Source organism: Bifidobacterium aesculapii, assembly GCF_001417815.1.
Taxonomy (GTDB): domain Bacteria; phylum Actinomycetota; class Actinomycetes; order Actinomycetales; family Bifidobacteriaceae; genus Bifidobacterium; species Bifidobacterium aesculapii.
Map to the genome: position 1 here is coordinate 1 of NZ_BCFK01000047.1, position 57,671 is coordinate 57,671.

46 protein-coding genes, 1 tRNA gene and 3 pseudogenes are annotated in these 57,671 nt (G+C 62.0%); 22 read left to right on the forward strand and 28 right to left on the reverse strand.

The window, feature by feature from the left end:
- Nucleotides 1-35: 35 nt before the first annotated feature.
- A tRNA-Pro gene (locus BFAL_RS06560) sits at nt 36-109 on the reverse strand.
- A 93-nt stretch (nt 110-202) separates the two neighbouring features.
- Between BFAL_RS06560 and lysS the strand changes: the two genes are divergently transcribed.
- The 3 genes from lysS (at nt 203) to BFAL_RS06575 (ending at nt 4,313) form a co-directional block, all read left to right on the forward strand.
- Nucleotides 203-1,888, forward strand: a complete 1,686-nt coding sequence (gene lysS / locus BFAL_RS06565) for a lysine--tRNA ligase (RefSeq protein ID WP_055427622.1) — start codon at nt 203-205, stop codon at nt 1,886-1,888.
- A gap of 436 nt (nt 1,889-2,324) precedes the next feature.
- Nucleotides 2,325-3,425 carry a 1,4-dihydroxy-2-naphthoate octaprenyltransferase gene (gene menA, locus BFAL_RS06570; protein ID WP_055427623.1) on the forward strand — a complete coding sequence of 367 codons (1,101 nt, stop codon included), beginning with the start codon at nt 2,325-2,327 and terminating at the stop codon, nt 3,423-3,425.
- Nucleotides 3,426-3,572: 147 nt separating this feature from the next.
- The gene (locus BFAL_RS06575) at nt 3,573-4,313 is read left to right on the forward strand and encodes a phosphoglyceromutase (protein ID WP_034525883.1); all 741 of its coding nucleotides are present in this window, start codon (nt 3,573-3,575) and stop codon (nt 4,311-4,313) included.
- A gap of 250 nt (nt 4,314-4,563) precedes the next feature.
- On the opposite strand, the gene phoU is transcribed toward BFAL_RS06575, so the two are convergent.
- Nucleotides 4,564-5,241: a phosphate signaling complex protein PhoU gene (gene phoU, locus BFAL_RS06580; protein ID WP_055427624.1), complete on the reverse strand. Its 678-nt coding sequence runs from the start codon at nt 5,239-5,241 to the stop codon at nt 4,564-4,566.
- A gap of 214 nt (nt 5,242-5,455) precedes the next feature.
- Here phoU and BFAL_RS06585 point away from each other — a divergent pair, with 214 nt between their 5' ends.
- Nucleotides 5,456-6,727, forward strand: a complete 1,272-nt coding sequence (locus BFAL_RS06585; RefSeq protein ID WP_152973578.1) for a sensor histidine kinase — start codon at nt 5,456-5,458, stop codon at nt 6,725-6,727.
- A 47-nt stretch (nt 6,728-6,774) separates the two neighbouring features.
- Here the strand turns inward: BFAL_RS06585 and BFAL_RS06590 are convergent, their stop codons facing one another.
- Both BFAL_RS06590 and serC read right to left on the reverse strand, forming a co-directional pair.
- Nucleotides 6,775-7,035 carry a DUF2530 domain-containing protein gene (locus BFAL_RS06590; protein WP_055427625.1) on the reverse strand — a complete coding sequence of 87 codons (261 nt, stop codon included), beginning with the start codon at nt 7,033-7,035 and terminating at the stop codon, nt 6,775-6,777.
- Between the two features lie 68 nt (nt 7,036-7,103).
- The gene (gene serC, locus BFAL_RS06595; protein WP_055427626.1) at nt 7,104-8,246 is read right to left on the reverse strand and encodes a phosphoserine transaminase; all 1,143 of its coding nucleotides are present in this window, start codon (nt 8,244-8,246) and stop codon (nt 7,104-7,106) included.
- 241 nt (nt 8,247-8,487) lie between these two features.
- On the opposite strand from serC, the gene BFAL_RS06600 reads away from it, so the two are divergent.
- The 3 genes from BFAL_RS06600 to BFAL_RS06610 all read left to right on the forward strand — a co-directional run bounded on the left by BFAL_RS06600 (nt 8,488) and on the right by BFAL_RS06610 (nt 11,699).
- Complete coding sequence (locus tag BFAL_RS06600; protein ID WP_055427627.1) at nt 8,488-9,492, forward strand: CHAP domain-containing protein; 1,005 nt, start codon at nt 8,488-8,490, stop codon at nt 9,490-9,492.
- A gap of 147 nt (nt 9,493-9,639) precedes the next feature.
- Nucleotides 9,640-10,392, forward strand: a complete 753-nt coding sequence (locus BFAL_RS06605; protein ID WP_055427628.1) for a C40 family peptidase — start codon at nt 9,640-9,642, stop codon at nt 10,390-10,392.
- A gap of 278 nt (nt 10,393-10,670) precedes the next feature.
- Nucleotides 10,671-11,699, forward strand: coding sequence for a universal stress protein (locus tag BFAL_RS06610; RefSeq protein ID WP_055427629.1), 1,029 nt, complete (start codon nt 10,671-10,673; stop codon nt 11,697-11,699).
- Between the two features lie 141 nt (nt 11,700-11,840).
- Here the strand turns inward: BFAL_RS06610 and BFAL_RS06615 are convergent, their stop codons facing one another.
- Complete coding sequence (locus BFAL_RS06615; RefSeq protein ID WP_055427630.1) at nt 11,841-12,254, reverse strand: OsmC family protein; 414 nt, start codon at nt 12,252-12,254, stop codon at nt 11,841-11,843.
- Between the two features lie 539 nt (nt 12,255-12,793).
- Between BFAL_RS06615 and BFAL_RS06620 the strand changes: the two genes are divergently transcribed.
- The 4 genes from BFAL_RS06620 to BFAL_RS06635 all read left to right on the forward strand — a co-directional run bounded on the left by BFAL_RS06620 (nt 12,794) and on the right by BFAL_RS06635 (nt 16,396).
- Nucleotides 12,794-13,669 carry a thymidylate synthase gene (locus tag BFAL_RS06620; RefSeq protein WP_055427631.1) on the forward strand — a complete coding sequence of 292 codons (876 nt, stop codon included), beginning with the start codon at nt 12,794-12,796 and terminating at the stop codon, nt 13,667-13,669.
- Between the two features lie 77 nt (nt 13,670-13,746).
- Nucleotides 13,747-14,415 (forward strand): dihydrofolate reductase, encoded by a 669-nt coding sequence (locus BFAL_RS06625; protein ID WP_055427632.1) that lies wholly within the window; start codon nt 13,747-13,749, stop codon nt 14,413-14,415.
- 237 nt (nt 14,416-14,652) lie between these two features.
- The gene (locus BFAL_RS06630) at nt 14,653-15,183 is read left to right on the forward strand and encodes a low molecular weight protein-tyrosine-phosphatase (protein ID WP_055427633.1); all 531 of its coding nucleotides are present in this window, start codon (nt 14,653-14,655) and stop codon (nt 15,181-15,183) included.
- Nucleotides 15,184-15,757: 574 nt separating this feature from the next.
- Nucleotides 15,758-16,396: a hypothetical protein gene (locus tag BFAL_RS06635; protein ID WP_055427634.1), complete on the forward strand. Its 639-nt coding sequence runs from the start codon at nt 15,758-15,760 to the stop codon at nt 16,394-16,396.
- A 147-nt stretch (nt 16,397-16,543) separates the two neighbouring features.
- Here BFAL_RS06635 and BFAL_RS06640 read toward each other — a convergent pair whose 3' ends face one another.
- Both BFAL_RS06640 and BFAL_RS11590 read right to left on the reverse strand, forming a co-directional pair.
- On the reverse strand, nt 16,544-17,005 hold the full coding sequence (locus BFAL_RS06640) for a glycoside hydrolase family protein (RefSeq protein WP_236691690.1): 462 nt from the start codon (nt 17,003-17,005) through the stop codon (nt 16,544-16,546).
- Nucleotides 17,006-17,020: 15 nt separating this feature from the next.
- Nucleotides 17,021-17,197 carry a hypothetical protein gene (locus BFAL_RS11590; RefSeq protein WP_236691691.1) on the reverse strand — a complete coding sequence of 59 codons (177 nt, stop codon included), beginning with the start codon at nt 17,195-17,197 and terminating at the stop codon, nt 17,021-17,023.
- A 2,421-nt stretch (nt 17,198-19,618) separates the two neighbouring features.
- Between BFAL_RS11590 and BFAL_RS11965 the strand changes: the two are divergent.
- The 3 pseudogenes from BFAL_RS11965 to BFAL_RS11975 all read left to right on the forward strand — a co-directional run.
- Nucleotides 19,619-22,447, forward strand: a pseudogene (locus BFAL_RS11965) (bacterial Ig-like domain-containing protein); the annotation flags it as partial.
- A 195-nt stretch (nt 22,448-22,642) separates the two neighbouring features.
- A pseudogene (locus tag BFAL_RS11970) lies at nt 22,643-24,028 on the forward strand (glycoside hydrolase family 43 protein); the annotation flags it as partial.
- A gap of 933 nt (nt 24,029-24,961) precedes the next feature.
- A pseudogene (locus BFAL_RS11975) lies at nt 24,962-26,635 on the forward strand (bacterial Ig-like domain-containing protein); the annotation flags it as partial.
- A gap of 171 nt (nt 26,636-26,806) precedes the next feature.
- Here the strand turns inward: BFAL_RS11975 and BFAL_RS06650 are convergent.
- The gene (locus BFAL_RS06650; protein ID WP_055427636.1) at nt 26,807-27,178 is read right to left on the reverse strand and encodes an MFS transporter; all 372 of its coding nucleotides are present in this window, start codon (nt 27,176-27,178) and stop codon (nt 26,807-26,809) included.
- Between the two features lie 180 nt (nt 27,179-27,358).
- Between BFAL_RS06650 and BFAL_RS06655 the strand changes: the two genes are divergently transcribed.
- The 5 genes from BFAL_RS06655 (at nt 27,359) to BFAL_RS06675 (ending at nt 32,990) form a co-directional block, all read left to right on the forward strand.
- Nucleotides 27,359-27,904, forward strand: a complete 546-nt coding sequence (locus BFAL_RS06655) for a MarR family transcriptional regulator (protein ID WP_055427637.1) — start codon at nt 27,359-27,361, stop codon at nt 27,902-27,904.
- Nucleotides 27,905-28,525: 621 nt separating this feature from the next.
- Nucleotides 28,526-29,770 (forward strand): tyrosine-type recombinase/integrase, encoded by a 1,245-nt coding sequence (locus BFAL_RS06660; protein ID WP_055427638.1) that lies wholly within the window; start codon nt 28,526-28,528, stop codon nt 29,768-29,770.
- A 431-nt stretch (nt 29,771-30,201) separates the two neighbouring features.
- Nucleotides 30,202-30,567, forward strand: a complete 366-nt coding sequence (locus BFAL_RS06665) for a hypothetical protein (RefSeq protein ID WP_055427662.1) — start codon at nt 30,202-30,204, stop codon at nt 30,565-30,567.
- A complete protein-coding gene (locus BFAL_RS11600) occupies nt 30,564-31,301 on the forward strand; it encodes a hypothetical protein (protein WP_223846963.1) in 738 nt (245 codons plus the stop codon). Before BFAL_RS06665 ends, BFAL_RS11600 begins: the two co-directional genes overlap by 4 nt.
- A 285-nt stretch (nt 31,302-31,586) precedes the next feature.
- Nucleotides 31,587-32,990: a tyrosine-type recombinase/integrase gene (locus BFAL_RS06675; RefSeq protein WP_223846962.1), complete on the forward strand. Its 1,404-nt coding sequence runs from the start codon at nt 31,587-31,589 to the stop codon at nt 32,988-32,990.
- Nucleotides 32,991-33,296: 306 nt separating this feature from the next.
- On the opposite strand, the gene BFAL_RS11035 is transcribed toward BFAL_RS06675, so the two are convergent.
- From BFAL_RS11035 to BFAL_RS06710, 8 genes are all read right to left on the reverse strand, one after another.
- The gene (locus tag BFAL_RS11035; RefSeq protein ID WP_152973579.1) at nt 33,297-34,529 is read right to left on the reverse strand and encodes a sensor histidine kinase; all 1,233 of its coding nucleotides are present in this window, start codon (nt 34,527-34,529) and stop codon (nt 33,297-33,299) included.
- Nucleotides 34,505-35,170: a response regulator transcription factor gene (locus BFAL_RS06680; protein ID WP_055427639.1), complete on the reverse strand. Its 666-nt coding sequence runs from the start codon at nt 35,168-35,170 to the stop codon at nt 34,505-34,507. The genes BFAL_RS11035 and BFAL_RS06680 overlap by 25 nt, the downstream gene beginning before the upstream one ends.
- 182 nt (nt 35,171-35,352) lie before the next feature.
- Nucleotides 35,353-37,389 carry a beta-N-acetylhexosaminidase gene (locus BFAL_RS06685; RefSeq protein ID WP_055427640.1) on the reverse strand — a complete coding sequence of 679 codons (2,037 nt, stop codon included), beginning with the start codon at nt 37,387-37,389 and terminating at the stop codon, nt 35,353-35,355.
- 134 nt (nt 37,390-37,523) lie between these two features.
- On the reverse strand, nt 37,524-38,393 hold the full coding sequence (locus BFAL_RS06690; RefSeq protein WP_055427641.1) for a carbohydrate ABC transporter permease: 870 nt from the start codon (nt 38,391-38,393) through the stop codon (nt 37,524-37,526).
- Complete coding sequence (locus BFAL_RS06695) at nt 38,393-39,331, reverse strand: carbohydrate ABC transporter permease (RefSeq protein ID WP_236691693.1); 939 nt, start codon at nt 39,329-39,331, stop codon at nt 38,393-38,395. The genes BFAL_RS06690 and BFAL_RS06695 overlap by 1 nt, the downstream gene beginning before the upstream one ends.
- Nucleotides 39,332-39,338: 7 nt before the next feature.
- Complete coding sequence (locus BFAL_RS06700) at nt 39,339-40,649, reverse strand: sugar ABC transporter substrate-binding protein (RefSeq protein WP_055427642.1); 1,311 nt, start codon at nt 40,647-40,649, stop codon at nt 39,339-39,341.
- 411 nt (nt 40,650-41,060) lie between these two features.
- Nucleotides 41,061-41,987: an ROK family protein gene (locus BFAL_RS06705; protein WP_055427665.1), complete on the reverse strand. Its 927-nt coding sequence runs from the start codon at nt 41,985-41,987 to the stop codon at nt 41,061-41,063.
- 134 nt (nt 41,988-42,121) lie between these two features.
- On the reverse strand, nt 42,122-43,240 hold the full coding sequence (locus BFAL_RS06710; protein ID WP_055427643.1) for an ROK family protein: 1,119 nt from the start codon (nt 43,238-43,240) through the stop codon (nt 42,122-42,124).
- 233 nt (nt 43,241-43,473) lie between these two features.
- Here BFAL_RS06710 and BFAL_RS06715 point away from each other — a divergent pair, with 233 nt between their 5' ends.
- Nucleotides 43,474-44,799 carry an ABC transporter substrate-binding protein gene (locus tag BFAL_RS06715; protein ID WP_055427644.1) on the forward strand — a complete coding sequence of 442 codons (1,326 nt, stop codon included), beginning with the start codon at nt 43,474-43,476 and terminating at the stop codon, nt 44,797-44,799.
- 93 nt (nt 44,800-44,892) lie between these two features.
- On the opposite strand, the gene BFAL_RS06720 is transcribed toward BFAL_RS06715, so the two are convergent.
- The 10 genes from BFAL_RS06720 to BFAL_RS06745 all read right to left on the reverse strand — a co-directional run bounded on the left by BFAL_RS06720 (nt 44,893) and on the right by BFAL_RS06745 (nt 53,691).
- Nucleotides 44,893-45,567: an ATP-binding cassette domain-containing protein gene (locus BFAL_RS06720; protein ID WP_201780449.1), complete on the reverse strand. Its 675-nt coding sequence runs from the start codon at nt 45,565-45,567 to the stop codon at nt 44,893-44,895.
- A 3-nt stretch (nt 45,568-45,570) separates the two neighbouring features.
- Entirely contained in the window at nt 45,571-47,679 is a 2,109-nt protein-coding gene (locus BFAL_RS06725) for a bacteriocin-associated integral membrane family protein (RefSeq protein ID WP_055427645.1), read from the reverse strand.
- 18 nt (nt 47,680-47,697) lie between these two features.
- A complete protein-coding gene (locus BFAL_RS10680) occupies nt 47,698-48,015 on the reverse strand; it encodes a lactococcin 972 family bacteriocin (RefSeq protein ID WP_082440437.1) in 318 nt (105 codons plus the stop codon).
- A gap of 215 nt (nt 48,016-48,230) precedes the next feature.
- Entirely contained in the window at nt 48,231-48,656 is a 426-nt protein-coding gene (locus tag BFAL_RS11890) for a lasso peptide biosynthesis B2 protein (RefSeq protein ID WP_082440438.1), read from the reverse strand.
- A complete protein-coding gene (locus tag BFAL_RS06730; protein ID WP_055427646.1) occupies nt 48,653-48,925 on the reverse strand; it encodes a PqqD family protein in 273 nt (90 codons plus the stop codon). The genes BFAL_RS11890 and BFAL_RS06730 overlap by 4 nt, the downstream gene beginning before the upstream one ends.
- A complete protein-coding gene (locus BFAL_RS10690; protein ID WP_082440439.1) occupies nt 48,912-50,501 on the reverse strand; it encodes an asparagine synthase-related protein in 1,590 nt (529 codons plus the stop codon). Before BFAL_RS10690 ends, BFAL_RS06730 begins: the two co-directional genes overlap by 14 nt.
- A gap of 54 nt (nt 50,502-50,555) precedes the next feature.
- Nucleotides 50,556-50,684, reverse strand: coding sequence for a lasso RiPP family leader peptide-containing protein (locus tag BFAL_RS11040; RefSeq protein WP_014484606.1), 129 nt, complete (start codon nt 50,682-50,684; stop codon nt 50,556-50,558).
- A 172-nt stretch (nt 50,685-50,856) separates the two neighbouring features.
- A complete protein-coding gene (locus BFAL_RS06735) occupies nt 50,857-51,540 on the reverse strand; it encodes an ATP-binding cassette domain-containing protein (RefSeq protein WP_055427647.1) in 684 nt (227 codons plus the stop codon).
- A gap of 245 nt (nt 51,541-51,785) precedes the next feature.
- Nucleotides 51,786-52,493, reverse strand: a complete 708-nt coding sequence (locus tag BFAL_RS06740) for a response regulator transcription factor (protein WP_055427648.1) — start codon at nt 52,491-52,493, stop codon at nt 51,786-51,788.
- Nucleotides 52,494-52,509: 16 nt separating this feature from the next.
- Complete coding sequence (locus tag BFAL_RS06745) at nt 52,510-53,691, reverse strand: sensor histidine kinase (RefSeq protein ID WP_223847560.1); 1,182 nt, start codon at nt 53,689-53,691, stop codon at nt 52,510-52,512.
- 663 nt (nt 53,692-54,354) lie between these two features.
- Between BFAL_RS06745 and BFAL_RS06750 the strand changes: the two genes are divergently transcribed.
- Both BFAL_RS06750 and BFAL_RS06755 read left to right on the forward strand, forming a co-directional pair.
- Nucleotides 54,355-54,972: a DUF4192 family protein gene (locus BFAL_RS06750; protein ID WP_143249101.1), complete on the forward strand. Its 618-nt coding sequence runs from the start codon at nt 54,355-54,357 to the stop codon at nt 54,970-54,972.
- Nucleotides 54,973-55,060: 88 nt separating this feature from the next.
- A complete protein-coding gene (locus BFAL_RS06755; RefSeq protein ID WP_055427650.1) occupies nt 55,061-56,620 on the forward strand; it encodes a ParB/RepB/Spo0J family partition protein in 1,560 nt (519 codons plus the stop codon).
- 116 nt (nt 56,621-56,736) lie between these two features.
- Here the strand turns inward: BFAL_RS06755 and BFAL_RS06760 are convergent, their stop codons facing one another.
- Entirely contained in the window at nt 56,737-57,069 is a 333-nt protein-coding gene (locus tag BFAL_RS06760; protein WP_055427651.1) for a hypothetical protein, read from the reverse strand.
- A 28-nt stretch (nt 57,070-57,097) separates the two neighbouring features.
- Nucleotides 57,098-57,604, reverse strand: coding sequence for a hypothetical protein (locus BFAL_RS06765; RefSeq protein ID WP_055427652.1), 507 nt, complete (start codon nt 57,602-57,604; stop codon nt 57,098-57,100).
- Nucleotides 57,605-57,671: the final 67 nt, after the last annotated feature.

The window sequence follows — 57,671 nt, forward strand, 5'->3', positions numbered from 1 at the left end:
TTCCTATAACCCATCATCAGTGGTTCCCTCAGTTGTCGGGCTGGCGGGATTTGAACCCGCGGCCTCTTCGTCCCGAACGAAGCGCGCTACCAAGCTGCGCTACAGCCCGTTTGGCAACGGGGGATATATTACATGTCTCGTGGGGTGATGCAACCCTCGGCGTGTCGCACCTCGTAGCGCCGTCTCGCTAGACTGGGTGCCTATGTGTGAAACCCAAGAATCCCAAGCAAACGAAGGCGAGAACGTCGAGAACGCCGTCGTCCAGATGACCACGGTGGAACGCGCGGAGATGCTCCTTGCGCAGGACGCCGCGATCCGCGAGAAGATCAGGGGCGGTGCGACGCTGGACGAGGCCGTCGACCCGTCGAACAAGGAGTTCGGCCCCCTCGCGCACCCTGAACAGGTGCAGATGCGCGTCGCCAAGCGCGCGATGATGCTGGAGAACGGCATCAACCCGTACCCGGTCCACCTCGACGTGACCGACACCATCGAAGGCGTGCGCGCCAAGTACGATGGCAAGCTCGAGCCCGGTCAGGAGACCGAGGACATGGTCGGCATCGCCGGCCGTGTGCTGTTCATCCGCAACGCGGGCGGCCTCAACTTCGTGCAACTCGCCGCCGGCGACGGCACGAAGATCCAGGGCATGATCTCCAAGAAGGAGATCGGCGCCGACTCCCTCAAGCAGTTCAAGCAGCTCGTCGACCTCGGCGACCACCTGTACCTGAAGGGCCGCGTCATCGCCTCGAAGACCGGCGAGCTCTCCGTGTTCGCCACCGAGTGGGCCATCGCCGCCAAGGCGCTCCAGCCACTGCCCGCCCTGCACAAGGACCTCAACGAGGACACACGCACCCGCAAGCCGTACATCGGCATGATCGCGGACGAGAAGATCCGCAACATGGTGCGCAACCGTTCCAAGGCCGTCGCCTCGCTGCGCCACACCTTCGCGAACCACGACTTCATCGAAGTCGAGACGCCGATGCTCCAGACCGTGCACGGCGGCGCAGCCGCCCGCCCGTTCACCACGCACATGAACGCGTTCGACCTCGACCTCTACCTGCGCATCGCGCCGGAACTGTTCCTCAAGCGTTGCCTCGTCGGCGGCATCGACCGCGTGTTCGAAATCAACCGCGATTTCCGCAACGAAGGCGTCGACGCCACGCACGCCCCCGAATTCACGATGGTCGAGGCCTATCAGGCGTACGGCACCTATGACACCATCGGCCAGCTCGTCAAGGAGCTCGTGCAGAAGACCGCGATGGACGTGTACGGTTCGCACAAGGTCACCCTGCTCGACGGCACCGAATACGACTTCGGCGGCGAATGGAAGACCATCAGCATGTACGATTCCCTCTCCGAGGCGCTCGGCGAGGAGATCGTGCCCAACGGCGGCCCGGACGCCCCCGGCACCTCCGTCGAGCACCTTGGCGCGATCGCCGACAAGCTCGGCGTCGAACGTGACGAGGTCGAGAACCACGGCAAGCTCGTCGAACACCTGTGGGAGCACTTCTACGAGGACAAGCTCTACGAGCCGACCTTCGTGCGCGATTTCCCGGTCGAGACCTCCCCGCTTGTCAAGGGCCACCGCGCCAAACCGGGCGTCGTCGAGAAGTGGGATCTCTACGTGCGCGGCTTCGAGCTGGCCACCGGCTACTCCGAACTCAACGACCCGGTCGTGCAGCGCGAACGCTTCGTCGCGCAGGCGAAGGACGCGCTCGCCGGCGACGAGGAGGCGTGCGACATCGACGAGGACTTCCTCGAGGCGCTTGGCGTGGGCATGCCGCCGGCCGGCGGCATGGGCATGGGCATCGACCGACTGCTCATCGCCCTGACCGGTGCGACGATCCGCGAGACCATCACCTTCCCGCTCGTCAAGCCGCTCATCGGCTGAGCCGGTATGCTTCGGCCCCCTCCGCTGAGGGGGCCGAAGCATACAGCGGATGCCTATCCCTCGCTCAGCATCCCTCTCAGCAGCGGTTCGTAGAGATTCAGTAGGGTATTTCGGTCTTCCGTTGGAAACCGTCCGGCCGGCGATGTTCGGAGACGATGACGTCTTCATACGCCGATTGGCGGTTTTCCAAGCTTTTCAGCACTGCATACCCCATCGAACATCCCTCGGGTATTCCGGCATGTTTCCAACGGAACAAGAAAACACCCAACGCAACCCCCGTGAGCCCCCATGAGGATCTTGCGTCGTACATTCGTTGATGAATTGACTGCCCCTCAGACCCGCTTCGCGGGCCAGCTCCCCTGACAAGGGGAGCCGAGAACGGGATAAACACATTTACGACGCAGAACATTAGACTGGGGTCATGCATTCAGGAACTGTGAATCCACGACTGTGGCTGTCCGCGGCGCGTCCGAAGACGCTGCCGTTGGCGGTGTCTCCGGTCGTGGCCGCCTCGATGGCCATGTGGGCGACCGTGTTCGAAGGCGTGTGGGGCGGCGACACCATGCACCGGCCCTGCCTGGTGGTCGGCGGCAGACCGCCCCTCGACCCCAACAGCGGCTACGGCCAATGTCTGACCTCTCCCGGCTGGTACGCCGCGGTCACGCTGCTGTGCGTGGGCGTCGCCCTGTTCCTCCAGATCGCGGCCAACTTCGCCAACGACTATTCCGACGGCGTGCGCGGCGCGGACGATGCGCGCGGCGGCGAGGAATCCGTCACCGGCAAACCACGGCGTCTCACCGCCTCCGGACTGGTTCCGGCGAAGCACGTGCTCGCCGCGGCCGGCTTCAGTGCGGCGCTCGCCTGCGCATGCGGCCTGGTGGTCACCATTCTGACCGGCCACTGGTGGTTCATCGCGTTGGGACTGGTCTGTCTCTTGGCCGGATGGTGTTATGTGGGTGGCCGGCATCCGTACGGATACCACGGTTGGGGCGAGGCGTCCGTGTTTGTGTTCTTCGGGCTCGTCGCCACGTGCGGCACCTCCTACGCCCTGTCCGACGAGGTGCCGTTCCTGGTGATATGGCTGGCATTCGCGCTCGGCCTCGTCGCGGTCGGCGTGCTGTGCGTGAACAATCTGCGTGATATCGACGACGACATGGTCCACGGCAAACACACGTGGATGGTGCGGTTGGGCCGGGAGCGCGGCGCTGCCGTCACCAAGGCGCTGCCGGTCGCCGCGACCGTGATGTTCGGTCTGTCCTATCTGGGTCGGAACCCCATCCTGCGTCTGGTGGAGAGTGCCGTCGATCCGATGTGCGGCATGACCGGCGACGGCCGGACGGTATGTACCGGCGTATTGTGGAACGACGTCGTGCTCGCCGCCGTCTCGACGGCGATGCTCGTCATTGCGGTCGTGCTGTGCGTTCGCCTGCACAAGGCCTTGCTTGACGGGCGCTATGGTTCCGCGCTGCCTGCCGCCTCGGCGCTTTCCCCGACGCTGGCGCTCGGCTTCGGGTGTCTGTATCTGATGGGCGCGTGACGGGCGCATCGGTGGAACGCGCCGCATGGCCGCCGCACGGCTGTCTTATGGCCGTGGCGCTCGCTGGACGGCGAACGGCACCCAAACGATGTACGAAACGTAGGATGGATGCTCGTGTTTGGGCCGTACGGGCGGTAGACTGGCCGTATGTCTTACAAACTAGTACTGCTCCGCCATGGGCAGAGCGCATGGAACAAAACCAATCAGTTCACCGGCTGGGTCGACGTCCCGCTGACCGAGCAGGGTGAAGCCGAAGCCAAGCGCGGCGGTGAGCTGCTCAAGGAGAAGAACGTCCTCCCGGACATCGTCTTCACCTCCCTGCTGCGTCGCGCCATCAACACCGCCAACATCGCGCTGGACGCCGCGGATCGTCTGTGGATTCCGGTCGAGCGCAACTGGCGTCTCAACGAGCGTCACTACGGCGCTCTGCAGGGCAAGAACAAGACGGAGATCCGTCAGGAGTACGGCGACGAGAAGTTCATGCTGTGGCGCCGCTCCTACGCGACCCCGCCGCCGGAGATCGATCCGAACGACGAGTACGCGCAGAACCACGACCCGCGCTACACCGGCGATCCGGTTCCGGAAGCCGAGTGCCTGGCCGATGTCGTCAAGCGCGTCGAGCCGTACTTCAAGTCCGCTATCGAGCCGGAGCTCAAGGCCGGCAAGACCGTCCTGATCGCCGCCCACGGCAACTCGCTGCGTGCCATCGTCAAGATGCTCGACAACCTGTCCGAGGAGGAGATCGCCAAGGTCAACATCCCGACCGCCATCCCGCTGCTGTACGAGCTGGACGAGGACTTCAAGCCGATCAAGCCGCGTGGCGAGTACCTCGACCCGGAGGCCGCCGCCGCCGGTGCCGCCGCCGTCGCCGCCCAGGGCCAGAAGTGAGTCCGTTGACCCGTTGACCGGCTTCGGCCGGTGCATGTGGGTCATATGACGTGATGGAGGGGGCGTTCCGATCATTCGGAACGCCCCCTCCATCGTTTTCCGGCCCTCACCGCGGTTTGCTCCGGGGCTGAGACGAACACTGCAGGCATAAGAAAACGACGCAAGACCAGTCAAGGCCATTGCGCCGTTTCGGGTCTCCCCAAGGGGAGAAACCTAGGAATGCCGCGGTCATCGCGGCATATCAGTCCTACTAGATCGAGCCTTCCTCGTCACGGGACGGCTCCTTCGACGGGTCGAATCCGGAGACGATGAACACGACACGACGCGCGGCGGACACCGCGTGGTCGCCGAGGCGCTCGAGGAAGCGGCCGAGCAGCACAACGTCGATGAGCTGCTGACGGGTCAATTCCACGCTGTCGTCAAGCGCGAACTCGAAGGTCTTGTGGTGCAGGGCGTCGAGCTTGTCGTCGTTGGAGATGACGCGCTCGGCGGTCTTGGCGTCGCGGTCGGAGAGCATGCTCACCACGTCGTCCGCGGTCTCGTCCAGGAATTCCTGCATCTGCTGGAAGGTCTCCTTGACGCCCTCCGGCAGAGCGGAGCCGGGGTAGGCGCGGCGCGCGGTCTCGGCCACGTGCTTGGCGAGGTCGCCCATACGCTCGAAGGTGGTGGCCAGACGCATCGTGGAGACCACGACGCGCAGATCGGTGGCGACCGGGTTCTGCTTGGCGAGCAGCTTCACGCACTGGTCGACGACGCTCTCCTCGAGGGCATCCAGTTCGATGTCGCTGTCGATGACGGTCTGGGCGGCCTCGACGTCCTGCTTGAGCAGTGCGTCGCCGGCGCCGCGGATGGACTTGCGCACGCCCTGCGCCATACGGTCAAGGTCGTCGGCGACGGCCTTGAGCTCTTCATTAAAGATAACGCGCATTGTCTTTAGCCTTTCAATCTTTCTTCGGCCATGGGAGGGCTCTGCCGGTTCCCACGGCAACCTCTATCATTTTATGCGAGCCCGTCGGCTTTCGTGACAACGTAGCGTAATCGCCATCTGCTGTTGGCTCCATGTTCACTGCCTCGTTCACCGGATATTCAACTACCCGGCATGTCGCCGTCGTTGGCGGGGCCGGTGTGGGAGAATGGACGGCATGTATGATTCCCCGCTGCCGTCGATGCTCGTGTCGTCGGTGTTCGGCGTGATGGGTCTCGCCATCGTCCTCGCCCTGCTGCTGTTCATCATCGACCATGTCGAGCCGATTGTGGAACGCCTGTTGGGCGGCGCGTCGTTCGTGGAGTGGCTCGGCGGGGTCATCGGGCGTAAGACGAAACGTCTGCGTCGGCATCGCGAGAACGCGGGCGATGACGCTTCGCTCGACGCGTCCACCGAGGCGCTGCTGTCGATTCTGCCGAGCGCCTCGCTGATCGTCGACGATGGTCTCGACGTGGTGCGCGCGAATCCGGAGGTGTACCGGCTCGGCATCGTGCGTGACGACAGCATCGTCAACGATGCCGTCGTCGACGCGGTGCGCGCGGTGTTCGCCACCGGCGGCCGGCGGCGTTTCGACTTGGAGACGGAGACGCCGCAATGGTTCGTGGATTCGTCCGGCGCGGGCGTTGCGCCGGGCGGCGACCGTGGCGTGCGGCGCCCGAACTGGCTCAAGGTGACGGTCGGGCGCGTGGGGGAGCGGTTCGCGGTGATCCTCATCGACGATGTGAGCGAGACGGTGAGGTTCGCGCAGATCCGTGATTCGTTCATCATCAACGTGTCGGAGCAGCTGTTGGGGCCGACTCAGGCGCTGGGGCGTCTCGCCGACGATCTGGAGACCGGCGAGCCGAACCGCGCGCGTATTCTGGCGGATGCGCGCGAGGTGCGCACCACCAGCAACCATCTCAACCATATGGTCTCGGATCTGCTGCTGCTCATCAGGGCGCAGGAGCCGATCGTGCCTTCCGCGGCCAACCGTCTGAACGTGATGGAGCAGATCCGCGCCGTGACGGATGCGATGTCGGGGCGTTTGGAGGGGCTCGGCGTGGAGGTGAACGTGGAGGGCGACGATTCGCTGGTGGTCAACGGCGACGGCGACCAGTTGCGCACTGCGATCGGCAAGCTGGTGGAGAACGCGGCCGAGTATTCGCCCGCAGGCGGGTGCGTGGGCGTGTCCGTGAAGGCGGACGATCTGCGCCGCCACGCGGTGATTCGCGTGATCGATCAGGGCGTGGGCATTCCGAAACGCGAGCAGCCGCGCATCTTCGAGCGGTTCTACCGCGGTTCCGAGCAGAGCGGGCGCACGGCGGACGGCGTCGGATTGGGGTTGTCGATTGTCAAGCATGTGGCGCTCACGCACCATGGCACCGTCACCGTATGGTCGGCGCCCGGGCAGGGCAGTACGTTCACGCTCACGCTGCCGTTGGCGCGTTGAGCGGGCGCGGGGCACCGGCGCGAGCCTACTCAACGCGCAACGCACGCCTACTGGCCGAGACGCCGATAGTCCCAGCGGTCGAAATGTTCCCAGATGAGCATGAGCACGCCCACGACCACGCCCGACGCGCAGACGATCAGCGGCGTGGCGACGTCATAGCCGAGCGCGTCGAGGATGACGCAGACGACGAGGGCCGCGGCCCACAATCCCGTGCCGACGAGAAACGCGGTACGCAGGTCCACGCGCACCGGCTTGGGCGCCGGTCTGCGCACCGCGGGGTCGATGATCGGGGCGAATCGGAGTTTCACGATGACGACCTTACCTCACGCCCGCCCCGACTATCGCCGGTTATCGCCGCGCTCCGGCCGTCGTGCGATCACAGGTGCTCGACAACGTAGTCGATGCACTGGGTGAGGGCGGCGACGTCCGCGGGTTCGACCGAGGGGAACACGCCGACGCGCAGCTGGTTGCGCCCCAGCTTGCGGTAGCCGGAGGTGTCCACGATGCCGTTCTCGCGCAGCGCGGCGACGACCTCGGAGGCGGGGATCGCGTCGTCGAGGTCGATGGTGACGACCGAGTGGGAGCGTGCGCCCTCGTCCGTGACGAACGGGTGCGCGTAGTCGGAGCGTTCCGCCCACGAGTACAGGACCGACGCGGATTTCGCGCAGCGTGCGGCGGCCCAGTCCATGCCGCCGTTGTCGTTGAGCCAGCGCACCTGGTTCTCCATCATGATGAGCGTGGCGACGGCGGGGGTGTTGAGCGTCTGGTCCTTGCGGGAGTTCTCCAACGCCTTGGTGAGCGAGAGGAACGGCGGAATCCAGCGGCATACGCCCGGCAGACCCGCGTTCGACTCCACGCGTGCGGCGCGTTCGATGGCCGCGGGGGAGAGGACCGCGACCCACAGGCCGCCGTCGGAGCCGAACGCCTTCTGCGGGGAGAAGTAGTAGGCGTCGGTCTGGCTGACGTCCACGGGCAGGGCGCCGGCGGCGGACGTGCCGTCGACCAGCGTGATCGCGCCCTGGTCGAGGCTGCCTTCGACGCGGCGCACCGGGGCGGCGACGCCGGTGGACGTCTCGTTGTGCGCCCAGCAGTACGTGTCCACGCCGTCGGTGCGTTCGGGCAGACGGTACGTGCCCGTCTCGCCCTTGAAGACCACCGGATCCTCCAGGAACGGCGCGGCTGCGGCAGAGGCGGCGAATTTCGCGCTGAACGAACCGTAGGCGCCGAACGCCGCCTGACGTGTGATGAGGGTGGCGCATGCGATCTCCCAGAAGCAGCTGGCGCCGCCGTTGCCGAGCGCGATCTCGTAGCCGTCCGGCACGTGGAAGAAGGACGCCAGGCCTTCGCGTATCGATCCGACGAGCTGGCGCACCGGCGTCTGGCGGTGCGACGTGCCGAGCAGCGTGGTGGCGCCGGCGTCGAGCGCGGCGACCTGTTCGGGGCGGATCTTGCTGGGGCCGGAGCCGAAGCGCCCGTCCTCGGGCAGCAGATTCTTGGGGATGTTCACGGAATTGGTCATGGCCAACACCCTAGCCACATAGGCGGATGCGAGGGGCGGGCGGCCGCATGGCGGTCGGATTCCGCCTGCGGTGCGTGTCGACCGGGACGAATCGGGTCGAACCGTGTCGAACCGCGTCAAACCGGTTCGACATCCCCTAGGGGATTTGCCGGAGGGATGGGGTCGTTGTAAGGTGGCGGGCAGTGACCGTGAGCGCCCCGGCTGCAGAGGGGCGCTCCGACCCACCAAGGAGTGATTCTTTATGAGGCATGCTGCACACAAGGCGGCCGAAAACACCGCGAAGGGCAACGGGACGGGCAACCTGATGGGCCTGTTCACCATGTCCCGCGGCTCCCACACGCGTGGCACCGTGCTTGCCATGCAGATGGCGGGAAGCAACGGCGCCGTGCTGGGCCTCGACGAAGCCGTCGCCGACAAGCTCAACGAGATCGCGCCGATGTCCCGTCGCGCCATCCGTCAGGCGGCACGCGCCGCCGAACGCCGCAACTTCGTTGTGGGATCGGCATCGCTGGCCGCGTTGGCGGGTACTGCGGCGACGGCGGTCGCGTTCGCGACGCCGTCCGACGAGGGCATCTCCTTCACCGCGGATCCCGCGACCACCACCACCCAGTTCCAGCCGGTGACGGGCGCCGCGTCCCGTTCCGACGCGCGCACGCCGCTCACCGACGGCTCGGACGTCGCCAGCAGCACGATCGCGCAGGACCAGAGCGCCGAGGCCTCCTCCGCCGACACCCAGCAGACCACGAACGAAGGCGCCTGGACCCTCGGTGACTCCAACACCGCCATCGACACCAAGCAGATGTCCAAGTCCCTCGCCAACAACGAGAACGTCGCCAAGCTCATGGACGAGGATGCCGCCCTGCTGCCCGCAGGGTTCGACCCCAACCACGCCACCGGCGACGTCGGCAACGCCTACGATTTCAGCCAGTGCACCTGGTGGGTGTACCTGCGCCGCCATGAGCTCGGCCTGCCGGTCGGCTCGCACATGGGCAACGGAAACATGTGGGCGAACTCCGCCCGCGCCCTCGGCTACTGGGTGGACAACACGCCCCGTCACGTGGGCGACATCATGGTCTTCCGTGCCGGTCAGGAAGGTTCCGACAGCTCCTACGGCCATGTCGCCATCGTCGAGAAGATCAACCCGGACGGCTCCATCGTCACGTCCGAAAGCGGCGCCTCCCTTAATGGCAAGACGTACAGCCGCACGTTCACGAACGTCTCCGACTTCGAGTACATCCACTACTGATTCACTACTGATTCGCTGCCGGCGCGCGGTTACGGAACCGTGACATGTGATTCGGCCGACATATGCCGGCGTGTCGCCGGTGTTTTCCTGACCGGAATCGAACGGATTCCTCCCGGAGAACACCCCGGATGCTACTGTTGGGTCGCGATGAAGAATTTGAAGCATACCGTAATCGCATTGACCGCCGCCGTGGCCGCCTGCGCGACGTTCGTCGCCGTGGCCCCGGCCGCCACCGCCGCCGACCAGACCACCACCGTGGTCTCTGCGGAACGCTCGTTCCCGAAGACCTCGGTTGCCCGCAAGAATCTCCTCAAGGAATCCGCCTCCACTGATGTGGAGTCCGATTCCAACTGGGGCGGCATCGAATCTCTGAACGTGCCGCAGACCAAGTCGCAGGCCGAGAAAGATGCCGAAGCCAAGGCTGAAGCCGAGAAGAAGGCCGCGGAAGAGGCCGCCCGGGCGCAGGCCCAGGCTCAGTCCCAAGCCGCCAGCCGCTCGGCTTCCCGCGAGACCTTCGACGCTTCCAACCTGCCCGCCGCCACCGGCAACGCGCAGGGCATCATCTCGCTCGGTCTCGCCCTCGCCGCGGACGACCGCTACGTCTACGGCGGATGCAACCCGCCGTACAACATGGACTGCTCCTGCTTCGTGCAGTACGTGTTCGCCCAGAACGGCATCTCCCTGCCGCGCATCTCCGGCGACCAGGCCACCGTCGGCGTCGCCGTCCCGAGCCTCGCGCAGGCCCAGCCCGGCGACATCCTCGCCAACGCGAACCACGCCGCCATCTACATCGGCAACGGCATGGTCGTCAACGCCGAAACCTACGCCGACGGCATCCGCACCAACGCCGTCGCCTATGTGTTCGCAGGCCAGAGCTACTCCATCCGCCGCGTCCTCTGACGCTTTCCCGTCCGATTACGGATATCTTCCTTCGTGACGAAACGCGCCTTCCCCTCCGGGAGGCGCGTTTCGCGTATTGCCGCGTATTCGGATACGTCGCGCACCGAGAAACCGCGGTGTCGTGCGCATGATTCCGCGCGCACCGCGCCATGCACGACACGAGTGAACTATTTCACGCGGATGATACACGGCACGTGGCGGAAACGGGGTATTGTGGAACGCACAGGGGGCGATGTCGCCACAACATGGCGGCACCGCGACAATTCAAGGAGGTCGTCATGATCAACGACAAGGCCATACTCGTCGGCGTTGACGGGTCGAATGCCAGCTACAAGGCCGCCTGGTGGGCGGCGAACTATGCCAAGCACGCGGGACTCACACTGCAGATCGTCTGCGCGTACTCCCTCCCCAGCTATGCTGCCGTGAGCTTCGACGCCACGTACACCGCGATGGGCGACGACAACGCCGCGCACTCCGACGCGCAGGAGATCCTGTCCAAGGCGAAGGCCATCGCCGACGAGCAGGGCGTCGAGGCCGCCACGCTCATCGTCACCGGTGACCCGGCGTCCGTGTTCGTGGAATTGAGCCGCAACTACAATCTCATCGTCATCGGCAACCGCGGCAAGGGCGGTCTCGCCGAACGTCTGCTCGGCACCACGTCGTCGTCGCTGCCGGCATACGCGTACTGCCCGATCGTCGTCGTCCCCTACACCGACGACGACGGCAACCTCATGCACCTCAACAACACGATCACCAAGGTGGCCGTCGGCTCCGACGAATCCAAGTGGGGTCTGAAGGCGCTCGACATCGCCGCATCCTTCGCGCACGCGTGGGGCGCCGAACTGGACGTCATCTCCGCGGCGCCGCAGGGCAGGGGCGCCGACGAGGAGGTGTACGCCTCCTTCCTGGAGGATCTGGAGACGCGCGTCAAGCCGCTGGAGGAGCAGTACCCGGATCTGAAGATCGACAAGCGCATCGTGCCCGGTTCGGCCGTGGACGCGCTCACCAAGGCCAGCTTCGACCATGACGTCGTCGTCGTGGGGTCGCGCGGCCGTGGCGGATTCACCGGTCTGCTGCTCGGCTCCACCAGTCAGGGGCTGCTGCAGCACGCCGCAGGTCCGGTGTACGTCGTGCCGCGCAAGTACGTCGAGGCCGCGGAGAGCCGTCTCGACACCGTGCCGAGCTCGCCGGCCGAAGTGCCCACGAAGCCGCTCGACGACATCAGCGGCGTCAAGGAGGTGCCGGTCGCGCCTGCGGAACCGGCCGTCGCGCAGGAGATCGAGAAGACCATCGACCCCGAACACTGATCGGGCTGCCGCGGCACCACCGTCGATGATCATCGTCGATGGGTCGCCGCGGTGCAACTTTCGCGAATACAGGAGAAGCTCCCTGTAAAGGGAGCTTCTCCTGTATCAGGTCCATTCGCGGGCCCATCGGCGGACGCACGCTCAGTGCTTGACCGTGACCTCCATGCGCACCGGGGTCTCCTGCACGTACGTGTGCTTGACGGTGCAGCCCTTGTCGATGTGACGGGTGATGCGCTCCTTGAGCTTGTCGGCGTCCTCGTCGCTCAGACCCGCGTCCGTCGCGTCGACGAGCACCTGCTCGCCGAAGTTGATGTACGCGTCGTTGTCGGCGTCATAGGTGCCGTCGACGACGATCTTCGCGCCCTTGCCCTCGCCCAGCGTGTGCTCGATCGCGAACTGGCTGGACAGCGCCGCGCAGCCAGCCAGCGCGATCTTCATCAGATCGCCCGGCGTGAACTGGCCGCGGTCCTTGCCGAACTTGATGTGCGCGCCATCGTCGCTGAACGCGTCCCATGAACCGTCCTTGTTGCGTTCCACCCACAGTCGCTTGGCCATGTTGACTCCTCGTTTCGTCCGTGCGGCGCGCCTGTCGCGCCGCGGCACACTCACCAATCTAGCCCAAAACCGCCGCCGGCGGCGGAATCCGGACAAGGAATAATCCGGACAGGGAATCCGGACAGGGAATCCGGACAGGGGATCCGGCCAAGGAAACCGGCCAAGGAAGCCGGCCAGGGGGAAGCTGCCAAGGGAGCCGGACAGGGGGAACCGGCCAAGGAATAATCCGGCCAAGGAAACCGGCCAGGGAATCCGGACAAGGAATAATCCGGCCAAGGAAGCCGGGCAAGGAAACCAGGCAAGGAAACCGGCCGGGTAGTGGGGTGGTCCGTCGAATAGGGGGCGAATAGGGGTGCGAAAACACCGTTTTCAAGGATTTACAGCGTCAAACGGACGATTTGAACCCCTCGAATCGTCCGTTTGGCGCTGTAAATACCAGATAACGGTGTTGTCGGGTGTGTTGTACGGTGTGTTGTGCGGTATCGTGCCGGCATCTTGTCTGGTTTCGGGGCAAGCGGTCTCGGGTTACACTGGTGCGCATGGCTTTGACCGAAGAACAACTCGCCGACATCCGTTCACGCATCCCCGCGCGGCCCGAAACGAACATCCCCATGCCCTACGAGGATCTGGTGCGCGCGATCCTGACCGAAGGCACCCTCAAGTCCGACCGCACCGGCACCGGCACGATCTCCCTGTTCGGTCGTCAGATGCGCTTCGACCTCTCGCAGGGCGACTTCCCGCTGCTCACCACCAAGACGGTGTTCTTCAAGGGGCTCGCCTACGAGCTGCTGTGGTTCCTCAAAGGCTCCACCAACGTGCGGTGGCTGCAGGAGCACAACGTGCACATCTGGGACGAATGGGCCGATGGGAACGGCGACCTCGGCCCCGTCTACGGCGCGCAATGGCGCTCCTGGCCCGCGCCCACGCCAGACGACCCGAACCGCACCATCGACCAGATCGCGAACGTGATGGACCTCATCAAGCATCACCCGGATTCGCGCCGCATGGTCGTCTCCGCGTGGAACCCCGCCGAAGTCGAGCACATGGCGCTGCCGCCTTGCCACGCCCTGTTCCAGTTCTACGTGGCCGACGGACGCCTCAGCTGCCAGCTGTACCAGCGTTCATGCGACATGTTCCTCGGCGTGCCGTTCAACATCGCCTCCTATTCGCTGCTCACGCTGATGATGGCCCAGCAGGCGGGCCTGGAACCAGGCGAGTTCGTGTGGACCGGCGGCGACTGCCACGTGTACGACAACCACATCGACCAGGTGCTCGAACAGCTTTCCCGCGATCCGTACCCGTACCCGAAGATCGCCATCGACAAGGCCGATTCGATCTTCGACTACCGCTACGAGGACTTCCACATCCTCGACTACAGGCACCATCCCACGATCAAGGCGCCCGTCGCCGTGTGACGCCGCGGCCGCTTCGGTCCCGTCTCCGCGTGACATTACACTTCTGTTCCAGTCCGATCACACTCAAGGAGTCTGAAATGGAGCACGACAGTAGCCGAAGCGGCTATCACGAACCCGAGCCCGGAGAAGCCGGGCTCGACGAGACCGAGGACTGGGGGGACGACTTCCCCAAGACGTTTTCGGTCAACCTCATCTGGGCCGAAGCCCGCGACAAGGAAGGTCGCCACGGGGCCATCGGTCTGAAGGGCGGCATGCCGTGGCATCTCGCCGAAGACATGAAGCATTTCAAGGAGCTCACCGTCTCCCATCCGGTGATCATGGGGCGTCGCACCTGGGAGTCGTTGGACCTGCGCTACAGGCCGTTGCCCAACCGCGACAACATCGTCGTATCCCATGATCCCAACTATCGCGCGCCCGGAGCAACGGTCGTCGACAGTTTTGAGGATGCACTCGACCTCGCCCGTCAGGAGGCCATCCCGGACGACGGGCTCGACCGGTCCGAAATCTGGGTGATCGGCGGTGCGCAACTGTTCGAGGCGGCGCTTCCCGAAGCGAACAAGGTGTTCGTCACCGTGCTCGACGCCGCCGTGGACGCCGACACGTACGCGCCCGACATCGCCGCGCTCGCCGCGGACGACGACAACGGCTGGCATGTCGCCGACCGTTCGCCGTGGCTCGCGCCGAAGAAACCGGATTCCGGCATCGCCGGATACCGTTTCGTCACGTACGTGCGTGACGCGCGCTGAGCGCGACGCACGCACGTGACGTGCATGTCGCGCGTGACGCGGCACGACGCGACGTACGCACGTCGCGCGCGGCACCGCACCATCCGAGGAACCTCCCTGCGCGGGAGGTTCCTCTTGTTGTGCCTGTATCGTTGTCCTGTACCGCGGAGCGCCGCGCCGGCGCACGACGGTCCGCACGAAACCGTGACGTCGCGCGATGGGCGACGACCTAGGGAACGATACGAGGGAGCGATACGTATGACCGACGACCACAAGTACACGGTGATGACCGTCTGCACCGGCAACATCTGCCGTTCGCCGATGGGCGAGATCATCCTGCGTCATTTCTTCGACGAGCGTGGACTGGGCGACAAGGTGGATGTGGAGTCCAGCGGCGTCTCCGATGAGGAGTGGAGCCATCCGATCGACCCCCGCGCGGTGCGCGTGCTGCGCGAACGCGGCTATGGCGACGAGATCCCGCGCGACCACTTCGCGCACCGCATCTCGCGTGACGAGATCGCCCGCACCGACCTGTTCCTGCCGATGACCGCGGCACACATGCGCTCGCTGCTGCGGCTGCTGCCCCCGGGCAAGCGCGCCGAAGTGCACATGTACCGCAGCTTCGACCCGAACCTGCCCAAGCCGCCGGCCGGGCGCGAGGACAAGATCGATCTGGTGGACCCGTGGTACGGCGGCCAGCACGAGTTCGAGGTCGCCATCGACCAGATCGAACAGGTCGCCCCGTACATCGTCGACTGGGTCGCCAAGCGGCTGGACACCGAGGACTGAGCGTTTCCCTCGACGGGGATGGCGGGAATGATGGGAATGCATGCGTGGAATTGCCATGTCCCGTCCTCGGCGGAGTTCCGCGCCGAGCCGCCTAGGGCGCGTATGCGTTCCTCGTGCAGCCGCAGCCCGTTGCCGGATGTCGGTTTGTCCGGGAACAGGCTGTCGTCTGATGTCTCGTTGACCTGATCGATGCGGATCGCGACGGCTGTGCGGCGGCCATCCTCGTCGCCGTCGCAGCCGTCGCAACTGACGGAGACGTGGTATTCGCCGTTCGGTTTCGCGTGGACGGATACAGCTCCTGCAGCAGCGACTCCAGTTCGTCGCGGCGTTCGCGGTCAAGATGCTCCGGCAGATCGTCCGACAGGTCCGCGGACAGATTCGTCTTGCCGGAGAACCCCATTTTCGCCAATGATCGGTCACCCTGTTCAAGCGCGGCACCGTCTGCAAGTCCGTAGGTGAGGACGAGAACAACGCGGGCATCTGGAACTGGAACGCCGACAACACGCTGTTCCAGTACAACGAGGTCACCAACACGCAGAAGCTGCCCGGCAACTCCGACGGCACCGCGTGGGACGTGGACTACGGCACCCGCAACACGATTTTCCAGTACAACTACAGCCACGACAACGCCGGCGGCGCACTGCTGTGGTGCGGTTGCGGCGACTGGCGCGTCAAGTCGCTGGGTCTGGAGACTGGTGCGACGTTCCGCTACAACGTCTCCGTCAACGACGGCTACAGCACCACCATCGAAAGCGACAACGGCAAGTCCAGCGAACAGTCCGTTCGTCTGACCACACTGCAGGGCGCCGTAGACGGCCGTTTCTACAACAACACCATCGTGCTGCCGAAGGAGCGCAACTCCGTCCCGTTCTCCCTGACCTCCGACCGTAAGAACTGCACGAACATCGACTTCGCCAACAACCTGATCATCGGTGACGGCTCCGTCAACGACGAAAGCGGCAAGCTGACCGGCGCATCCGACCAGCCGCACTTGAACTGGACCAACAACGTGTACGTCGGCAAGGACGGCGGCTGGCCGCTTGCCGGCAAGACCGCCGATGGCGCCACGCTGACCGCTTCCGTGAAGGACGGCTACGTGCAGACCGCAACCGGTGAAGGCGACGTGAAGAGCACGTACGTGCGCACGTTCCCGACCGACACCACGCTGACGATCGCATCCAATGGGGATAAACCTCAGAGTTTGTGGCGGTGACTCCGGCTGCGGAGCCGTCGCTGACTGCATGCGGACCGATGCTGCGCATCCGGGCAGTCTCTCATTGAACCATGAGATTCTGCCCGGATCGTTGTATCGCGGCCATTACCGACCCGGCTGCAATCACTCGATATCCTGCGCGGAGAATTACACGTTGGGATCGGTGATCGGCTCATGATCGTCGGGGACCTCACGGTGAGTGGACCCCTCGAAGGGATCATCCCATTCCATGGCCGCCTCCCCGCCGCCGATCTCAATCGGCACCTGAACGATCGGCGAATTGCCGAGGTCGTTCCTATACCAGCGGTCGCCGATAAACAGGAACCGGTCGCTGTCATACGGATCGTCGCCGAGCGGGATCACGATGTCCACCTGCGAATCGAACGTCTGCGTGCCCAACGGCGCGAACGTGCGCCACTCGCTCCACGGGCCGTGCAGGTCGCTTGCGGTGGCATACATGTTGTCGTTGGTGTACCAGCCGGTCAGCTTCGAGCCGAACCAGTAGTACAGGCCGTCCTTCTTGACGGTGGACGGGCAGTGCTGCACCTTCGGCCGTTCGCCGATGCGGTCGGCGGCGAGGGCGGAGCCGTCCTCCTGCACGTCGAGCACGATGCCGTGGCTTTCCTATGAGGCGAAGTCCTTCGTGGTGTAGCAGCGCACGCCTTGGAACAGGTTGCCCGCCACCTTGTTCTCGCCGTAGATGTACCAGGTGTCGCCGAATTTCTGCACGCCGATGCCGTGGAGTTGGGCGACGTCGCCGTTGGTGTCGCGCGCCAGGAACGCGCCGTATCGAGTGGTCATGATGGTTGATGGTCCTTTCGTGTGGGTTCCTCGAGTGTTGCCGGGTCTCGGCGTGCCGGCGCATACGGGAGTCCGCGCCGACTGTGACGTAACCGCTTACAGAACCAGTATGGCCGTGGTTGCGGCGGTGTTGGCGCGCGCGATTGGCGTGTCATGGCCCATGCCGCCTGGCGGGAGGTGTTGTGCGGGCCGATGTGCGGCGGGCCTGTGGGCGCGTGTGTTCGATTGATGTGTTCGATTGAGAGTGGACCGTGTGCGTGCGGGCGTGCGGCGTGTGGTGGTGCGGCGGGCGTGTGGTGCGCGCGATTGGCGTGCGGAAGAGTAGGCCGCCTGTGCGGCATGGCGTGATTCGTTCCTGTGCCTATTGGTGTCATGGTGTTCTGTCGGGTTGACGATTCTTGGGAATCGGCTGCTGTAATCGCTTACGACACTGGCACGCCAAGCCGTTTTGTGACCGGTTACACATTGGTGTATGCTTGTTGCAACCCGATGGTTGCGTTGCCAGAGACGTATGACGCCTTCGGCAACGCGGCGCACGGGGGAGCCGCATCGCATCAGGCCGCGCAACGGGGTATCAGGGCGGCCGGTGGACGTTGTAGCTGGCATGGGAAGGACGTGCCGGCCGTCGGCGTTGCGGCATCAAGGAAGGAACCAAGGAGGGTTCGCATGATCAGATCCATATTCGCAGGGGGCATCGCGGCGGCGACACTGCTGTCCGCGGGTGTGCTCGCCCTGCCGCCGAGCGCCCAGGCCGCCGAGCCGGCCGGTCAGGCTCCGGCGGTGGTTGCGACCGGCACGGCATATCACGTCGACTGCCAGGCGGCGGCCGGCGGCGACGGCACCGAAGCCAAGCCGTTCAACTCCTTCACCGCCGCCAACGCGCAGGCGGCGAAGCTCCAGCCCGGCGACCAGCTGCTCTTCAAGCGCGGCACCACCTGCACGGGTGAGAACCAGACCATCGACGGCGTCAAGAACGTCAAAGCCGCCCTGCGCCTCGTGGACGTCAAAGGCACCGAAGCGGCGCCCATCGTCGTGGGCGACTACGGCGACGCCCAAGCCGCCGCTCCCCTCCTCGCCGGAGACGGCGTAGCCGACGTGGTGCTGCTGCGCGACAGCGAGTACATCACCGTCCAGAACCTCGACATCACCAACACGGACGAGGACACCGCCGACTACTACAAGTACATGCGTCGCGGCATCACCGCGGAGAACGACAACGCCGGCGAGCTGCGCGGCATCGTCATCCGCAACAACAGCGTGCATGACATCTACGGCGAGAAGCAGAAGGATCTGGGCGGCTCGTCGGCCATCCAGCTGGAGAACTACGGCCGCTCCATCCCCGTCGACGGCGCCACCAAGAAGAAGGGCTCCATCAAGACCGACAATTCGCGCAAGACCCGCTCGTGGTTCAACGACGTGCAGATCGTGAACAACACCATCACCAACGTGAACCGTTCCGGCATCAACATGTCGTCCGACTTCCGCTGCCGCGAGGACGAGGCATGGGAGTGCGGCGTGACCGGTTCCCTGCGCGACCAGTACCCGTGGACGCCGAACCTGAACCTGTACATCGCCGGCAACACGCTCAAGAAGATCGGCGGCGACGGCATCGTCGTGCAGATGGCCGACGGCGCGGTCGTCGAGAAGAACTATCTGGAGGATGCGGCAAGCGTCTCCGGACAGGGTTCCAACGCGGGCATCTGGAACTGGAACGCCGACAACACGCTGTTCCAGTTCAACGAGGTCACCAACACGCAGAAGACCTCCGGCAACAACGACGGCACCGCATGGGACTTCGACTACGGCACCCGCAACACCGTCTTCCAGTACAACTACAGCCATGACAACGCCGGCGGCGCCGCGCTCGTGTGCGCCTGCACCGACTGGTACAAGCAGTGGAGCGACAACGACGGCAAGAACGCGCTGCGCATCGGCACCGCGACCGGCGGCGTCTTCCGCTACAACCTGTCCGTCAACGACGGCGTCCAGGCCAGCAACGCGGCGGACGCCACCTCCAGCAACCAGTACCGCACCATCGTGCTCGACGGCATCACCGACCTGAACGCGTACAACAACACGGTCGTGCTGCCGAAGGGAGACAACGTCACCTTCTCCAGCAACGCGCAGAACGGCGGCGTCACCTACAACAACAACGTCATCATCGCGCAGGACGGCACCAACCTGGCCGACCAGAACAAGAAGATCAACGATGACGGCTTCCAGATCAACTACGGCAACAACCTGTACGTGGGCGGCGACAAGGCCAAGTGGGCCAAGACGGACGCTGGCGGCAACCAGCACGTCGCTCTGGCCGACTACCTGACCGCCACCGGCGTCGATCTCGGCGCCGTGGCGAAGGGCGATCTGAGCACGCTGTACGGCGACAAGGCCACCGGCTACGCCGCCGCCAAGGGCCGTGCGATGGCGACCGACGGACTGCCGTTCACCATCGAGAACAAGTACCTCGACACCGCCCTCGCCGGCAGCTCCGTGGACTTCCCGCACGGCTTCAGCCACGCCACGCAGACCCACGGCAAGCAGGTCAAGGTCTCCGGCTGGTCCGCCCCGGCGGTCGGCGCCTTCCAGGGCGCGGACACCACCGAAACCGGCAAGGTCGGCGAGCTCGCCGCAGGCGAATCGAAGACCATCGACGTGCCCGGCGGCGCCACGCTGCAAGTCTCCGCCACCACGGCAGGCGACGCGCAGCTCGCCGCCGCAGTCGCCAACGATCGCGGCTACACGCAGACCACGTCCGGCGAGGCCGGCAGCAAGACCCTGTTCGTGCGCACCTCGTCCGACTCGTCCAAGCTGACGCTGACCAACACCGGCAAGACCGGCAAGATCACCGGCATCAGCGTCAGGACCGTGCAGGACCAGCTGTGGGACGGCTCGTTCGAAAGCATCAACCACGGCAAGGCAAGCCAGCCGTGGAATGGCATCTCCCCGTGGGCGCCGGCCAACCGCGACCACTCGAAGAACCGTGACAACTACCAGACGTCGCGCACCAACCGCTACCGCTCCGACCTCAACCAGAAGAACGCGGTCGTCACCGGCGAACGTGCCGCCAGGCTCGGCAAGACCGACGGCGTGAGCTTCACGCAGATCGACCAGCGCAACATCCCGGCCACGCCAGGCAAGACCTACCAGCTCGGATTCTGGGCGACCACCGGCGACAGCACCGACGACAAGTCGACCGTCACCGCGACCGTCAAGTACCGCAAGGAAGGCTCCGGTGCGGGCGGCAGCTTCAGCCAGTACGCCACCGAGCTGCTCGATGTCTCCGTTGACGGCAAGACCGCCAAGGCCGGCGAGAAGCTGTACGTGACCGGCACGTTCACCGTGCCCGAGGACGCCGCCGCCGACAGCGCGCTGTGGCTCAACATCGCCCAGAACGACCTCAAGGACGGCTCCTTCGCGTACATCGACAACGTGACCCTCACCGAAGTGCCGACCCCCGCGACCGGCATCAAGTCGATCGCCGTCACCCAGAAGCCGACCAAGACCACGTACTCGATCGGCGACGAACTCGACGCCAAGGGACTTGAAGTCACCGCCACGCTCAACGACGGCAAGACCCGCACCCTCAAGGCCAGCGAATACACGCTGCTCGGCTTCGACTCCTCCAAGGCCGGAACCGTCACCGTGACCGTCAAGCTCAACGCGGACGGCAACCTCACCGCCACGTTCGACGTGAAGATCCGCAAGGCCGCCACCGACGAACCGTACACCGGCGTGCCGATCGGCGAGACCTGGTACGACACCGACGGCGAACCCATCCAGGCGCACGGCGGCGGCTTCCTGCAGGAGCAGGACGCCGACGGCAAGCCCGTCTACTACTGGGTCGGCGAGGACAAGTCGCACAACAGCTCCAACTTCAAGGCAGTCAGCCTGTACACGTCCACGGATCTGCTGAACTGGACGAACCTCGGCTCCATCCTGACCGCGGACTCCGCGAAGGTCAAGGGCGCTGAGAACGGCCTGACCGACGTCAAGCTGGAACGTCCGAAGCTGCTGAAGAACTCGGCAGGAAAGTACGTGCTCTGGGCCCACTGGGAGGACGCCACCGGCTACGCTTCCAGCCAGATCGCCGTCGCCACCGCCGACAAGATCACCGGACCGTACACGTTCCAGGGCCACTGGCGTCCGGGCGCGGGCGCCGACGCGAAGTACCGCAACTGGCGTTCCGTGGGCACCAAGGCCGGCACGATCACCGTTTCCGACGCTGACTACGCCGCCGTGCGCGCCGCCAACCCCGACGTGGCCGTCAAAGACTTGGGCGACAAGCTCAAGGCGAAGGCCATCACGGACGATGGCTTCGGCACCGACAGCCCCGAGTACGGTGAAGGCAAGTACGGCTACGGCTCACGCGACATGACCCTGTACCAGGAAGGAGACAGGGCATATCTGGTCGACGCTGAAAACTCGACCGACATGCGCATCCACCGCCTCGCCGACGACCTGACCGACGTCGCGTTCACCGACGCCACCAAGACCAAGGAGACGATGACCTACCGTGCCTTCGCCGGCGCACGGCTCGAAGCCCCCGCACTGGTCAAGGATCAGGGCACGTACTACCTCATCATGTCCACCCAGTCCGGCTGGTACCCGAACCAGGCGCGGTACTACACCACGTCCAACATCGAGGATCCGAACGGCTGGAGCGAACAGCATCTCATCGGCAACAACACCACGTACTACAGCCAGCCGACCAGCATCATGACGGTCACCGCCAACGGCAAGAACAGCTACATCTACCTTGGCGACCGCTGGGTGCCGAGCGAGCTGGGCAAGTCCACGTACGTGTGGCTGCCGCTGACCATCGACGCCGCGAAGAAGACCGCGACCATGCAGTACATGCCCGGCTGGAACTTCGACGCGAAGACCGGCAGCATCGTGCCGCCGTCGCTCGATCTTGTCTCGCAAGGCAAGGACGTCTACGCCAACGACCCGGTGCCGGCAGGCGGTCAGGACGCGGCCGACGCCGCGGCCACCACCGCCAACGACGGCAACGTGACGCTCGCCAGCTTCTGGGATAAGAACAACAAGTTCTACTCCCAGAACAAGGTGCCGTACACGTGGACCGTCGACCTTGGCGAGAAGCGTGACCTGAACCGCGTCGACCTGAGCTTCGCGACGGTCAACGGCTCCGAATCGCGCTACGGATACATCATCAAGGGCACGAACGACGCGATCTCCTCGAAGGCCGACGCCGACAAGGCCGGCTGGAAGGTGCTCGCAGACAAGTCGAACGACAAGAACAACCTCGTCGGTTTCGGCTCCGTCAGCGTCTCCGGCCATTACCGTTACGTGCAGATCGAGGTGACCAGCGTCACCAACGACCACAACAACAACTCCACCGCCAGCTGGGCGAACGGCATCGTCGAAGTGCAGGTCTACGCCAACAAGAAGACCGACGCCGACAAGCCGAACCCGCCGGCCACGGACGTGCCCGCCACGGACAAGGTCCCGACCTACACCAAGTTCGAGCCGATCGCCGATCCGGGAACCGGTGACAAGAATTACTTCCAGCCGCTGTGGTATGCGAAGGATTCCGACACCGCCACCACGGGCAAGCACATCCAGGCGCACGGCGGTCAGGTGGTGCCCGTCCAGGAGAACGGCAAGACCGTGTACTACTGGTACGGCGAGGACCGTTCGTCCGGCTACCTCAACTCGCACGGCGTGCACGTCTACCGTTCCGAGGACGGCATGAACTGGGTGGACAAGGGCATCGCCCTGCGTTCCATCTACTACGACGGCGAGCTGACCGACGACGAGTACTTCGTCAACCTGTACGGCCTGAAGAAGTCCGACGGCACGATTGACACCGCCAAGGCCAAGAAGATCGCCTACTACCTCAACACCAACACCGATGAGGACGGTGACGGCAAGAAGGACGTGGCGAACGCAATCTTCGAACGCCCGAAGGTGCTGTACAACGCGAAGACCAAGAAGTACGTGATGTGGTGGCACGCGGACGGTTCGCCGACCGTGTCCAGCACGTCCAACTACGCGCGCTCGCTTGCTGCGGTGGCCGTGTCCGACTCCCCGACCGGTCCGTTCAAGATGGTCGGCGCATACCGTCTGCCCAACCGTGAGGACTACAAGACCGGCCACAGCGCGGCCGTGCCCGGTGGCTCCCGCGACATGACGGTGTTCCAGGACGACGACGGCACTGCGTACGTGATCTACTCCTCCGAGGAGAACCGCACGCTGTACGTCGCGAAGCTGAACGACGAGTACACCAACGTGGTGAAGACCACGAAGGATACGTCGAAGATCAAGGACATCGACCTGCAGTACTCCGAGTCCGGCGAGTACCCGTACACGCTGGCCGACGGCGACGAAGGCGCTCCGGTGTCCGGCAAGGACTTCGTGATCGTCAAGGACCGCGGCATGCTCGAGGCCCCGGCGCTGTTCAAGACGAACGGCAAGTACTACATCGTGACTTCCGGTGCGACCGGCTGGGCGCCGAACAAGCAGACCTACTACACCGCCGATTCGATCCTCGGCAAGTGGATCCGCGGCATCCAGGCCGACGACCGGTACGAGAACACGAACTTCCAGAACCTGCCGGAAGGCGCGGACGGCCTGCTGTCCGTGGGCGACACGCGCGGCTCCACGTTCGGCTCGCAGACCGCGTCCGTGTTCGAGTACCAGCCCGGCAAGTTCATCTACATCGGCGACCGGTGGAACGCGGGCAAGGCCAGCTCCACGTATGTGTGGCTGCCGATCGTGGTGAACAAGACCACGGGCGCGCTGACCATGCAGAACCCGGCCACCCAGGATCCGGACACGTATGGTGACGGCTGGGATGCGAGCTACTGGGAGCAGACGGCCGACAACCCGCTCAACCTGGCCTCGCTCAAGGTCGACGGCAAGGACGTGCCCAACTTCGCGGGCGGCACCACCTCCTACACGGTGGACACCGGCGCGTGGGGCAAGGTCCCGACCGTCGAGGCGGCGGCCTCCGACGCCACGAACACGACCGTCACGGTGGATGTGAACATCGCCCGTGCGATCGTCACGGTCGCGTCCAAGGCCGATCCGGCCAAGACGCGCGTGTACACCGTGCGCTTCACCGCGTCCGGTGAGTCGCCCGCCGTGGCCGACCCGTGGAAGACCACGAGCTGGGGCAACGCCGGCGCGTTCGCGCAAGGCGAGGGCGAGGGCCTGTTCCGCATCGTCGACAAGTCGAACACCGGCGCGTGGACGAACAAGGACAACCTGTCCGCGATCTGGCAGCCCGCCAAGCTTGAGGTCGGTGGCTCCATCCAGACGACCATCGTCTCGTCGCAGCCCGGCAACAACGAGGATCCGCGCGCGGGCATCATCGTGCGCAACGATCTGAGCTCCGCCGGACAGGGCAAGGCACACGGTTACGCGCTGCTCGTCGCCGGCAAGTCCGGGTCGTTCTTCCAGACCGACACCGACAACAACGGCTACATCGACGCGGAATCCGCGAAGGCCGCTGAAGCGGTCACGTCCACGGACACCCCGCTGACGATCAAGCTCGTGCGCAACAGCAAGACCGAACTCGAAGGCTTCTACAAGGTGCCCGGCTCCGGCGCGGACGCCGAATGGAAGTCCCTCGGCAAGGCCACGCTTGGCGACGACGCTGCCGACAAGCTCGACGTGGGCGTCTTCGCCACAGCGAACAACGGCAAGGGCGACTACACCGCCATCTTCGACGGCACGGCCATCGCCACCAAGCCTGCGCCGACCGTCGAGTCGATCAAGGTCGCGACTGCTCCGAGCAAGGTCGAATACACGGTCGGTGAGTCGTTCTCGGCTGACGGCCTGAAGGTCGTCAAGGTGCTGTCCGATGGCACCGAGGCCGACGTCGACGCCGCTGATTACACGCTGACGGCTGTGTCGGCTTCCGGTGCTGCGGTTGACCTGTCCAAGCCGTTTGCTGATGCTGCGGTGGGTAAGGTGACGGTGACGGTGGCGCTCAAGTCCGACGCCTCGAAGACCGCCGCGTTCGACCTGACCGTCAAGGCCAAGCCGGTCACCGTGACCGGTGTGAAGGTCACGGCCGGGCCGACGACGACCGAGTACACGGTCGGCCAGACGTTCGCCGCTGACGGACTGACCGTCGTCAAGACCATGTCCGACGGCACGACCGTGCCGCTGACCGCCGCTGACTACACGCTGACGGCTGTGTCGGCTTCCGGTGCTGCGGTTGACCTTGCCAAGCCGTTTGCTGATGCTGCGGTGGGTAAGGTGACGGTGACGGTGGCGCTCAAGTCCGATGCCTCGAAGACCGCCGCGTTCGACCTGACCGTCAAGGCCAAGCCTGCGCCGACCGTCGAGTCGATCAAGGTCGCGGCCAAGCCGACGACGACCGAGTATACGGTCGGTGACACGTTCTCGGCTGACGGCCTGAAGGTCGTCAAGGTGCTATCTGATGGCACCGAGGCCGCGGTTGACGCCGCTGACTACACGCTGGCTGCTGTTGACGCCGACGGTACGGTGGTTGATCTTGCCAAGCCGTTCGCACTCGTCGGCAAGGTGAGCGTGAAGGTCGCGTTCGACGGCAAGACCGCCAAGTTCGACGTGACCGTGAAGGAAGCCGACAAGGCTGACCTGAACGCCGAGATCGCCGAGGCCGAGAAGCTGACCGCCGACAAGTACACGGCCGAGTCGTGGGCCGCCTTCCAGGCTGCGCTGACGGCCGCGAAGAAGGTCGCCGCCGACAAGACCGCGACGCCTAAGGCTGTGGCTGACGCGCTCGCCGCGCTCAAGGCCGCTCAGGATGCGCTGGTGGTCGTCAAGCCTGCGCCGACCGTCGAGTCGGTGAAGGTCGCGGCTGCTCCGCAGACCGTTGCGTACACGTACGGTGACGTGTTCTCAGCCGATGGTCTGAAGGTCGTCGCGGTGCTGTCCGGCGGTACCGAGACCACGCTCAAAGCCGGCGAGTACACGCTGACGGCTGTTGACGCCGCCGGTGCTTCGGTTGACCTGTCCAAGCCGTTCGCGGTCGTCGGCAAGGTGACCGTGACCGTCGCGCTCAAGGCCGATACGACCAAGACCGCCACGTTCGAGGTGGCCGTCAAGCCGGTCGCCAGCGACGCCGACAGGGCTGACTTGGCCGCTGCGGTTGCGGCCGCCAAGAAGCTCAACGCCGGCGATTACCAGTCCGGGTGGGATGCGTTTGAAGCCGCGCTCAAGTCGGCCGAAGACGTGCTCGCCGACCCGGCTTCCACGAAGGCCGACCTGGACGCCTCGCTGGCCGCGCTCGAGGGCGCTCAGGGCGGTCTGGTCAAGAAGGGCGAGGGCGAGAAGCTCGAGACCAAGCCGTCCGATACCAAGAAGCCGGGTGCGGGTCTGTCGAAGACTGGTGCCGCGGTGAGTGTGGTGGCTGGTGTGGCTGTGTTGCTGCTGGCTGCCGGTGCCGGGGTGCTGTTGGCTCGTCGTCGTAACCGGCTGGGCTGATCGGGCTGGCTGGGTTGGCCTGATCGGGCTGGGCCATTTGGGCTGGATCGGTTGGGCTGGCCGGGCTGGCTGATTCGGCTGGACTGGCCTGTGGTCTGGCCGGCCCGGTCGCCTGGTTGCCGTTGGCTGTTGTCGGGGCGAGGTTCCTTCGGGGGCCTCGCCCCGATTCCGTTATTCCGGGGCTTGTCCCGTTTTCTCGGTCACACGTCTGATGTAGGTCTTGACGGTTGGTTCGCCGATATTGATCGATTCGCCGAGGATGACGCTGACCGTCACGGTGAAGCTCCACAGGAACTGGGAGAGGCACACCGCGATCAGGACGACCGGCCGATGCCCGACGAATGCCGACGATAGCGGGACCAGGACGGCCGCCAGGGACGGTCCGAGCAGCGAGTGGATGTACAGCGGTCCGGACGGGATCCTCGATATGATTCTCCCGGTCACGGCCGCGCTGATGATGCCCGCAATGCCGCGGCACGTCGCCGCGAGTCCCACCTCGGTGGCGTTCATGTCGAGGTTCCTGGCGACGAGCGACTCCATCATTCGCCAAGTGTTGTCTCCTCCTGCGCAGGAAGGCTCATCGGGAGATCCAATATGACCGTGTGCGGGGAGAGGGTCGACAGTGCAGGGGGACTGGTTGCTATGTGCCGGAGTGGTGGTGTCATGCGGGTTCTGGTTTCTTGCGTTGTGGGTTCGCTCGGGTATGCTCGTGGCTTGTCGTAGGTGGTTCTGCTGGACCGCGAGCAGGTGCGCGCCTTGGAGTACGACAAGGGGCAGCGTTGGTTTGAGGACGAGCCGGAGCCCCGGTCGGGCATGGATGACGTCGACCATGGGGTGATGGACCGGTACAAGCGGGCCATCGGCGCGGCCGACATCCCCGACGAGCGGGTGCTGCGCAGCCGCGGCTTTCTCGTGGACGGGCGCCTGACGAACGCGGGCGTGCTCCTGTTCGCGCGGTATCCGGCGGCGTTCCTGCCGTCGGCGCGTGTGCGCGTCATCAGGGTCGACGGGACCGAGCTGCATACCGGTCGCGGGCTGAGCGTCGTCAACCGGACGGAGATTCCAGCCGAGGGCCTGACCCCGACCGAACGCAAAGCCCTCACCCTCGCCGTCGACAACGGGAAGGTGACGACCAAGGTATTGGCCGAAGCCGCCGAAGTAAGCGCCAGGACCGCATCGAAGACCCTGAAGGAACTGGCCGGCAAGGGAATCCTGAACTGGTGTGGTTCCGGGACTCGTGACCCCAAGCAGTACTACACGTATTCGTAGCAGCATGTTCGGAGTAGCTTCGGAGTATTTCGGAGTGGCTTCGACATGGTGACGCCGGATTACGGCATTTCGCCGATGAGGGACGAGTGTGAAGCGTCGGTCCGGTCTGTGTCCCGGATGGTGATCTTGAAGGATTCTGTCCAGTGCGGCGCAGTAGTCGGCAGGAGTCCGAACAGCCGTCAACGCGTGTCGCTTGCATGCCGAAAATGCGAGAAGCCTTGAAATCATTGTGATTCCAAGGCCTCTACTGTGGTACCCCCAGAGAGGGGGATACGAAAGGCAATTGCCTCAAGCGCAAACGGCAAATCCTTCAAATGTATATTTACTTATTATCAATCTGAATCTTAAGTATAGCAACGATTCCCGCTTCCTTCCGGTAGACACGCAAGCAGTGTTGCTCCTTAGCGTCATCTTCATGCGGCTGATGGTCGAAACGACCTGTGACGAGTGATCGAATCATCCTAAACCTCAATGATTGCAAGGCCTAAGGTGTCGTAGGTGCATTTTTAGGTGCAATGGCTCGCCGAGAGCCCATTCGGCCACTTGGTGGCATTTTTGGTGGCATTTTCCGAGGCCGTTATGCGTGCCATCGATCCTGGATTCAGCACAAGGAGCATCATCATGTCCGCAAGGACGAAGAAGGACAGTATGGGGCCGTCGCCGGAGCGGCGGAGCAGGTTCGGCACCGTGACGCCGCGCTACGACGCCGCGGGCAATCTCATCGCCTGGCAGGTGCGCTACCCGGACCCGAAACGACCGGGCAAGAAGGTCCAGCGCCAGTTCAAGCCGGACATGGAGCACGAGGCGCACCAGTGGCTCGAAAAGGAGCGGCATCTGGTGGAACTGGACCGCAAGAACATCCAGGAATGGGTCCATCCGTCCGAACGCCGCCGCAGGAAGCGCGCGAGCCTTATCTCGTTCGAGGATTACGTGACCCGATGGGCGGAGGGATACCGGCTGCCGAACGGCGAGAGGATAGCCGGCGGCACGCGCCGGAACCTGTATCTCGACATCGCGCACTTCATGCCGGGCTTCAAAGGCAAGCTCCTGACCGAGATCACGCCGAAGGACATCAAACGCTGGTACGACGCACCGCACCCCGAGGGGCAATGGGCGTTCCGTCGCTCATGCATGCGCCTGAAGGCGGCGTTCGCCAGCGCCACGAAGATGAGCATGGACGGCTCCCCGCCGCTGATCCGCGACAACCCGTTCATCCTGCCCATACCGCCAGCGCCACGATCCGCCAGGGAAGACGTTCCGCCGGTCACGCCGCTGGAACTCAAGCTGATCGCGGAGAACATGCCCGACTACACGAGACTGGCGGTGATACTCGCCACGCTCGTCGGAGGCCTCCGTTGCGGCGAGCTGTGCGGCCTGCAGGTCAAGGACATCGATCTGAAGGCCAAACGCCTGACCGTGCGCCATTCCGTCAACAGGGGCTATGCGGATCGCGGTTCGACACGCATCGCCAGGACCAAGACCGACTCCAGCCGGCGCACCGTGCCCATCCCCGACGGTCTCGTTCCCCTGATTCACGACCATCTGCTCAGGCACTGCGAATGGACGGACCCGGAAGCCATGGTCTTCCGCCCCAGACGAGCCTCGGTGATGAGTCAGACCACCCTGGAGGCCCAGTTCCGCAAAGCCAGGGAGAAAGCCGGCCGACCCGACCTGACCTTCCAGTCCCTGAGGGCGAGTCACGCGACCCTGCTCATGCTCAAGGGCGGCACCTTGAGGGAGGTCATGGACGAACTCGGACACGTCAGCGAGAAGGTCGCCATCAAGCACTACCAGCGCATCGTCGCCCGACACCGCAACCAGATCGTCAACCAACTCGCCGAAGACTTCATCAAAGCAGCGCAATGACCACATATGGACGAATACGGATTGAGATGCCCTGCCGTCCGATGTATACAGAACTATTCCCAATATGGAATAGTTCTGTATACAATAGAGGTATGGCTATCAGAACGAATCGGACGCTGCTCACACGGCGGGAAGCCGCCCGCCGACTCGGAGTGAGCGAACGACGGGTCAGCGCGCTTCGCGCTGCCGGCCGGCTTGAATCGTTTCCCGTGGGAGACGGCTCGCTGGTCACGGAGGATTCCGTACGCCGCCAAGCACAGTGGCAGGGGGCGGACGGGCGCCCGTATTCACCGGACATGGCATTCGGGGCGCTATACATGCTCAGCGGTCTCGACGCGCCATGGCTGGGCCGACAACAGCGATACCGGCTCAAGGGATACCTGAGACGGATGGATGCGGAGAATCTGACCCGTCTCACGCGCAGGCGTGCGATGACGGTCGAATACTGGTGCAGGGATTCCAACCTCGCCAAGGTCGCAACCCTCATTCGTCCCTCCGCCGCCACCGGCACATTGGCGGACTCATTCCAGTTGACCACCACGGACATGGTGGAAGGATACGTCACCGCCAGCGCTCTGGATGACATCGTCCGACAATGCCGGTTGAAGCAAGGTGTGACACCCGTCCGGGTGCGACTCCACATCACCGACAATCTCCCCGCCGGCGAAGGATCAATGCCTCTCGGCGTATGCGCGACCGACCTGGCCGAATCCAACGACCCGAGAGAACGCCGCGCCGGCCTGAAAACCCTCCAACAGCTGATCGAAGACCACCACCGCAAGGAGCATCAGGAATGATCCCCACAATCCACATCCCCAGCACCGGCCATCCGTGGAGCACCGTGTACGCGGTCGCCGCGGCGAACATCCCGGAATCATGGCTGCTCACAGGCGGGCTCATGGTCCAGCTGCACGCCATCATGGGCGGATTGACCGCACGCCCCACCACCGACGCCGACCTACTCGCCGACCTCATGGCCGACCGACGCGGCATCGCCAGACTGCGCGGCATCCTCACTGCCCGCGGGTTCCAGACGCAGCCGGGCACGCTGACCGGATACACGACCCGCATGAGCGCGCCGAACGGCGACATCGTGGACCTGCTGGTCGCCGACCACCTGCCCAAATTCCTCGGCAACGACGCGACCATCGCCGGCACGCCGGTACTGTCCATGCCGGGCGGCGCGCAGGCTGTGGAACGCAGTATGCAGGTCCGGCTCATCGACGACCAAAGCGGGACCGAAGTCACAATCCGTATCCCGGACCTGCTCGGCGCATTGATACTTAAGAGTGCCGCCTATAGTGCCGATCACGCCGGCTACGGTGAACGCCACCTCTACGACGCCGCCCTGCTGGCATCCCTCATCCCGGACCCTGATGCCGAGCTCGCACGACTGCACAGCGGCACCGACCGCAAACGCATCAAACTCCTGCACGAGCAGCTCACCGAGGATTCACCTTACTGGGACAACCTCGACGAACCACACCGTCAGGACGGATTGGACGCCATCGAAACACTCGCCACATGGTGACGGGCACCTGTCAGCAAGTTGCATATACGGGGCATGCCATCCTGAATCACGTAGTTCGAAAAAACGTCCTGTTCCCTCGCGACAGAGCACGGCCAAATACTCGACATTCAAAGATGAAGTATTGAGCGTCTGCGTGCATATCGCTCTGACGCGATACTGACCTAATGCGCATGAGCGTGCTTCATTTGGCATCTGCCGTAAGACCTCAAGAATCGTCAGTCATCACAGTTCTTATTTTCTGCTTCTCTTTTCGTTTTATGCGGATAGAACTTATCGGCATAGACAATGAATGGCCTCAAAGAGGCCATTCGCGTGTGTATGTCATCTCAAGATGACATACACACGGCGAACTCCTCCTCTCCGGCATCATTTGACTTCAATCTCCCGAAAGGCGCACACACGGTGCGCCTTTTTGCTATCAAGGGGGATTTCATGCCCAGAAATAGGCGTCCCAAGAAAAACCAAACAACAAGGCCTCGAAGCGCATGGGGAACGGTCATACCACGTTTTGACGAAAACGGAGGAATCATTGCCTGGCAAGTTCGCTACCCGAACCCGCTTGCCCCGGGAAAACGAGTGCAACGGCAGTTCAAACCCTGGCAGGAACTAGAGGCCAGAACATGGCTCGAAGAAGAGAAACATCTGGTAGATCTGCACAATAAGGGCATAGCCGAATGGAAGCACCCGACTCAACGAAAAAAAGACAAGCTGAAGGAGTTCAGGGAACAGGAGCAGCGTCATATCCTGTTCCGCGATTATGTGGCGCAATGGGAATCAAACTACAAGCTCCCGAATGGCGGAGAGATAGCCGGAGGGACACGCAGGAACCTCAAATTAGACATCCGGCATTTCATCACGGATTTTGAGTCGCTCCGCCTCTCGGAAATCACACCCCTGAAAATCAAGGCATGGTATGACAAACCACATCCAGAAGGGCAATGGGCATTCCGTCGCTCCTGCATGCGCTTCAAGGCGATTCTCGAATCCGCGACAAAGCCCGGATTGGACGGGACGGAGCCATTGCTTCAATTCAATCCATTCATTTTCCCCATACCGCCAGCACCCCGGTCCTCCCGCATCGACGCGCCTCCGGTGACTCCTCGTGAACTGATGCTACTGGCAGAGGCCATGCCGGAATACACAAGACTGTCGGTCTTCCTCTCAACCTTGGTCGGAGGACTACGATGCGGCGAGCTCTGCGGCTTGCGTGTCATGGACATAGATCTAGATGGTCAGACGTTGCACGTCCGACGCTCCGTGAACCGTGGCCGTACGGATCGTGGAGAAATCCGATACAGCCGGACAAAAACGGAATCAAGCATAAGGAATGTGCATATACCTGACGCGCTCATGCCGATGATTCGCCAGCACCTTCACAATCACTGCGACATGGGACTGCCAGAATCTCCGGTATTCGTCCCACGAAGAGCGAAGATAATGTCCCAAACTACGCTGGAGGAACAATTCGCTAAGGCACGCGTAAAAGCCAGCCGTCCTGATTTGACGTTCCAAGGGCTACGGGCGAGCCATGCGACATTGTTGATGTTGCGGGGAGGCACACTCCGCGAAGTCATGAACGAGCTGGGACATACAAGCGAGAAAGTTGCCATACGTTATTACCAACTCACCGTCGCCGAACATCAGAGCAGGATAGTAGATCGTCTTGCACAGGATTTCATGGACGCATAGCGCCATATCAAAGGAAGAATGACACAAGCTGGTGCTGGTGTCTTCTCAGTTACCAACACCAGCTCAATGACATGACGGTGTGCATGGCATAAACAATTACCTCATGATGTTGTCATACGAAAGATGACAAGCCTCGCCAATAACAAGATGATGCGATTGCATCTATGCGATACTTCGGGCACAGAAAGGATGACCATGAAAGTAATTACCTCGGCGTTGCTGATCGTATCATTAACAGCAATCGGAATAATGCCGGAAGGCAATGCCGACGTTATCTCATTGGAAGCATATGACGTTACTACCTATTCAGTTCGAATGCTTCCGGCCTGTCCTCATTCCATAAATTGGATCTGTCACATCGTGGGATAAGCTCAGCGGAATTTGTGCATGAAATTGCCATGTGCCGTCTTCTGAGGAAGTTCTAGTTGTTCCACCCAGCAATTGTATGCGTTTTTCATGCAGCTTTAAACCATTTTCCGATACGGGTTTATCAGGGAACAAGCTATCCGCTGAAACTTCATTGACCTGGTCAATAGATATTATTAAATCTTTACAACTTATAGAGGTATAATAATCGCTATTGGGTTTCGCATGGGCGGCAGTGTTCGTATATAGCTCTTGCAATAGAGACTCTACTTCATCAAAGTAATCGTTGCTGATTTTTTCTGAAAACTCGGAAGGTATATAGGTTTTCCCAGAAAATCCCAGCATTGATAAAAATTTATCGCCTTGCTCGGCAATAGATTGAAGGCGTCTGATATACGGCATATCTACATTATTTAGCAATGCAACATCATTGCCGTTCATTACATTAATGGCAATTCGTATTTCTTCCAATGTTTTAACAATCGTTGATCGAAGATTTGAAATCTCTTCTTCGCTGAAGTTGCAATCATGTTTTGCTGATTTGTTATCCAGCATTATTGCCATGTATGTTAGATTTCCGCTAACCGAATCATGTATCTTACTGACGGCAATATTTTCCTTTCTAACCATTGAAAGATGCTGCTGAATCTTTTCTGCTTTAAGCTTATCCTTCTCTACTTGATCCGCCAGATTTCTCCAAGATATCGCTCTTCCGATGAAAAATGCCAAAAACATAATGAACAAAAGCATGACATATTCATCGAACGGAGTCTTTGTTAGACTGAATCTCCACATGCGAATGGCAGAAACTGTCAACGGATAGATTGCTCCATATGGTGGCTTGACATATAGTCCAATATAAGCAAGCGCCAACCAAGTTCCCCACAGAAAACTTGGTCCGCTAGTATCTGGTATAAAACAGCCGAAAACAAATGCACCCAACAGCAGATTGCTGCCTAATAGCGGATGAACGGCCATTAGCGCGATCATCGATATATGAATGATTACCAATAGCCAAGTTATTATTTCCCGTGGTGGATAAGTCCATGTTTCCGTTATCGTGATAACAATACTGACGACCGGAAGTAAGTGTTGAACATATTTGGTGTTATTGAGAATGAAAGCATTGTGCGCTTTATTGCTGCTTTTTACTCGTCTTTCTTTTCGAGCCATTTAATTACCGCCTGCGTTCTGTTCTTGGCGCCTATCTTCTCAACTACGCGCTTGATGTATGTCTTTACGGTTGGTTCTCCTATGCCAAGCTTCACTCCGATTTCCTTTGATGTATATCCTAACGCGCATAGATTCATGACCTCTTCCTCTCTTCTGGTGAGGTTCTTATACCGGCGTTTGGGGCTGTCCTCTATGGATAGTCTCGCGTAGGCTTCCTGCGCGGTTTCCGATGACTCGTATTTCACATGAGGTGATTGTCCGTTGGCCAATAGGCACACGGCTTGACAGACATCACGCACCTGCGCCTTGTCCATCAAACACGCTGCCCCGTTCTCCAGAGCCTGTACGTAGTATCTCTCTAGGGAGAAAGCGGTTATGCCGATCAGCACGATTTGCGGTGTTTTGGAGCGGATGGCCCGGCATACCTCATAGCCGGTCATGTCTTCCAAGGACATGTCCACCAGCAGTACGTCGGGCTGCGTTTTCTTATCCAGGCATTTGTCGATAGCCGTTTTGCCCTTCGCCGCCGTCCAATGTATTTCAGCGAATGGCAGAAGCTGCTTGATCATTAGCTTCATCATGCCAAGTGTGAGTTTGTCGTTATCGACAATGGCGATTCTGATTCGTTTCCCTAGGTACATTGCTCAATCATCCGTAATACGGTTAGATGTGGGTGTTGCGCTGGAAGCGTTCTGGTTCCGATTGATGGTGTTGGTGGTCTTGAACCATGTCTGGACAGCACCATCAATGAATTGCTGGTGCTGGTCGTTCCCGGAATCGGGCGGCTACGGCATGGGGACTCCTCTCATGGGGCAGATGCTGCTCATAGTACGCTCTGCACTCGGCTCGCCGAGCGCAGATGATCAGCAACCCGGAAAACGACTTCCTGCAGTCTTTGCAGTTCGGAGTCGCGGCTGGTCATACTCCATTGCGCCGCATACGCCTCCATCCAGATCTCCAATGCTGCGGCAAGATTCGCCGCGTCGTCATGCTGAATCGCCTCGCATGATTGCAAAGTGCCAGTGACCCCCGCCTCGGACGCGAGTCGGAGGCCAACTCGGTTCAGCGTTCGTTGCCCCTCGATGGCTACGCGGAATGCAGCGGCGTTTCCTGCGATTCGCGGTCCTGCGGTCGCGGTGATCGCGGAGATTCGACGAGCGCTGGTCTGCAGAAGGTGATCTGCGGTTTCACCGAGCGCGATGTGGTGCTTCAGATAGCGGAGCAGTATCCGTCGGGATTCTGCAAGTGACGGTGTCCGGCTTTCGTTCTGGAGGGTGCGGATCACATCGTCTGGTCGTTCGTTTTCCGGGAGCAGTCCCTGGATGGTTTGCAGAACCCCAGTGTTGACGCCGTCCTGTCCGTCATCAAGTTCCAGCCAAGTGACCAGGTGGTTCCATTGGAAGCAGGCCGCATGGCTTGCGCGAGCAAGGATATCAAGCAGTTCTCCGCTGGCGTCGTGGTATTCGAGTCGGGAGATGCGGCGGAGCATGTCGGCCTCGTCCGGGACGCGTCCCGGATTCCAGGCTTCCTGTGCGCCGATGATCATGCCGGGGATGGCCATGCGCGGGTCGTTGACGTGGCCGAGGTCGCCCCAGTCGGTGACGAGCATGCCCTGCGCTTGGTATTGCGCGCCGTAGCGGGCCATGCGGGTGATGTTGTTCCAGGCGTCGTCGATGCGCGGCAGGAGCGCGTTCCAGCACCATACGGCCGGGCACACGATCTGCGTGGCGCCGGATTCGGCGACGGTCCTGATTTTCTCGTCGGTGACTTGCGGGTCGTACTGCCAGTTGAGCAGGATGACTTCTTCGGGGAGCTGTTCCAGGATTTCGGGGTGTTCGAGGGCGATGTCGCCCCACATCATCGGTTGTTTGCCTTGGGTTTCGAGGTGGCGGCACAGGCGGGTGACGTAGTCGGCGTACATGGCGGCGACGCCGATCCGCTCGGCGAGGGGCTTGGAGCGGCCCTTGCCGAGGTCGAAGGTCTCGTCGGCGCAGATGTTGAACTTGTCGGAGCGGAACAGCTGCAGGTAGTCGTCGATGAGTTTCGTGGACAGGGCGAAGGCGCGTTCGTCGCTGATGTTCAATGTGTGGTGGCGCATGCGGTCGATGAACCCGAACGGTTCGTCGGCGGACTCGGGGAACTCGCCGAGGTCGCGCAGGGACTGCGTGCGCAGGGCCATGTAGAGATGCCCGAACGTGGAGACCGACGGGACCAGTTCTAGCCCACGTTCGGCGCAGTAGTCGTCGAATTCGAGGATGTCCTTCGGGGTGAGCGGGCTGCTGCCGCGCCAGGTCTCGCTCATCCCGTCGAACGCGAAGGTGTGTTCGACGTAGAGCTGGAGCTGGTTGTACCTGTAGAGGCAGAGTTTGTCAGCCCAGGTCTTGAGCCAGTCGAGGGTGGGGACGCGCCCGCGGGTCACGTCGAGATAGTAGCCGCGCGTTTCGAAGGCGGGCTGGTCCTCGATGTGCAGGCAGGGCAGGGCGGCGCCGCATTGGCGGATGAGCTGGCGCAGGGTCTGCACGCCGTTGCGCACGCCCTCGAAATCCGCGCCTACGACGGTCACGCCATCCGAGGTGATGTCGAGCGTATACGAGCCGGACGGGTGTGCATGGGGATTGTCAAGTATGGTCAGGGTGATGAATCCCGGCCAGCGGTCGCCCGTCGCGATGTCCCATTCCAATCCGGTGGCTGCGCGGATGTCGTCGATGAGTTGTGCGGCGAGTATGTACCGATCGTCACCGGCCGCGCGCGCTTCGTTGATTCGTCCGCACATTGGCAGCAATGCGATGCCTGCTTTATGCTGCATGGTTTGCGGCGTGGGGACGATGGTCCATCCTTGCAGGGGTGTTTGGCCGTTCATGGGAAGTTCCTTTCTTAGTATGTCGCCAAGGATTGTTGTGAGGTTCGTTTGGCCCTGAGATGGCAGTGCGGCGTCGAGGCCATTTCGCGGACATGGTCCCGACACCGCACATGCTGCCGATCGATTCAGTTGGGTTATTTGACGGCTCCCGTGGTGACGCCCTTCATGATGTTGCGTTGGATGATCATGAAGAAGATCACGACAGGCAGGGAGAAGATGACGGATGCGGCCATCTGCCCGCCGAAGTCGGTGCCCATGGTGGGCGTGGAGAACGAGGAGAGCCACACGGGCAGCGTATACTTCGCCTGATCCTTCATGAACGTGTAAGCGGTCATGTAGTCGTTCCAGGCGTTGATGAACGCGAACACGGACGTGGACACGATGCCGGGTGCGGCCAAGGGGAAGGTGATCTTCCACAGGATCTGCCAGTCGTTGGCCCCCTCGACGGCAGCGGACTCGAAGATGTCCTTCGGGATGTTCAGGAAGAAGCCGCGCATGTTCCAGATCGCGAACGGCAGGACCATGGCGATGTACGCGAGGATCAGGCCGCTGTACTTGTTGAGCAGGCCGAACTGGTTGAAGATGATGAACTGCGGGATGATGCCGCCCGAGGTCATCTGGATGGCCAGCACGAACACCATGATTGCCTTGCGACCGCGGAACCGGTAGAGAGTCAGGGCCGCGCACGCGAAGAACGCGAGGACGATCGACAGGACGATCGACACGGCGGTCACGATCACGCTGTTCTTCAGGTTCGTCAGGAACGAGGTCTGGGTGACGGCCACCATGAAGTTGTCGATTGACAGCTTCGCGGGCCAGAACACGGGCGTGGCGGTCATGATCTGGTTGCGCGGCTTGATCGACGTGACGAACATCCAGTAGACCGGGAAGATCCACACGATGCAGAACACGACGGCCAACACGATCGTGCCGATGCGGCGTAGCCGCGAGGAAAGGCTGCGCTTGGCGCGCGGCGCGGCAGAGGTTATGGTTGCGGTGGTCATCACAGGTCCTCCCCGGATTTGAGCAGGTATCGGATGTACACGCTCGTCAGGGCGAGCAGGATGAGCGTGACAAGCACGCTCGCGGCAGCGCCGGTGCCGATGTCGAACGACACGAACGCCTTCTTGTAGGTGAAGATGCCGATCGTCGCGGTCGTCTCGCGGGGGCCTCCCTGGGAGACGAGCCAGATCTGGTTGAACACGTTGAAGTCCCAGATTACCGACAGCATCGTGATAACCATCAGGCTCGGCTTGATCAGCGGCACGGTGATCTGCCAGTAGCACCGCAGCTTCGAGCAGCCGTCCAGTTGGGCCGCCTCAAGGCAGGACTTGTCCACCTGCGTGGTCGCCGCGTACAGGTTGATCGCGATGTACGGGACGGCTTGCCAGACGACCAGCAGCCAGATCTCCAGGAACGCGAGCCACGTGTTGTCGGTCCACGACAGGTTCGTCACGTCCCCGAACAAATGGGTCTGGGTCAGCAGCCAGTTGACCACGCCGTACCCCGGCTGGAACAGCCACTTCCACACCACCGACGAGGCCACGTTCGGCATGGCCCACGCGAAGATCAGCACGAACGTGACCAGCCAGCGCATCACCGGCCCCAATTTGGTCATCAGCTGGGCCACGCCCATGCCGATCAGCACGCTGCCGGCCACGAGGGCGGCCGCGAACCCGAACGTGCGGGCCAGCGATTTGTAGAACTCCGGGTCGGTCAGCACGTTCTCGTACTGGTCGAACCCGACGATGTTGAACGAGCCCGTGAACAGGGTCTTCTGGTTGAAGTCCGTGAACGACGTGAAGACCAAGAAGATCAACGGCACCACGACCAGCGCGATGATGATCACGCCGGCGGGCGTCAGCAGCCACAGGGGCGTCAGATTGCGACGCCGCTTCACCACGGGGACGGCGGCGGCCGTCGATTGCGCGTTGCTCATCATGATTTCCCTACTTCTTCGCGTACAGGGAGTCCGCATGCTCGTCGAACGACTTGGCCGCGGCCTTGGCCGTGGTGGCGCCGGTGGCGATGTCGCCGAAGCAGTTCAGGGAGCTGTCGTTCTCGATGGTCAGCCATTGCGGTGACGCCGGTGTGGCCTTGGTGTTCTTCGCCGACTCGAAGAAGCCGGTCAGGTAGGACGGGAAGTCCGCGGACTTCATGACCTCGTCGAGGCCTTCGACGTAGTTGGGCATCCACCCGTCCTTGGCGAACACGTAGTCCTTCTGGATCTCGGGGCTCGCGGCGATCTTGATCCACTTGAGCGCCAACTCCTGACGCTTGCTCTTCTGGGCGACGCCCCACACCGAGCCGGCCATCATCGCCGGCTGGAGCTTGCCGCTGGCGCCGGGCATGGGGAACGATCCCAGATTGTCGGTCGTGAGGTCGGGGTTGTACTGCTGGATGGTGCGGATGCCGGCGCTGTTGTTCAGGATCGCGCCGGTCTTGCCTTCGGCCAGCAGCTGGCTGAAGTCGGGGTTGCCGGTGTCCAGCGAACGGGACGCCTCGGAGGACCACTTGTGCTGGAATTCCAGCCATTGGTCGATGCCCTTGAGCGATTTGTCGCTCGACAGCGTGCTCTTCCAGGTTCCGTCCGACTGCTGTTCGGCGAAGTCGCCGCCGGCGTCCCAGATCCACCGTGCCGCCGACTTCCAATCGCGTCCGGGCATGTAGAACGGGGAGAAGTCCTTGTCGGTGTTCGCGTCCCGGAGCTTCTGCAGGTCGGCTTCAAGCTCCTTGTACGTGCTTGGCGGATTGTCGATTCCGGCCTCGGACCACATCTTCTTGTTGTAGATCACGGCGCCGGCGGCCCCCAGCGCGGGGATGCCGTACAGTCTGCCGTCAATGGTGGCGGGCTCCTCAAGGCCGGACAGCCAGGTGTGCCCCTGCCTCATATCGTCGGCCTTGTCCGTCAGATCCAGCAGGCCGCCGCTCACGGCGAACCCGGCGACCTGCGTGTTGCCCAGATCGATAACGTCCGGCGGCGTGTCCGTGGACAGCGCGGTCGTCACCTTCGTATTGATGTCGGCCCACACCTGGGTCTGCACATCGACCTTGACGCCTGTTTCCTTGGTGAACCGTTCGTTGATCGCCTTGATGGTGTCCTCGCTCTGGTCTCCCTGCATGATCCACACCGTCAGCTTGCCGCCCGCGGACGCATCCTGCTGCGATCCTCCGGACGGGGCTCCCATCGAGCATCCCGACAGGGTGAGCGCCGCTGCGGCCGCCAAGGCGATGGCCGCGGAAATCCTCTTCGTTCTCATGGTGGTTTCCTTTTTCCTGGAATGCCTGCCCGGCGCCGCCGTTCGGAGGAATGGCGCGACGTGCCGCTGCGCACGACGGTCCCGGGGCCGTATCCGTCCGCGCTGCCATGCGTGGACGATGCTGTTTCGGACGCCGTCGCCGGCGCCCGAAACAGCGCCTAGGAACGTGATGTCACATCGTTCCTCGACATGACGTCACGGCAGGAATGACATGACTTTTGTTAGCCATCCTTGCTTAATTCCTTTAGCTGGTTTCAACCTCCTTGATAGCCAAGGATATGACGTCTTTATCTTTTTGCAAGTCAGTCGAACAAAATAAGGGGCACGCTACGGCCTTGCTTGGCGAAACCGGACGAAACGCGTGGCATTCGGCCCGACGCGCCGAAGGGGGCGTTGCGTCGGGAGGTGCGGTCAGCAGGCGATGAGGGATGCACCGAGTGCGCCGATCGGAATCGACGGGTCGGCGAGTCTCAGACGTTCCGTCAGGCGCAGACCTGCGATGAAACCGCTGGAGGATTCCCTCCTGCGCAGTTCCCCGCGCAATGCGTCAAGCAACGGGGAGCCGACGCGCGAAACGCCGCCCCCGATGACGATGACCGAAGGGTCCTCACCCTGGGCGACGATCTGCACGACGTCAGCGAGGGCATGCAGCAGGATGCCGAGAACCCGCCCGGCTTCGGCATCGCCTTCGGCGGCCTTCGCGAGGATGTCGGGCAGCGGAGGATCCGCCATGGGCCACATGCGTCGCAGGGCTCCTCCCGAGCATGCGGTCTCCAGACATCCGCGTTGGCCGCATTTGCATGCCACGAGGTTGGGATCCACCGGAAGGTGGCCGATCTCCCCGAGGGCACCCGTGTCGCCGCGTTCGACGAGACCGGCGCGGACGAATCCGGCCGCCAATCCCGTCCCCAGATTGACGAACGCCATCCTTCCCCAACGGAGCCGTTCGGGAAGCGTCCCATAGGCTCCCAGCGCGGCGGCGTTCACGTCGTTGTCCACCCACACGGGCAGACCAAGCATGCCGGACGCGCGGCCCCCGAGCTCCAGTTTCTCGATTCCGAGATTGACCACGTTCTCCACCTGCCCGGTGTCTCGGTGGACCAACCCCGGGATGCCGATGCCCACCGATCTCACCTCGTCGAACCTCATGCCGGCCACCTGCCGCACGATGGCGGCCACGTCCTCCACGACCTCATTGCCGCCTTTTCGGGCCGTCCTGCGTCCGGACGCGAGGATGGCGCCGGCCGCGTCGGTCAGCACCGCCTCGATCTTCGTTCCCCCGACATCCACTCCGACGCGCAGGTTCTCCGTTCCCGTCGCGCCACCGGCGTTCATCATCATGGCAATCTCCGTTCCCGTTGGACGGACTTCTCTTTCGTCCGCCGATCATTATGTTCGGAATCCTTACATATTGGATTCGGGAAGCGATGATACACCACGCCATGCGCGCCCTGCGGCGGCGGCCGCATCCATCAGGACGAGACGGCTGCCGCGGACAGTCCGCGCCTGCCCACGATCTCGCGCAGAACCGAGACCGCCTGCCCCCGCAGGGTGGCGTCGTCGCCAAGCTCGCACCGACGCACTCGCATGTTGCTCTGGTAGTCGTTCCGCGACAAGGAGTTGACGGTTTCGCCGCATGCGCCGAGCAGCGTCTCGCCGACGATGTCGGGAGGCCCGTAGACGGCGATGTCGTGAAGGTTCAGCAGACTCGCCGGCATGGCCAGCGCGCCGCCGAGCCTTGCGCCGGCCTCGGCCAGGATGTCCGCGCGCCGCTCGGGATTCCGGCGGATGCGGTCGCGCAACGCGATGGCCGATACATAGGTCTCCAGACAGCCGCGCTTGCCGCAGGTGCACGCAGGGCCGGCGGGATCGATCACGACATGGCCGATTTCGCCGGCCGCATGGTCGTCGCCCTCCACGAACTCGTCGTTCAGCAGCACCGACGCGCCAATGCCCCGGGTGATCTGCACGAGCAGGCAGTTGGGATTGCCGTGCCCGAGGAAGCGGTCGGCGAGCAGGGCCGCGTTCGCGTCGTTGTCCACTCGGACCGGCAACGAGAACTCGCCTTCGAGCATGTCGCGAAGCTCCACGTCGTCCCAGCCGAGATTGGAACTGGAGATCACCCTCCCTGCGCCGGAGACCACGCCGGGAACGGCCACGCCGATGCCGACGAGCCCCGAACCGGCAAGCCGGATCATCTGGCCCACAAGCGAGAGCACATCGTCGAGATCGACCCGGTCGCCATCATCGAGCACGCGTTCGCGGCGCTCCACGATCCTGGCCCGCAGGTCCATCACGGCGCCGGTCATCACATACGGGCGCGACAGATCGATGCACACCAGACGAAGCACGTCCGTATCGATGGCCAGCAAGGTGCCCGGCTTGCCGCGGCCATCCCGTTTCCCCGACCCCAGTTCACGTAGCAGGCCGTCGTCGATCATCTCGCCGGTCACATCCGTGGCGGTGGCGCGCGAGAGCCCCGTCTCCTTGCATAGGTCGGCGCGCGACAGTTGCCGGTCGGGGAACAGCAGCCGGAACAACAGTCTACGGTTGTTGGCCCTTGCGTCGCTGGGATTGGATTTAGCGTACATGGGAGCCCTCCTCGGGTGAGACGATTGCGGAAATGCGGAATCACATTATCGGGACGGACATCCCGGCGTCATCCTCGAACGGCTTTCAGAATAACACCCATCAGGGGACTGACAATATGAAAACCCCGGCACTTTGACAAGTTTCCCATCTCTGTACATAATCATGTTCGACATCCAAACAAAATAGTTGCGACATACGGCCAAAGACGGTCAAGCACGGAAAGAAGACCAACATGAACAACACCACACGCGCAGCCATAGCCACGGCCGCCATCGGAGCCCTGCTCATCCCGCTCGCGGGATGCGGCAACACGACCACAAGCTCGGGCAAGACCGAACTGACGGTATGGTCATGGGACGCCAGCATCGATCGCGCCGCCAAAAACTTCATGAAGGCCAACCCCGACATCACGGTGAAGGTGAGCAACGTCGGCAGCACCGAGGAGACCTACACCGCGCTCAACAACGCGGCCCAGGCCGGCAACGGCCTGCCCGACGTCACCCTGATCGAATACCTCGCCATCCCGCAGTTCGTGCACTCCGGCACGCTCATGGACCTGAGCAAGATCTACGACACCGTCAAGCTCAAGGACACGTTCACCCCCGGCACCTGGAGCTCCGTGAACATCAACGGCGGCCTGTACGCGATGCCCGCCGACTCGGGCCCGATGGCCTACTTCTACGACAAGGACGTGTTCGACAAGGCCGGCATCAGCGAACCGCCGACCACCTGGGACGAGTTCTACGAGGACGCAAAGAAGATCCGCGCCACCGGCTCCTACATCACCTCCGACTCCGGCGACGCGGGCCTGTTCAACGCGATGATGTGGGCCATGGGCGGCCACGCCTACAAACTCAACGACGAAAAACTGACCATCAATATCACCAAGGACAAGGGCGCCCAGCGGTTCATGGACCTCTGGCAGAAGATGCGTGACGAGGACCTGATCGACGTCCACACGAAGACCTGGACCGACGACTGGATGAAGTCACTGGGCGACAGCTCCATCGCCAGCCTCATCAGCGGCGCATGGATGGCCAACAACCTCCTGCAGGGCGTGCCCCAAGCCACCGGCAAATTCCGCGTAGCCCTCCTGCCCACCATCGACGGCACGCCCATCAACGGCGAATACGGCGGCAGCGGACTGGCCATCACCAAGAAGATCCCCGACGGCAAACTCGACGCCGCCAAAAAGTTCGTCGAATACGTCACCACCAACGACGAAGGCATCGACGCCCGCGTATCCAACGGCAGCTTCCCCGCCACCACCAAGACCCTCAACCAGAAGGACTTCCTCGCCAAGACCACGCTCAGAAACGCCGACGGCAGCGACAACGAGTTCTTCGGCGGCCAGAAATACAACGAGGTCTTCTCCCAGGCCGCCAAGGACGTCACCGGCAAATGGGAGTTCCTGCCCTTCGAACCCTATGCCCGCTCCATCTACAACGACAATATGGGATCATTCTTCTCCGGCAAGGAGACTTTCAAGGCTGCCGCTGACAAGTGGCAAAAGGCGCTGAAACTCTACGCCGAAGATCAAGGTTTCATCATCCATTGATTTGATTCCCTGATTTCAGGAGATAGCTATAGCGCTGGCTATGACTTATCTTGTTCGTTTAGTATTCCTCCCGTTATTATAACGGGAGGAATACTAAAGTTGGATGCTCCAGTCGCATGATTCGACTACGTGGTCGGAGTGGGTGGCGATGATGACGATGCCGCCGTTGCCGGCCATGTCGCGCAGGGTGTGGATGACCATGTCGGCGTTGTCGTGGTCGAGAGCACCGGTAGGTTCGTCGGCGAGAATGACTTCAGGTTGTTTGACGATGAGGCGCGCCAGTGCGACGCGTTGTTGTTCACCGCCGGAGAGCTGGTAGACCAGCTCCCTTTGGCGGTCGGCCAGACCGACCCGTTGCAGGGCGTGGGAGATGGTGGTCTTCCTTACCCGTGACGGGAGGTGTGGCAGGGCGACGTTCAGGTTTTCCTCGATGGTGGCGTTGTCGATGAGCGCGTAGTCCTGGAACAGATAGCCCAGGGTGTGTTTGCGGAACATTCGCGCGCCGTGCGCGTGGTATCGGGTGATGTCTCTCCCGTTCACTTCTATCGCGCCGCCGTCCGGCTTCTCCAAGAGGCCGATGCAGTTCAGCAGTGTGCTCTTGCCGGATCCGGATGGTCCGGTGAGAGCGATCATCTGTCCCGAATGGGCCGAGAATCCGAGGTCCTTCCACAGCAGGTGATCGCCGAAGGATTTGGACAGGCCCCGGACGTCAAGCCGTGTGCTCACCGGCGTGCGATCGGGCATGTGGCCGGATAATGCGGTGGTCATCGTTTACTCCTCCCTAGCATGGTTTCGGACGTTGCCGCGCACGTATGCGGCGGTGGACAGCAGGCAGACCGCGAGACTTGTCATGGCGATCAGGACGGCGATGAGCGGCTGATACCCGTCGAGCAGCAGCGGATTGTTCTGAGCGTACGAGACGGTGGACCGGCGCGCGGCCAGAACGGCCTGCGACACGAACCATATGGACGGAATGATCGCCAGTATCGATTCGACGATGACTAGGCTCAGATGGGTTCTCGCGAAGGACCATCCGTGGATGTACCGGGCGAAGATGGTCTGGGCTCGCTCGCGGACCCTGATTCGGGCGATGGCCACGGCCGAGGCGATGAGGACGACGGCCGACATCATGACGTTGTACCCGTGGACGACCAGATCCGATCTGAGCTGCGCGTAATGCGTCGCGGCATTCTGCCCGGCATCGCTTACGGCAAGGATGAAGTCCTCCAGACCCGCCTGCCTTGAGGACGTGATCGCGTACTGCGCGTCATCCAGCAGTGCATCGCCCTGGCTGGCATACGCCGCGTAATCGTCGAAGGACAACAGTCCGCTGCCGTTGTCGACCACAACAATCAGCGCGTCATCGAACAAGGTGGGCGTGTCGGGCAGGGCTGACCCGTAGCCGAATAGCCGCTGGCCCCGCTCGCCGCGCACATAGTCGATCTCGGGAACCGGAACGCCGTAGGCCGACGCATGGGATCGCGCCCAGCTGTCGATCGCTTTCTCGTACGCTTTCACGGCCGCCGCGTCCGCATCATACGGGATCACCACCTTCACCGCCTTGGAGCCGGATGTCAGGCGACGCCCCTTGTCATCCCTGACCGTCTGGTGTCGCAGATAGTTGCCATTGACCAGCAGCACCGTGCTGGACGCTGTCTCCCCGTCGCCCTCAGTGGGCGCCATGAACCGCAGGTCGTCCTCATGGGCCAGAATCATCCGCCCCTCGTCTTCGGCGTGTTCCAGCCATTCGCCGGTCCTGCGACTGTACGCGTCCTGCTCGTCCGTCGACATGTTCGGATTGAGATGCACCTGCGCCACATCGCCGGCGCCCCGCCACGCCTCCTGGGCCTGCCACTGGTTGCGCATATTCCCCACGGCGGTGAACAACAACGTCACCGACCATATGGTGATGAATATCGCCGGAATGCGCACGCAGTACACCGCGATGGAAGGCAGTCTGCGGGGTAGCCGCCCCTTGACCGCGGACAACAGGGGCTGCGCGGCCGCGATTATGAATCCCACTCCATAGGCGATTGCCAGACCCACGCATATGGTTAGGAAGATCGCGGCCGAGAGCATGCCGAACAGGCCCCACTGGGCCCCATGGTTGTGCGCTGCCACCAGAGAGCAAGCCACAATGCTGATAACGCATGCCCCCAACATGCAGGAAACCGCATTGGCCTTGACATCCCGGGCCACCATCATCAACGGGCCTGAACCTTGAAGCCGCTGCACCGCGTATCCCTTCGCGTTCATCAGGGAGAAACCGCCCGCCAACGTCGCACACAACAGCAGCACGACGACCAGTCCCACCCCGACGGGCCTCGACATGACCCATTGCGCATACGAACCGACGAAACTCGTCTTGACAAGGACCCGGTACCCCTGGGACTGCAGTTTCTGCTGCAGGTCGACGGCCGAAGCGGCGGGCCCGTCGAACACGTAATACGTTCCCCGCGGATCGGAAGTGGCCAACTCATCCATCCGGCCGACTACAGTCCGCATCGAGACGTTGAACGACGGATACCCGTGCCCGATCCACGAAGCGGCGTCACCGGCAGGATTGCCGACCGCGACATACAAGTGTCTAGCACCACCGGGATCCCGCACATCGGCGACGCTTTTGACGATATTGACCCTGTCCGCCAGCGCCACCTCGGATATCACACCGACCGTCGCCTCGCTCCTGACCTGCGGTGACGGCCCCGATACCTGCACAGTGGCCCGTACCATAAGAGGCCCCGACAGATCCAGCGCGTTCAACAGCAGAAACGAACCCAACATTGCGGCAAACGCCGCAATCCACACCGCCAGACGAATGGACCCGCTGCGCATGGCACCCTCCTCAAACTCATTAAAGGTGATGCCGTTTTGCGGCATCACCTAATCAATTCTCGATTAGCAATATCTCCAATATGCCTGATCGATTCGAAGGGGATTGCTGTCATAAGCAGTCGCGGTAGACCACTGCTTCTTCACTGCGCATTCTGACCGGACAAGTCCGACATCACCGGTTACACTGGAACCGTGAAGAGCAGATGGATGACGATAGTTTGACCAGTTATAGCCTTCACCGAAATCCATGATTCCGTAGTTCCAAGTTCCACCACCGGCAGGTACGACAGCCGCCATTGCTGTCCCGGTGGCTCCCAGAGATAGTCCTGCCGCTAGAACGATAGCAGCCATTGCTTTGACACGTCGATGTTTATCGGTCATCTTTGACCCTTTCTATAGTAGGCCGAATTCTTTTCGACTCCGTAAGAACTATTGTCCTAAGCGAGAATGCGACGGGCAATGACGAGCAAGCTCGTTGACATCTGGAGATGACATGAAGCCCCCAATCTCGCTATCTTGAGATGACAAATGGCAGCCACAACTTCATCTTGTGCATGGAAATTCTTTATGCGAGGGTCGGTGTCCTAGTTGTTGCGTCATTGATTCTTTCGTGCAGAGCTAGATCTGGTGATGATGTATTGTCCGATGGCATCAGGTTCGCCGATGGGTGTGCCGTTGACTTCGACCCAGGCGTGTGCGCGAAAGGGACGATCGGTGAATCCGGTGCACCATGTGACGGATCGGTGAGATATGCGGCATGCCGCCGCTGTGGAGAGAGACCGAAGCAGACAACCCTGCTGGCTGCGGCATCTGCGGCTTACCGCACATACGGCGTTGCGGTAACGCTTCGCCATGTCGGCATCGGCTGGCGGATACCGTTCGGACCACGTTTCAAGCTGACGGCAAAACTCTCCGATTCGTTGTCGTTCCATCTGTCTTCCGATAATGATGGCAATCAGCGCCACCAGGCGGTCGTGAAAGTTGACTCGTGTGATTGCTTCCGGCTGTAGAGGGATGCTCATAAACGCACGTGCTTCCCCATATCGGCGAGAAATCGTTCCGTATCCCGGACGATGATTTGTCTGTCAGCCCGATATTCTTCGGCGATTTCATTCGTGCAATCCTCGACGGTTTTGCCGTGCATCAGACCGTCGAGGATGATTCGGCCTATTTCGTTGATCTGCAGGTATTCGCCGGTGTCGTTGACGAATACGATTGCCCCTCCCTCTTTGGGATACAGAGATATCTGGTCCTTCAGGCTGGTGTTCGCCATCGTGTCATCGGTTTGCATGTCTTAGCCACCTTTCCACTGCCGCGACTCGTTGCATTTCGAACAGAAACGTGATGTCAGGCATCGGCATGGAAGCTCGACGCCGTATGGCTGGCATATCGATCAATCCTTCTTCGTCCAGCTCTCCACCGGTGATTGAGTTGAGCAGCGAGTCCTTCGAGCGTTGCCAGGCCAGATACAGTGAATATGAGTGATCGCCTTTGACGGGACGCCGGAATATCGTTTCGGGGACTATGCCTTTGAGTGCCCGGTACAATACGGCTTTGTGTAGATTTCCTTCGGTGCGTGCACTGATTGGGGCGCATAGCGCATAGTCCGCGATCCCATGGTCCAGGTAGGGGGAGCGGAACGTTATGTCGTCAGAGGCGAACGTCCGATTAACCTGATTGAGCATTCGTGCCTGCATTGACAGAGAATAGAGCGCCTGATGACGGCTTCGGTCGGGGCTCAATGGCCGAATGTCGGCGTGTTTGAATTGTGATTCAATAGCGCTATATAGGATATCCCTGGCTTTTGTGGTCAGGAATTCGGGAATGAGTATGACATCGTGCCATCCACAAGGCGAGGAGCGATGGTTATGACCTTGTTCCGCGTCCAGGAACGATGACCGTAATTCCTCATACAGATCGGTGTTATCGGTCAGATCGAGAATTGCCTGATGGGGTGGGATTCGGTAATCGGCGCTGTATTGTCTTCGGATGTCTCGTAGTCGCAGTGGGTGTTCCCGCAGGCAGCTCCAAGATGAGGATGGCATAGATGCGAACAGCTCGTCTCCTCCGAAACCTGTGACATGGATACGGCTTGTGCCTGCCTCCATTTCGGAGATTCGGCTGAGATAGCCTTCGATATCGCTCCAGTAGATCGGTTCTTCAGGTATCTCGTTGTTGGGGTATTCGGCTGCGGGTTCGAATGATCTGTTTCCATCCACGACTCGGCCGACTTTGATGAGTGGCATCCGAACGTCCTCGGAGATTCGCTCGGCCCATTGGGAATCCTGATTCATTGGATCGTCGGGTGTTTCATGATACAGGGGCATACGAACCCCCTCGCTGGCGAAGATGTATGTGATGGCGGCGGAATCCACTCCTCCGGACACATCGGCGGATAGTAGTGCCTCATTGCGCCACTCATCCGCGATCGTCAGGAAACTGCTCCTTAGCGATGCCAGAATTGCGCCGTTTGAAACATGTTTTATGGGTGAAGGTTCCGCTCTCGTATATCGCGGCCTATTGGATTTGTCGAGGTGCAGTATGGTTGCGACAGGTATGGAATGTACGTTCCTCCATGGGGATTTGTCCCCTCGTAGGCTGTCAGGGAGCGAAGGCAGCAGATCCATGACAATGCGTTCTAGGTCAAGATCGGCGTTCGTGATGCTTGCAAGTCGGGAGGCGCTGTCCGACAGGAGCACTTCATCTTCGGAGACGATCCAGAACATGCGATCGCCACTCAGCAGAGGAACTTGGACGCATGTTCCCTCGTCATTGATGCTGATGGAGGCGGGAAGCTTCGAACAGTCCGTTGGCTTCCCGCCGCGGACAATCACGGTACGGTTTGGGTTCTTATACGTAAACGGCATCACGTTTCCCTATCCTGATACAGCTAGGGATCATCAATATATGCAGGGTTTCGGTCAGTTCGATCCCCAAGGGAACGGGGCCTTGGCGCCGCCAACATCGACATAGTTGCCGAACCATACGCCATTGGTTGCTTCCTTGAATGATGCGATGACCTCAACGGCAGGAGGCACATAATCCTTCATCTTCGTTCTCCTCGTGTTCTGGATATGGAACCGGATTGCATGTCGGTGCATGCCATTCCAGTTAACATGATTTGGATAGTACATCCAAGAATGTGTTTGGTGTTTGTCATCTTCGGATGACAAACACCAAACACATGGATCTATGGGGAATCGGACGATCTGCTGGCGTTTTTCAGTCTTCCTTCCAGAGTTGGCCGCGGGAACCCTCTTTTACCACGGTGCCTTTATCCAGTACCACAACATCATCGGTAATCGGCTTCAGCTTGCCGTCCGGTTCGGATGCGATGAGCACCGCAACGCCACGATTTGTCTGCTTCCGTATCTGCTCGCAGATCCAATTCGTGCCCGATTGATCGAGTGCCTGGAGCGGTTCATCTACGATCAGGGCTTTGGGATTGGGAAGCAGAGCTATGGCGAATCGCATTTTGAGGACATCGATTGGAGCGAGATCGTGGAGCTTGACGGTGAGAAGATTCTGCAGTTCGGTCATGTGAATAATCCCGTCAAGAAGCGAATCAGACGTTCCGGCCCAGAACGCCTTCCAACGAAGATAGGTTCCGACCGAGTAATACGGGGATAGTGAAATGGCTTCGGGCATTGCATTCACAACGTTTTTGGGTATACGGGATGTGCCACAGGGTTTGCCACAGGTGTATATGCATCCGGAATCCGGGATATCCAGTCCCAACAGCATCCGGAGAACAGTTGTTTTGCCGGCGTCATGTGGCCCCATCAGAACGGTGACTCGACCTGCATAGGCGGCAAATGTGATCCCATGCAATTCGCGACCGGCATGATTGAATGAGACGTTCTCAAACGCAATGATGGGTGAAGCCGAATCGGGCAGCTGGCACATCGTTTTCCTTTCTTCGATTGACCCGAGCCGCAATAATCGAAGTCCCCCCCCCCTAACGGTTTTTGGATACTGCCCTATCTTAGGGGATGGCAAAAGTGACGTGATATATGCTAGGTTTGTTCCGTTCGCTTGAGCGACGGACATAGACAGTTAACCAGTTTGCTCTATTCTCCAATAAAAGGATTGTGGTGTTTGTCATCTGAAGATGACAAACACCACAATCGTTGAGATGAATATCGTGATTTTTATGCTGGTTTGCTGCCTGTTATTTGGTCCAGCCCCGATTGATACCAAGCTATGGCGATTTGGACTCGGTCCCGCATGTGCATTCTGGCCAATATGCGGCTTACCGTGCGTCGTACCGATGTCGTTTCGATGAATAGGCGCTCCGCGATTTCCTGATTGGACAAGCCTGCCGCCACGAGTTCCGCGACTTCATGTTCCCGCTTGGAAAGTCCGTCGAATAGGCTTCGTAGCAGCTTGATGCGGGTGTTGTCCGATATGGGCCGAACCCCGCGATTGAGTACTTCACCGGTGATTCTCGGTGTCAATACCGCATCTCCGTTATGCACGGCGTGTACGGCGTCACGTAGCTGTTTGGGGGTCGCATCCTTGAGCAGGAATCCGGATGCCCCTCGCGCCAATCCGTCGAAGGCGTAATCGTCCTCATCGTATGTGGTCAGGATCAGTATCTGGATTTGGGGGAATTGCTCCTTGATGATGCCCGTCGCCTCTATGCCGTCCATGACGGGCATGCGCACGTCCATCAGAATCACGTCAGGCAGTTGCTGCGGTGATTGCCGTAGGAACTCGATTGCTTGGGCGCCGTCCACGGCCTGGGAGCTGACGATGATGTTCGGATCGTTGTTCAGCATCATCATGAAGCCGGTGCGCGCCCCTCGCATGTCATCGACCAGCATGACCTTGATGATGTCGTCTCTTGCATCCTTCATGGTTCTTCCGTTTCTTTCAGGGGATTAGTGCCTTGACCGCCCAGCCATTGCCGTATGGCCCATAGGACAGGGTGCCGCCCATTTTCGCAAGGCGTTGGGAGAGCCGTTGCAGTCCGGTTCCACCTGTCGGCTTCCTGCTTTGACCGGATGCCTCGCCGGTGGTGTCGTGTCCGGAGACGTGTCCATCGTTGCGGATCGTGATTGCTGTTCCGCCATCACGGTAATGATTCCAGGAGACGGCAATGCGGGTCAGTCCCGCGCCGTGCCGAAGGGCATTGGTCAGTGCCTCGCGAGTGACGGCGAAGCATAAATCCGAACGGCGGGGGTCCTCGACGCGTCTTCCCGTTTCGGTGAACACGACGATGATTCCGGTTGAGCGTATGTGTTCCAGTACGGGTCTGATATCGTCCCAATCCCGTAAACGCAGGATGTCATCCTGATTCACTGGGTCAAGACCGACCTGTTCCAAAGACGGCTGCGATTCCTCTTCATTGAAGACCTTTAGTATACGGCGCGTATCGGTCAGACTGTCCTTCGCAATCGATGTGATCTCTGCTAAGACATCAGCCAGTTGCGAAGCGGAATAGCCGCCATTCCTTATGCAGTCCTCACCTCCCTGCGATAACGCGATAATCGAGGTCAATCCATGACCGACACTGTCATGCAGCTCGTTGGCCATGCGAAGGCGCCGTTCCGTACGATTCTTTTCCTCCGCCAGCATTGCGGTCTTTCGCCGTGCCTCGGACAGCAGCCTATTCGACGTTCGCCGTTCCCACGCTATGGACAACAGTGAGGATGCGATGCCGGCCAAAGCGACGGAGTACAGTAACGCCAAATATTGAGGCTGCAGATAGGAGGGATAGATGTATTGCATTGCGATCATGCAGATCATGGCCAGATCGCACATGGCCTGAACATACAAAGGAAGCCGAATGCACAGATAAAGCACCAAGATAAGCGCGACCTGCGTGTATGAGTGCAGACCAACGCCGAACAGGACGCCCAGAGAGAGCTCAATGAATTCCAAGGCCAGCAACGCCACGGGGCTTCTGGACCTTAACGTCACGTTTATGGCTCCCAAAACTAGCAGTATAAGGAAGTACCATATTCCCGCTCCCTCGTTGAGGAACCGGATAAACGAATATCCTGTGCCGATTGCCATCCGCTCTTTCACATAATCGCGGATCAGCACGCCCATCGTGCCAACGATGCAGATCAGAGTCGTCGTGAAACGAAGCAGGCGTTCCCCTTTGAGCTGACGAAGCCATAGGATCAATCGATCCCGCGGGGTGACGGCTAACGTTTGTCTCCCATCTGATGACTTACCCCGGCGTGAGCCCATAATGAGATGGTTCCTCGCAACCTGCACCTTACGCCTTCTTCGTTGTCCGAGAATACAGCTTTCCCATTATCTACGATTTGAGGCTCGCATGTCCATGACTGGGCTCCTGTTTGACATCTACGGATGACAGTAACTTATCGCGGACTTCCCTCTCCGCTTGCGGAGAGAATGCTCCAGGCGGGGCTGTTCGACATACTCTCCGCAATCGGCGCGGGAACGCGGCCCCGGTCCATGCGCTGCGCGCATGACCGTGCTGTCTGGCCGCTCGCATGCTCGCGGCGGTGGGCCGCGCGGAATCTGACGAGGGGTTTGCGGCCACCACCAGCATGCCATGCGCTCCGTCTGCGTTCCCTGCGCCGTGTCCCGCGCCGCTCCCGTGCCTGCGCTGCGACGGCGGACCAGCATGCCGTCTTCGCTACTGCCCGGATCGTCGCGGTCCACGCCTCCGGTCTCTCCGCCTGCGCGCATGGCAGGCGGGTGGTGTCCGAAATGGAAACCACACGGAAAGGACCGATGGACATGAACGACATGGTGGACACCCGCACGACGGGAACCGGACTGGCGAAGCGCGTACGCGACGGGTTCCTTCAGGACCGGCGTGAACTTGGGCCGGCGGAAGCGGCCGACAAGTGGTTCGCACCCCTGATGGACAGGTGGAACGGCCTGCTGTCGCGCGACGAGGGAGGCTTCTCCCATGAGGAGCGCGTCACGCTGGCGGTGCTGATGACCGAGTGCCTGAGCATGCGGGACGCGCTGATACTCGCATCTTTGCGCGAGATGGGCGGCGGCGAACTGCACATGCTGTACGCCCAGCCGCATTCGATGGAGTCGGCGGCCGTGGTCATGCGCGAACTGTCACGGGCGTTCAAGGACGCCGCCTACCAGCCGGACACGAGACGCGGGGAACGCGCGACGGCGTTGCTGGAATCGGTGACGGCCGACGCCCCGGACGGATACAAGGCACAGCCGATGGCGTCGTGCGCGTACCTGCTGTGGATGGCCGACCGTTCGACCGCCGCCGCGGTGCGCGCGCTCAAGGCCTTGGCCTTGGACGACGACTGCTCGTTGGCATCCCTCGTGCTCGCGGCCAGCGAACACGGCATCCGCCCCGCGTGGACGGAACGCCGCCGCCACTGAGCGTCGGCCGTGGATTCATCTGGCTGGGGCTTCCGATTCCGGAAGCCCCAGCCAATCCCCAATCATCTGTTTTTTCAAGGAGACAATCATGGAAACCGCAATCATCGAACGTCCCGTATCGGCCGACGAAGGCATGGAGGAATCGAACATCGTCATGCTGGACGTGGGACTTATCGATCCGAACCCCGCGAACCCGCGCCGCGACGTGGGCGATGTGTCGGAACTCGCGGATTCGATACGCGCGCAGGGCATCCGGCAAAACCTGCTCGTCACTCCCACGCCGCAGGGACGCTACCTGCTCGTCATCGGGCATCGCCGCCTCGCCGCCGCCAAACTCGCCGGATTGAGCCGGGTACCCGCCGTGGTGGCCGATTTGTCGGAACGGGAGCAACGCGAGCTCATGCTCGTGGAGAACAGCCAGCGCGCCGACCTGACCGTCATCGAGGAGGCCGACGGCTATCAGGGGCTTCTCGATTTGGGCGTGGGCGTGGACGAGGCAGCGCAACGCACCGGCCGTTCCACGTCATTGGTGCGCCGACGCCTGAAGATAGCCGCCATCGGCGAGAACGCGCGAAGCAAGGCCGGAACGGCCCAGCTGAGCATCGACGACTGGGAGACCATCGCCGACTTCGACCGGCATCCAGACCTTCAGGAACGGCTCGCCGAGGCGGCAGGCGGCAAGAACTGGAACATGGCCGTCAAGCACGCCCGGCAGGAGCGAACATGGCGCGAATGGCTCGACACGGCGCGAGCCGAATTGGAACGCATGGGCATCGACGCGGCCGACGAACAGCCGAACACGGACAACTGGTATGACTCGCCAAAGGGATTGCGTCGCACCACGATGCTGACCACGGGCGACATCGCCAAGGCCATCGACGCATGGCGCGACTCCCATGACGGAGCCACGCCCGTCGTTGGAGTGCGGGCCGAAGGCGCGTCATGGGCGCGCGGCATCGCCCTGTACGAAACCGTGGACGAGGAGGCCGAGACCGCGGCCCGCGAGGCGCGTGAGGCGCGTTGGCGCGAGGAACGGGAACGCGAGGAACGCGAGACGGCACCGGCCAAGGAGTTCGCGCGGGCAAGCCGTGATTTGCGCATCGCGTTCGTGACGCATCTCATGGAACTGAAATCCCAGCCGAAGGGCATCGGCAAAGCCGTCGCCCTGCTGTCCGCGAGATTCGCGCTCGATACGCTCACCGAGGGATTCGACCAATGGAACAGTCATGCCGAGGACGTCTGGGAGCAAATCACCGGCATCGGCACGGCGGGCGACGACGCCGATGATGCAAAGCCGGAGGACGAGGCCGAAGACCCGTTACGCGAGTCCGTCACCGCGATGATTGCCGGCGACCCGCAACGGGCCGCGTTCGGACTGCTCTACGCCTTGGCCGAAGAGCGCGTCAGCTGGGAAACGTGGCGTGACGCGGCGACCATCGCGGAACACGCCGCACCGTTGTACGAGGCGTTGGAAACACTCGGCTACCGCACCTCGGACACGGAAGCCGAAGCCCTCAACGGCTCCCTCGTACCAATCGATGACGACGACAATGGCGAGGATACCGGCATAGGGCAGGACAGCGAACCGGACGACGATGGGGCGTCGCAAGCCGACGACGCATCCGGCGAGCCGGACGACGCCGAATAAGCGACGGACGGGGCGGAACCGGAATACGGGTTCCGCCCCCGTCCGGGCGCGAATGGCGAAACGTGACGGCGCATGCGCGCCCGCGCCTTCCGGAGCCAAGCGGCGGCGGGTGACGTTCAGCCGTGGCGGGAGGAGCGTCGTCGGAGCCGCGCGTCGCACCAATCCATGAGCATGCTCGCAAGCACGGCCGTGAGAAACGTGGCGACGATCAACGCGAACGAGCCGTCCAATGCCGGAGCGTCCGAGCCGGCGAGGAAATGCATGAGCAGGAACGCCAGCATGAGCAATCCCGACAGCATGGCGAACGCCGTGAACACGGAGTTCACGAGGAACACCACGAGCCGCAACGGGTGCGCGAACAGGGCAAGGCACGAGGCCACGCCACGCATCAGCATGCGTATCACGCCCGTCGCCAGCGACAGGCCAAGCATCACCAGCAGCATCGGCATCGCCGCCACCTCCCGTATGTAGCCAATGTCATCCAGCGTAGCCGCCAGGACGCGGGAAACCGAATCGCAATCCCTCCGGGTCCAATCCAATCGAACCGGATTCTCCGGCATCACCGGCATCGGCCGCATTCGCCGTTGCGGCGTTGTCTTCCGTCAGGGCAATCTCCGGCGTATCGACGGCGGATGCCGGTCGGCCGTCGGATTCGAGGGACAAATCCTCGCCATCATGGATTTCGCCGTGACTATCGGCGGGATTGGCCTGCCCGTAGTCGGGCGTGACGGCATGGAACGCCATGCCCGTCTCCCTTGGCTCCATCCTGAGCGTGCGCACGAGCTGGGCACGAGGCATGTGATGGTCGTCGCAGAACGATTGGGCGGCGTCACGGAATCGTTCCGCGGCCCAGCGCATATCGTCCAGCAGGATACCCAAACGCGACAGTTCGCCGCGTTTGCGCCGAAGCGCCTCCAACTCGGCATCCAATGCGTTGTCGGCGATGGCGCGCATCGCCCGGTTGCGTTCCCTCGGCTTCGCCATGACGGTCTCCTCACGGTGATTGTTCTTCACTGCCCCGCATCGTAGAACGACGCCGGCAATGATGCCG

What these genes read in the sequence shown, in the direction of transcription:
- BFAL_RS10680 (WP_082440437.1), bottom strand. Translation starts at nt 48,015, where the DNA reads ATGACCGATAAACATCGACGTGTCAAAGCAATGGCTGCTATCGTTCTA.
- BFAL_RS11890 (WP_082440438.1), bottom strand. Translation starts at nt 48,656, where the DNA reads ATGAGCATCCCTCTACAGCCGGAAGCAATCACACGAGTCAACTTTCAC.
- BFAL_RS06725 (WP_055427645.1), bottom strand. Translation starts at nt 47,679, where the DNA reads ATGCCGCAAAACGGCATCACCTTTAATGAGTTTGAGGAGGGTGCCATG.
- BFAL_RS11040 (WP_014484606.1), bottom strand. Translation starts at nt 50,684, where the DNA reads ATGAAGGATTATGTGCCTCCTGCCGTTGAGGTCATCGCATCATTCAAG.
- BFAL_RS06750 (WP_143249101.1), top strand. Translation starts at nt 54,355, where the DNA reads ATGAACGACATGGTGGACACCCGCACGACGGGAACCGGACTGGCGAAG.
- BFAL_RS06730 (WP_055427646.1), bottom strand. Translation starts at nt 48,925, where the DNA reads ATGCAAACCGATGACACGATGGCGAACACCAGCCTGAAGGACCAGATA.
- BFAL_RS06600 (WP_055427627.1), top strand. Translation starts at nt 8,488, where the DNA reads ATGAGGCATGCTGCACACAAGGCGGCCGAAAACACCGCGAAGGGCAAC.
- BFAL_RS06720 (WP_201780449.1), bottom strand. Translation starts at nt 45,567, where the DNA reads ATGACCACCGCATTATCCGGCCACATGCCCGATCGCACGCCGGTGAGC.
- BFAL_RS06625 (WP_055427632.1), top strand. Translation starts at nt 13,747, where the DNA reads ATGGAGCACGACAGTAGCCGAAGCGGCTATCACGAACCCGAGCCCGGA.
- BFAL_RS06755 (WP_055427650.1), top strand. Translation starts at nt 55,061, where the DNA reads ATGGAAACCGCAATCATCGAACGTCCCGTATCGGCCGACGAAGGCATG.
- BFAL_RS06605 (WP_055427628.1), top strand. Translation starts at nt 9,640, where the DNA reads ATGAAGAATTTGAAGCATACCGTAATCGCATTGACCGCCGCCGTGGCC.
- BFAL_RS11600 (WP_223846963.1), top strand. Translation starts at nt 30,564, where the DNA reads ATGATCCCCACAATCCACATCCCCAGCACCGGCCATCCGTGGAGCACC.
- BFAL_RS06745 (WP_223847560.1), bottom strand. Translation starts at nt 53,691, where the DNA reads ATGGGCGTGCTGATCCGCGATTATGTGAAAGAGCGGATGGCAATCGGC.
- BFAL_RS06660 (WP_055427638.1), top strand. Translation starts at nt 28,526, where the DNA reads ATGTCCGCAAGGACGAAGAAGGACAGTATGGGGCCGTCGCCGGAGCGG.
- BFAL_RS06715 (WP_055427644.1), top strand. Translation starts at nt 43,474, where the DNA reads ATGAACAACACCACACGCGCAGCCATAGCCACGGCCGCCATCGGAGCC.
- BFAL_RS11590 (WP_236691691.1), bottom strand. Translation starts at nt 17,197, where the DNA reads ATGACCACTCGATACGGCGCGTTCCTGGCGCGCGACACCAACGGCGAC.
- BFAL_RS06700 (WP_055427642.1), bottom strand. Translation starts at nt 40,649, where the DNA reads ATGAGAACGAAGAGGATTTCCGCGGCCATCGCCTTGGCGGCCGCAGCG.
- BFAL_RS06685 (WP_055427640.1), bottom strand. Translation starts at nt 37,389, where the DNA reads ATGAACGGCCAAACACCCCTGCAAGGATGGACCATCGTCCCCACGCCG.
- BFAL_RS06675 (WP_223846962.1), top strand. Translation starts at nt 31,587, where the DNA reads ATGAATGGCCTCAAAGAGGCCATTCGCGTGTGTATGTCATCTCAAGAT.
- BFAL_RS06575 (WP_034525883.1), top strand. Translation starts at nt 3,573, where the DNA reads ATGTCTTACAAACTAGTACTGCTCCGCCATGGGCAGAGCGCATGGAAC.
- BFAL_RS06705 (WP_055427665.1), bottom strand. Translation starts at nt 41,987, where the DNA reads ATGATGAACGCCGGTGGCGCGACGGGAACGGAGAACCTGCGCGTCGGA.
- BFAL_RS06615 (WP_055427630.1), bottom strand. Translation starts at nt 12,254, where the DNA reads ATGGCCAAGCGACTGTGGGTGGAACGCAACAAGGACGGTTCATGGGAC.
- BFAL_RS06585 (WP_152973578.1), top strand. Translation starts at nt 5,456, where the DNA reads ATGTATGATTCCCCGCTGCCGTCGATGCTCGTGTCGTCGGTGTTCGGC.
- BFAL_RS06620 (WP_055427631.1), top strand. Translation starts at nt 12,794, where the DNA reads ATGGCTTTGACCGAAGAACAACTCGCCGACATCCGTTCACGCATCCCC.
- BFAL_RS06630 (WP_055427633.1), top strand. Translation starts at nt 14,653, where the DNA reads ATGACCGACGACCACAAGTACACGGTGATGACCGTCTGCACCGGCAAC.
- BFAL_RS11035 (WP_152973579.1), bottom strand. Translation starts at nt 34,529, where the DNA reads ATGGCTCGAAAAGAAAGACGAGTAAAAAGCAGCAATAAAGCGCACAAT.
- BFAL_RS06695 (WP_236691693.1), bottom strand. Translation starts at nt 39,331, where the DNA reads ATGATGAGCAACGCGCAATCGACGGCCGCCGCCGTCCCCGTGGTGAAG.
- BFAL_RS10690 (WP_082440439.1), bottom strand. Translation starts at nt 50,501, where the DNA reads ATGCCGTTTACGTATAAGAACCCAAACCGTACCGTGATTGTCCGCGGC.
- BFAL_RS06735 (WP_055427647.1), bottom strand. Translation starts at nt 51,540, where the DNA reads ATGTGCCAGCTGCCCGATTCGGCTTCACCCATCATTGCGTTTGAGAAC.
- BFAL_RS06690 (WP_055427641.1), bottom strand. Translation starts at nt 38,393, where the DNA reads ATGACCACCGCAACCATAACCTCTGCCGCGCCGCGCGCCAAGCGCAGC.
- BFAL_RS06650 (WP_055427636.1), bottom strand. Translation starts at nt 27,178, where the DNA reads ATGATGGAGTCGCTCGTCGCCAGGAACCTCGACATGAACGCCACCGAG.
- serC (WP_055427626.1), bottom strand. Translation starts at nt 8,246, where the DNA reads ATGACCAATTCCGTGAACATCCCCAAGAATCTGCTGCCCGAGGACGGG.
- BFAL_RS06765 (WP_055427652.1), bottom strand. Translation starts at nt 57,604, where the DNA reads ATGGCGAAGCCGAGGGAACGCAACCGGGCGATGCGCGCCATCGCCGAC.
- BFAL_RS06665 (WP_055427662.1), top strand. Translation starts at nt 30,202, where the DNA reads ATGACGGTCGAATACTGGTGCAGGGATTCCAACCTCGCCAAGGTCGCA.
- BFAL_RS06710 (WP_055427643.1), bottom strand. Translation starts at nt 43,240, where the DNA reads ATGTACGCTAAATCCAATCCCAGCGACGCAAGGGCCAACAACCGTAGA.
- BFAL_RS06740 (WP_055427648.1), bottom strand. Translation starts at nt 52,493, where the DNA reads ATGAAGGATGCAAGAGACGACATCATCAAGGTCATGCTGGTCGATGAC.
- BFAL_RS06610 (WP_055427629.1), top strand. Translation starts at nt 10,671, where the DNA reads ATGATCAACGACAAGGCCATACTCGTCGGCGTTGACGGGTCGAATGCC.
- BFAL_RS06680 (WP_055427639.1), bottom strand. Translation starts at nt 35,170, where the DNA reads ATGTACCTAGGGAAACGAATCAGAATCGCCATTGTCGATAACGACAAA.
- lysS (WP_055427622.1), top strand. Translation starts at nt 203, where the DNA reads ATGTGTGAAACCCAAGAATCCCAAGCAAACGAAGGCGAGAACGTCGAG.
- phoU (WP_055427624.1), bottom strand. Translation starts at nt 5,241, where the DNA reads ATGCGCGTTATCTTTAATGAAGAGCTCAAGGCCGTCGCCGACGACCTT.
- BFAL_RS06760 (WP_055427651.1), bottom strand. Translation starts at nt 57,069, where the DNA reads ATGCCGATGCTGCTGGTGATGCTTGGCCTGTCGCTGGCGACGGGCGTG.